Origin of the sequence: Embleya scabrispora (genome assembly GCF_002024165.1) — a bacterium.
GTDB classification, from domain to species: Bacteria; Actinomycetota; Actinomycetes; order Streptomycetales; family Streptomycetaceae; genus Embleya; species Embleya scabrispora_A.
The window spans coordinates 1,884,651-1,942,321 of the sequence record NZ_MWQN01000001.1; the positions used below are offsets into that span (position 1 = coordinate 1,884,651).

General features: G+C 71.7%; 51 protein-coding genes (2 of these 51 cut by a window edge). 15 read left to right on the forward strand and 36 right to left on the reverse strand.

The genetic code is table 11. The features are described from left to right. From B4N89_RS08155 to rpsP, 12 genes are all read right to left on the reverse strand, one after another. Nucleotides 1–709, reverse strand: the 5' portion of a protein-coding gene (locus B4N89_RS08155; RefSeq protein ID WP_078975233.1) for a YifB family Mg chelatase-like AAA ATPase. Its footprint begins 899 nt before the window's first position; only the first 709 of its 1,608 coding nucleotides appear in the window; it begins with the start codon at nt 707–709; its stop codon lies beyond the left edge, outside the window. A gap of 2 nt (nt 710–711) precedes the next feature. Then, nucleotides 712–1,125: a YraN family protein gene (locus tag B4N89_RS08160; protein ID WP_078975234.1), complete on the reverse strand. Its 414-nt coding sequence runs from the start codon at nt 1,123–1,125 to the stop codon at nt 712–714. Nucleotides 1,126–1,243: 118 nt separating this feature from the next. Continuing rightward, on the reverse strand, nt 1,244–1,570 hold the full coding sequence (locus tag B4N89_RS08165) for a DUF2469 domain-containing protein (protein ID WP_078979196.1): 327 nt from the start codon (nt 1,568–1,570) through the stop codon (nt 1,244–1,246). A gap of 145 nt (nt 1,571–1,715) precedes the next feature. Next, nucleotides 1,716–2,285, reverse strand: a complete 570-nt coding sequence (locus B4N89_RS08170; RefSeq protein WP_078975235.1) for an NUDIX hydrolase — start codon at nt 2,283–2,285, stop codon at nt 1,716–1,718. Nucleotides 2,286–2,370: 85 nt separating this feature from the next. After that, nucleotides 2,371–3,414 carry a signal peptidase I gene (gene lepB / locus B4N89_RS08175; RefSeq protein ID WP_101897023.1) on the reverse strand — a complete coding sequence of 348 codons (1,044 nt, stop codon included), beginning with the start codon at nt 3,412–3,414 and terminating at the stop codon, nt 2,371–2,373. A 140-nt stretch (nt 3,415–3,554) separates the two neighbouring features. Next, on the reverse strand, nt 3,555–4,685 hold the full coding sequence (lepB, locus tag B4N89_RS08180; protein ID WP_201260810.1) for a signal peptidase I: 1,131 nt from the start codon (nt 4,683–4,685) through the stop codon (nt 3,555–3,557). Then, nucleotides 4,678–5,490: a signal peptidase I gene (gene lepB, locus B4N89_RS08185; protein WP_235618522.1), complete on the reverse strand. Its 813-nt coding sequence runs from the start codon at nt 5,488–5,490 to the stop codon at nt 4,678–4,680. Before lepB (B4N89_RS08185) ends, lepB (B4N89_RS08180) begins: the two co-directional genes overlap by 8 nt. A 503-nt stretch (nt 5,491–5,993) precedes the next feature. Next, nucleotides 5,994–6,353, reverse strand: coding sequence for a 50S ribosomal protein L19 (gene rplS / locus B4N89_RS08190; RefSeq protein ID WP_078975236.1), 360 nt, complete (start codon nt 6,351–6,353; stop codon nt 5,994–5,996). Between the two features lie 155 nt (nt 6,354–6,508). After that, entirely contained in the window at nt 6,509–7,327 is an 819-nt protein-coding gene (trmD, locus tag B4N89_RS08195) for a tRNA (guanosine(37)-N1)-methyltransferase TrmD (protein WP_078975237.1), read from the reverse strand. Next, nucleotides 7,324–7,893: a ribosome maturation factor RimM gene (rimM, locus tag B4N89_RS08200; RefSeq protein ID WP_078975238.1), complete on the reverse strand. Its 570-nt coding sequence runs from the start codon at nt 7,891–7,893 to the stop codon at nt 7,324–7,326. Before rimM ends, trmD begins: the two co-directional genes overlap by 4 nt. Nucleotides 7,894–7,990: 97 nt before the next feature. Further along, a complete protein-coding gene (locus tag B4N89_RS08205; protein ID WP_020553237.1) occupies nt 7,991–8,230 on the reverse strand; it encodes an RNA-binding protein in 240 nt (79 codons plus the stop codon). Between the two features lie 2 nt (nt 8,231–8,232). After that, entirely contained in the window at nt 8,233–8,700 is a 468-nt protein-coding gene (rpsP, locus tag B4N89_RS08210) for a 30S ribosomal protein S16 (protein WP_078975239.1), read from the reverse strand. Nucleotides 8,701–8,967: 267 nt separating this feature from the next. Here rpsP and B4N89_RS08215 point away from each other — a divergent pair, with 267 nt between their 5' ends. After that, a complete protein-coding gene (locus B4N89_RS08215; protein ID WP_078975240.1) occupies nt 8,968–10,674 on the forward strand; it encodes a proline--tRNA ligase in 1,707 nt (568 codons plus the stop codon). A 121-nt stretch (nt 10,675–10,795) separates the two neighbouring features. On the opposite strand, the gene B4N89_RS08220 is transcribed toward B4N89_RS08215, so the two are convergent. From B4N89_RS08220 to B4N89_RS08245, 6 genes are all read right to left on the reverse strand, one after another. Next, nucleotides 10,796–12,514 (reverse strand): alkyl sulfatase dimerization domain-containing protein, encoded by a 1,719-nt coding sequence (locus tag B4N89_RS08220; protein ID WP_078975241.1) that lies wholly within the window; start codon nt 12,512–12,514, stop codon nt 10,796–10,798. 26 nt (nt 12,515–12,540) lie between these two features. Beyond that, nucleotides 12,541–13,104 (reverse strand): GNAT family N-acetyltransferase, encoded by a 564-nt coding sequence (locus B4N89_RS08225; protein WP_078979200.1) that lies wholly within the window; start codon nt 13,102–13,104, stop codon nt 12,541–12,543. 106 nt (nt 13,105–13,210) lie between these two features. Then, nucleotides 13,211–14,776, reverse strand: a complete 1,566-nt coding sequence (gene ffh / locus B4N89_RS08230; protein WP_078975242.1) for a signal recognition particle protein — start codon at nt 14,774–14,776, stop codon at nt 13,211–13,213. A 113-nt stretch (nt 14,777–14,889) separates the two neighbouring features. Further along, nucleotides 14,890–17,232, reverse strand: a complete 2,343-nt coding sequence (locus B4N89_RS08235) for a [protein-PII] uridylyltransferase (RefSeq protein WP_078975243.1) — start codon at nt 17,230–17,232, stop codon at nt 14,890–14,892. A 107-nt stretch (nt 17,233–17,339) separates the two neighbouring features. Further along, nucleotides 17,340–17,678, reverse strand: coding sequence for a P-II family nitrogen regulator (locus tag B4N89_RS08240; RefSeq protein WP_078975244.1), 339 nt, complete (start codon nt 17,676–17,678; stop codon nt 17,340–17,342). After that, complete coding sequence (locus B4N89_RS08245; protein ID WP_078975245.1) at nt 17,675–18,988, reverse strand: ammonium transporter; 1,314 nt, start codon at nt 18,986–18,988, stop codon at nt 17,675–17,677. Before B4N89_RS08245 ends, B4N89_RS08240 begins: the two co-directional genes overlap by 4 nt. A 633-nt stretch (nt 18,989–19,621) precedes the next feature. Here B4N89_RS08245 and B4N89_RS08250 point away from each other — a divergent pair. From B4N89_RS08250 to B4N89_RS08290, 9 genes are all read left to right on the forward strand, one after another. After that, nucleotides 19,622–20,572 (forward strand): ABC transporter permease, encoded by a 951-nt coding sequence (locus tag B4N89_RS08250; RefSeq protein ID WP_078975246.1) that lies wholly within the window; start codon nt 19,622–19,624, stop codon nt 20,570–20,572. Beyond that, a complete protein-coding gene (locus B4N89_RS08255; RefSeq protein ID WP_078975247.1) occupies nt 20,569–21,471 on the forward strand; it encodes an ABC transporter permease in 903 nt (300 codons plus the stop codon). Before B4N89_RS08250 ends, B4N89_RS08255 begins: the two co-directional genes overlap by 4 nt. Before the next feature lie 129 nt (nt 21,472–21,600). Further along, nucleotides 21,601–22,689 (forward strand): ABC transporter ATP-binding protein, encoded by a 1,089-nt coding sequence (locus tag B4N89_RS08260; RefSeq protein ID WP_201260811.1) that lies wholly within the window; start codon nt 21,601–21,603, stop codon nt 22,687–22,689. Continuing rightward, entirely contained in the window at nt 22,686–23,819 is a 1,134-nt protein-coding gene (locus B4N89_RS08265; protein ID WP_235618523.1) for an ABC transporter ATP-binding protein, read from the forward strand. The genes B4N89_RS08260 and B4N89_RS08265 overlap by 4 nt, the downstream gene beginning before the upstream one ends. A gap of 211 nt (nt 23,820–24,030) precedes the next feature. Beyond that, nucleotides 24,031–25,632 carry an ABC transporter substrate-binding protein gene (locus B4N89_RS08270; protein WP_143657897.1) on the forward strand — a complete coding sequence of 534 codons (1,602 nt, stop codon included), beginning with the start codon at nt 24,031–24,033 and terminating at the stop codon, nt 25,630–25,632. 339 nt (nt 25,633–25,971) lie between these two features. Beyond that, a complete protein-coding gene (locus B4N89_RS08275) occupies nt 25,972–27,588 on the forward strand; it encodes an ABC transporter substrate-binding protein (RefSeq protein ID WP_143657898.1) in 1,617 nt (538 codons plus the stop codon). Between the two features lie 239 nt (nt 27,589–27,827). Then, on the forward strand, nt 27,828–29,411 hold the full coding sequence (locus B4N89_RS08280; protein WP_078975251.1) for an ABC transporter substrate-binding protein: 1,584 nt from the start codon (nt 27,828–27,830) through the stop codon (nt 29,409–29,411). Between the two features lie 146 nt (nt 29,412–29,557). After that, a complete protein-coding gene (locus B4N89_RS08285) occupies nt 29,558–31,144 on the forward strand; it encodes an ABC transporter substrate-binding protein (RefSeq protein WP_078975252.1) in 1,587 nt (528 codons plus the stop codon). Nucleotides 31,145–31,500: 356 nt separating this feature from the next. Further along, nucleotides 31,501–33,042 carry an ABC transporter substrate-binding protein gene (locus B4N89_RS08290; protein WP_078975253.1) on the forward strand — a complete coding sequence of 514 codons (1,542 nt, stop codon included), beginning with the start codon at nt 31,501–31,503 and terminating at the stop codon, nt 33,040–33,042. Between the two features lie 57 nt (nt 33,043–33,099). Here B4N89_RS08290 and B4N89_RS08295 read toward each other — a convergent pair whose 3' ends face one another. Then, the gene (locus B4N89_RS08295) at nt 33,100–34,605 is read right to left on the reverse strand and encodes a hypothetical protein (protein WP_078975254.1); all 1,506 of its coding nucleotides are present in this window, start codon (nt 34,603–34,605) and stop codon (nt 33,100–33,102) included. A 291-nt stretch (nt 34,606–34,896) separates the two neighbouring features. Here B4N89_RS08295 and B4N89_RS08300 point away from each other — a divergent pair, with 291 nt between their 5' ends. Then, nucleotides 34,897–35,586 (forward strand): bifunctional DNA primase/polymerase, encoded by a 690-nt coding sequence (locus B4N89_RS08300; protein ID WP_078975255.1) that lies wholly within the window; start codon nt 34,897–34,899, stop codon nt 35,584–35,586. Nucleotides 35,587–36,035: 449 nt separating this feature from the next. Here B4N89_RS08300 and ftsY read toward each other — a convergent pair whose 3' ends face one another. Next, nucleotides 36,036–37,220: a signal recognition particle-docking protein FtsY gene (ftsY, locus tag B4N89_RS08305; RefSeq protein WP_078975256.1), complete on the reverse strand. Its 1,185-nt coding sequence runs from the start codon at nt 37,218–37,220 to the stop codon at nt 36,036–36,038. A 201-nt stretch (nt 37,221–37,421) separates the two neighbouring features. On the opposite strand from ftsY, the gene B4N89_RS08310 reads away from it, so the two are divergent. Beyond that, nucleotides 37,422–38,414, forward strand: coding sequence for an LLM class flavin-dependent oxidoreductase (locus B4N89_RS08310; protein ID WP_078975257.1), 993 nt, complete (start codon nt 37,422–37,424; stop codon nt 38,412–38,414). 52 nt (nt 38,415–38,466) lie between these two features. Here the strand turns inward: B4N89_RS08310 and smc are convergent, their stop codons facing one another. Next, complete coding sequence (smc, locus tag B4N89_RS08315) at nt 38,467–42,120, reverse strand: chromosome segregation protein SMC (RefSeq protein WP_078975258.1); 3,654 nt, start codon at nt 42,118–42,120, stop codon at nt 38,467–38,469. A gap of 322 nt (nt 42,121–42,442) precedes the next feature. Then, nucleotides 42,443–42,649, reverse strand: a complete 207-nt coding sequence (locus B4N89_RS08320; protein ID WP_078975259.1) for a hypothetical protein — start codon at nt 42,647–42,649, stop codon at nt 42,443–42,445. A gap of 349 nt (nt 42,650–42,998) precedes the next feature. On the opposite strand from B4N89_RS08320, the gene B4N89_RS08325 reads away from it, so the two are divergent. Further along, nucleotides 42,999–43,835 carry a CAP domain-containing protein gene (locus tag B4N89_RS08325; protein ID WP_078975260.1) on the forward strand — a complete coding sequence of 279 codons (837 nt, stop codon included), beginning with the start codon at nt 42,999–43,001 and terminating at the stop codon, nt 43,833–43,835. A 34-nt stretch (nt 43,836–43,869) separates the two neighbouring features. On the opposite strand, the gene B4N89_RS08330 is transcribed toward B4N89_RS08325, so the two are convergent. The 8 genes from B4N89_RS08330 to rsmD form a co-directional block, all read right to left on the reverse strand. Continuing rightward, entirely contained in the window at nt 43,870–44,472 is a 603-nt protein-coding gene (locus B4N89_RS08330; protein ID WP_078975261.1) for a hypothetical protein, read from the reverse strand. Between the two features lie 23 nt (nt 44,473–44,495). After that, nucleotides 44,496–45,374 carry a bifunctional DNA-formamidopyrimidine glycosylase/DNA-(apurinic or apyrimidinic site) lyase gene (mutM, locus tag B4N89_RS08335; RefSeq protein WP_078975262.1) on the reverse strand — a complete coding sequence of 293 codons (879 nt, stop codon included), beginning with the start codon at nt 45,372–45,374 and terminating at the stop codon, nt 44,496–44,498. Between the two features lie 161 nt (nt 45,375–45,535). Continuing rightward, the gene (gene rnc / locus B4N89_RS08340) at nt 45,536–46,264 is read right to left on the reverse strand and encodes a ribonuclease III (RefSeq protein ID WP_235618524.1); all 729 of its coding nucleotides are present in this window, start codon (nt 46,262–46,264) and stop codon (nt 45,536–45,538) included. A 20-nt stretch (nt 46,265–46,284) separates the two neighbouring features. Continuing rightward, nucleotides 46,285–46,458, reverse strand: coding sequence for a 50S ribosomal protein L32 (gene rpmF, locus B4N89_RS08345; RefSeq protein WP_026218805.1), 174 nt, complete (start codon nt 46,456–46,458; stop codon nt 46,285–46,287). A gap of 2 nt (nt 46,459–46,460) precedes the next feature. Further along, a complete protein-coding gene (locus B4N89_RS08350) occupies nt 46,461–47,060 on the reverse strand; it encodes a YceD family protein (RefSeq protein WP_078975264.1) in 600 nt (199 codons plus the stop codon). Between the two features lie 178 nt (nt 47,061–47,238). Next, complete coding sequence (locus B4N89_RS08355; RefSeq protein ID WP_078975265.1) at nt 47,239–48,192, reverse strand: hypothetical protein; 954 nt, start codon at nt 48,190–48,192, stop codon at nt 47,239–47,241. Between the two features lie 108 nt (nt 48,193–48,300). Next, nucleotides 48,301–48,783: a pantetheine-phosphate adenylyltransferase gene (gene coaD, locus B4N89_RS08360; protein ID WP_078975266.1), complete on the reverse strand. Its 483-nt coding sequence runs from the start codon at nt 48,781–48,783 to the stop codon at nt 48,301–48,303. A gap of 59 nt (nt 48,784–48,842) precedes the next feature. After that, the gene (gene rsmD, locus B4N89_RS08365; RefSeq protein ID WP_078975267.1) at nt 48,843–49,412 is read right to left on the reverse strand and encodes a 16S rRNA (guanine(966)-N(2))-methyltransferase RsmD; all 570 of its coding nucleotides are present in this window, start codon (nt 49,410–49,412) and stop codon (nt 48,843–48,845) included. A 276-nt stretch (nt 49,413–49,688) separates the two neighbouring features. Here rsmD and B4N89_RS08370 point away from each other — a divergent pair, with 276 nt between their 5' ends. Beyond that, on the forward strand, nt 49,689–50,060 hold the full coding sequence (locus B4N89_RS08370) for a hypothetical protein (protein ID WP_143657899.1): 372 nt from the start codon (nt 49,689–49,691) through the stop codon (nt 50,058–50,060). A 111-nt stretch (nt 50,061–50,171) separates the two neighbouring features. Here B4N89_RS08370 and B4N89_RS08375 read toward each other — a convergent pair whose 3' ends face one another. The 4 genes from B4N89_RS08375 to B4N89_RS08390 all read right to left on the reverse strand — a co-directional run bounded on the left by B4N89_RS08375 (nt 50,172) and on the right by B4N89_RS08390 (nt 55,378). Next, on the reverse strand, nt 50,172–50,750 hold the full coding sequence (locus tag B4N89_RS08375) for a hypothetical protein (RefSeq protein WP_078975269.1): 579 nt from the start codon (nt 50,748–50,750) through the stop codon (nt 50,172–50,174). Further along, nucleotides 50,747–51,292, reverse strand: a complete 546-nt coding sequence (locus B4N89_RS08380; protein WP_078975270.1) for an RNA polymerase sigma factor — start codon at nt 51,290–51,292, stop codon at nt 50,747–50,749. The genes B4N89_RS08375 and B4N89_RS08380 overlap by 4 nt, the downstream gene beginning before the upstream one ends. A gap of 85 nt (nt 51,293–51,377) precedes the next feature. Continuing rightward, nucleotides 51,378–53,651 (reverse strand): ATP-dependent DNA helicase RecG, encoded by a 2,274-nt coding sequence (recG, locus tag B4N89_RS08385; protein WP_078975271.1) that lies wholly within the window; start codon nt 53,649–53,651, stop codon nt 51,378–51,380. Between the two features lie 59 nt (nt 53,652–53,710). Then, a complete protein-coding gene (locus B4N89_RS08390; RefSeq protein ID WP_078975272.1) occupies nt 53,711–55,378 on the reverse strand; it encodes a DAK2 domain-containing protein in 1,668 nt (555 codons plus the stop codon). A 243-nt stretch (nt 55,379–55,621) separates the two neighbouring features. Here B4N89_RS08390 and rpmB point away from each other — a divergent pair, with 243 nt between their 5' ends. Then, nucleotides 55,622–55,807, forward strand: a complete 186-nt coding sequence (gene rpmB / locus B4N89_RS08395; RefSeq protein ID WP_078975273.1) for a 50S ribosomal protein L28 — start codon at nt 55,622–55,624, stop codon at nt 55,805–55,807. Between the two features lie 127 nt (nt 55,808–55,934). Here the strand turns inward: rpmB and thiD are convergent, their stop codons facing one another. Together thiD and B4N89_RS08405 are read right to left on the reverse strand one after the other, a co-directional pair. Next, nucleotides 55,935–56,735 (reverse strand): bifunctional hydroxymethylpyrimidine kinase/phosphomethylpyrimidine kinase, encoded by an 801-nt coding sequence (gene thiD, locus B4N89_RS08400; RefSeq protein WP_078975274.1) that lies wholly within the window; start codon nt 56,733–56,735, stop codon nt 55,935–55,937. A 68-nt stretch (nt 56,736–56,803) separates the two neighbouring features. Beyond that, nucleotides 56,804–57,671 carry the 3' portion of a thiamine-phosphate kinase gene (locus tag B4N89_RS08405; RefSeq protein WP_078975275.1) on the reverse strand. The gene runs 83 nt beyond the window's last position, so only the last 868 of its 951 coding nucleotides appear in the window; its start codon lies beyond the right edge, outside the window; its stop codon occupies nt 56,804–56,806.

Here is a 57,671-nt window from a genome sequence, read left to right on the forward strand (position 1 = left end):
TGCCGAGCAGGAACAGGTGGTGCCCGCCCGCGGCGCACACCTCGAGCGCCCGGCGGGCCCGGCCCTGACCGGCCACGTCGGCCAGGTCGGCCGGCGCCGACCCGGCCGCCGGGCCCGCCGTCAAGGTGCCGACCACGGCCAACGGGTCGGGGCCCAAACCGATGTCGCGCACCGCCTCCGGCTCGGCCGGCGCCGGCTCCCCGCGCAGCCTCGCCAGCAGGTGCCGCAGCGAGGTCACCCCCCACACGGCGACCCCCGGCACCAACTCCGCCTCGCCGGCCGCCACGGAGGGCACCACCACCCGGGCGCACCCGGCCGCCGCGGCGGCCATCACCGCCGGCAACACCCCGCGCACCGGCCGCAGCCGCCCGTCCAGACCCAGTTCGCCGACCATCACCAGGTCCTCGATGGCGCGCGGATCCAGCACGCCCGACGCCGCCAGCACCGCGGCCGCGATCGGCAGATCGAAGCCCGATCCGGTCTTGGGCACCGTCGCCGGCGACAACCCCACCGTCAACCTGCGCTGCGGCCACTCCTCGCCGCTGTTGACCACCGCCGCCCGGACCCGCTCCTTGGACTCCACCAGGGTCCGGTCCGGCAGGCCCACGAGGGTGAACGTGGTCACCCCCGGCTCCAGGTCGGCCTGTACCTCGACCACGACGCCGTCCACCCCGACCAGGGTGACCGACCGGGTGCGCGCGAAGCCCATGCTCAGCACGCTCCCCGGACGTGCTCGACCCCGGCCGCCCCACGCACCGCCGCGACCACCGCGACCAGGTCGATCCGCACCTCGCGCCCCGGCGGCCCGGCAAGCGGGTTCGCCGCCCGCCAGCGCTCGGCCAGCACCCGCAGCCGGGCGGCCTTGACCGGGCCGATCGCCTCCAGCGGGTGCTCGAACCCGCCCGCGCGCCGGGTCTTGACCTCGCACACCACCAGGACCGGCCCGTCGCGCGCGACGATGTCGATCTCGCCGTCCCGACAGCGCCAATTGCGCGCCAGGACGGCCATCCCCGCCTCGGTCAGGTAGCGCGCGGCGACCCGTTCGCCGTAGCGCCCCACCGCGCCGTTCCGGGACCGCCCGGCCGGGCCGCCCCGGCCCTCCCTGCCACCCGCATCGGTTCGCACAACGACCACCTCCGGGCTCGACGCTGCCGGAGCCGGAGGTGGTCGTGTGTCGACCCACCGTGACCTGTGGACAAACCGGTCGTTGTGGATGCCGCCCTTGCGGGCGCGCGGGATTCGCTCAGCCGCCGAACCCTTCGTTGCCCGCGGGCATCTCGAATTCGCTCTTCGTCAGTTCCTCGACGTTGACGTCCTTGAACGTAAGAACACGGACATTCTTCACGAATCGCGCAGGTCGATACATGTCCCACACCCACGCGTCCGCCATGGACAACTCGAAGAAGACCTCCCCGTCGGCCGACCTCACGTGCAGCTCGTACTGGTTGGTGAGGTAGAAGCGCCTTTCCGTCTCGATGACGTACTTGAAGAGACCCACGACGTCGCGGTACTCGCGGTAGAGCTGCAGCTCCATCTCGGTCTCGTACTTTTCGAGATCTTCCGCACTCATGCGCGCCCCTCGCTCCTGCGCTTCGCTGACGCCTCCCATTGTGTACCGGCGACCCTCGCGCCCACCGGCGCACCATGGCACAACCGTCCGGGACACCCCCGGCGGCCCGGATCGACCGGCCGTCCACCCGCCGGCGCCGCGACGCTCAGCCGTTCCACCACTCGAACGGCTCGTCGATCAGCTCGCCGGCGAGGAACCTCGGCAGCAGCTCGGGCAGCCGGCCCGGGTAGAACCGCGCCGGCGCCGCCCGGATCTCGTCCACCGGCCACCACACCGCCTCCTGGTACTCGGCCAGCTCGTCCGCGGTCCACAACGAACGGTCCTCGCAGACCGCGGGCGCCCGCTCGGCGACCCGGACCAGGACCACGAACTCGTGTTGCACCCGCCGATGCCCCGGCCGCACCCAGGTCACACTCCGCCGCCAGGTCGCCGGCCCCACCTCGGCCGGCTCGATCCGCAGGCCGGTCTCCTCCCGGATCTCCCGAACGGCCGCGTCCACATAGGTCTCCCCGGGGTCCAGGCCGCCCCCCGGCAGGTCGTACCAGTCGGACGGATCGGATTCGGGGACCCGGGTGCGAAACAGCAGCACCCGGTCGTCGGGATCGAGCAGCACCACGCGCACCGCGCGCCGCTCCAGGTCGGGCGCCAGATCGGCGGGATAGTCCGGCACCGGCTCCGGTACGTCTCCGGGCCATGACACGGGTTGAGTCGTCATCCCCGGATTGTGCCCCGAGCCGCGAACGGCCGGGTCGCGCGGGAGGGGATTCCCGAGCGCCCGGCCGGATGCGAGAGGTCGGCCGTCAGGCCGGCGGCGCCGCCGAGGGCGAGCGCGTGGCCGTACGCTCCTCGGGCCCGCCGCGTCGCCTGCGCCGCCACCACACCAGCGGCACCGCCCCGATCAGCCCGGCCGCCATCGGGGTACCGCCGATCACGTCGAGCCCGAGGCCCGGCTGGTCGAAGGTGCCCGGCACGCCGAGGCCGTGGATCCGGTTCAGCGGCCACACCACGGTGAACGCGCGGCCGATCACCTGGTCCTTGTCCACCGTCCCGTTGAACGGCTGGTCCATGTGATAGCGCGAATCGGACGAGTTGTCCCGGTTGTCGCCCATCAGCCAGATCCGGCCCTTGGGCACGGTCACGTCGAACACCTTCGTCGACGGGGCCACGCCCTTCTTCAGGTACGAACTCTCGTCCAGCGGCTTGCCGTTGACCATGAGCCGGCCCTGCGCGTCGCAACACTGGACCCGGTCGCCGCCGACCCCGATCACCCGCTTGATCAGGTCCTTCTCGTCGGCGGACGGCATCAGGCCGACCCAGGACATGCCCTTTTGCAGCCCGCGCACCACCGCGTTGTCGGACTGCTTCGGCGCCTCCTGGAGCCAGTTGCCCGGATCGTGGAAGACCACCACCTGGCCCCGCTCCGGCTCCGCGCCGAACCACGGCGAGAACTTGTTCACCAGGACCCGGTCGCCGACCTTGATGGTGTTCTCCATCGACTCCGACGGAATCGAGAACGCCTGCACGAGGAAGGTCTTGATGAGCAGCGCCAGGACCACCGCGATCACCAGAAGCAGCGGCAGTTCCTTCCAGAACGACCCCTTCTTCTTGCGCCGTTCGCCCGAGTCCGAGGCGCCCTCGTCGGTGCCCGACGCCTCGGGTCCACCGGTACCCTCCGGCTCGCCGGAGTCACCGGCTCCGCCGGAGTCGCCCGGACCACCCGGTCCGCCGGGGCCGTCCGCGTCCGGCGGTCCGCCCGCACCCGGACCACCGGTCGCGGGGGTCGGCGCCACCGGCGGGAAGATCGGCGCCGCGTCGGTGGCGGCCCCGTTCTTCGGATGTTTCACCAGATCGGGCGACTGCCGGGGCCCGTCCCCGCTCGTTGGTTGGGTCGGTGGCGCTCCGGGATCATGCGGCGCGTCGGTCGGGTGCCGCTCGTGCGGCTCCCGCCCACGATCGTCGTCTCCACCTGCGGATCGCGCTCCGATCACGACTTCCCCCACGGCGCCTCCTCGTACCCGTGCAGGCCACACGGCACCCGGTCGGGGCTGTCCACCGGCTGCCCACAGCTCTGTCTTGATGATTTCCGACCCGTGCCGCGCACGTCGCCGGGTCGATGTCGACCCCACGGGGCCGGCATGCGCCGGCGCGAGCGTACACGTCGGCGTAGCAGGACCAGCGGAACCGCACCCACCATTCCCATAACGACCGGGGTGGGCGGGAGAATCGCAACCGACAGGGCTTTGTTCCCGAACGTGTCCGGAACCGGCAGCCGATGCGCGCGACCGAACGGCCAGGCCACCAGGACGGCCCGACCGACCACATCGTCCACCGGGATCGTGCCCTGATAGGGCCGATCCATATGTGCCCGCGAGTCGGCCGAGTCACCGCGATGGTCGCCCATCACCCACAGCCGCCCCTTGGGCACGGTCACACTGAAGCGTTTTTCCGAGGGCGCGTTGCCCTTGTACAGGTAGGGCTCGTCCAGCGGAACACCGTTCACGGTGATTCGCCCGGACGGGTCGCAGCAGGCCACCGTGTCGCCGCCGACCCCGATCACCCGCTTGATCAGGTCCTGTTCGTCGTCCGAGGGCAACATGCCCACGAACACGAGTCCCTGCTTGAACTGCTTGAGTCCGGGCGGCGGGTCGTCCGTCTCCTTCTTGCCCAGCCAGCCGCCCGGGTCCTTGAAGACGACCACCTGGCCGCGCTCGGGGGTCCACCCGAACCACGGCGAGAACTTGTCCACCAAGACCCGGTCGCCGACGTCGATGGTGTGCTCCATCGACCCCGAGGGGATGTAGAACGCCTGCACCAGAAACGTCTTGATCAGCAGCGCGAGGGCGAGCGCGATCACCGCGAGCATCGGCAGTTCGCGCCACAGCGGCACCACCTTGTCCTTGCGCCGCGAACGCCTGCCCCGACGCCGGCGCGCGGGGGCGGGGGTCGGCGCCTCGACCGACGGCGCCGCACGGACGGGCTCGGCCTCGCCGAGCGCCACCGCGCCCGCGACCTCCGGGGTGGGGAGCGGACCGGCCCCGCCGTCGGGGTGGGGGCCCGGCCGCGCGGGCACCGGATCGGCGGCCCGGGCGCCCTTGGGCTTGCCGCGTCTACCCACGGCGGTCGAAGTCCGACCGATCGAAGGTCTTCGGCCGATCCGCGCCCCGGATCCGCCCGAACGGCCAGATGATCCACTGCGCGCGCCCGATCACCCGGCTCTCCGGCACCATGCCGCCGCCGGGGTCGCCCAGGTGGTCGCGCGAGTCGGCCGAGTTGCTGCGATGGTCGCCCATGACCCAGAGCTTTCCCTTGGGCACCGCGGCCTCGAACGGGAAGTCGGAGGGCTTGTCGCCCGGATGCAGGTAGTCGCCCTCGTCCAGCGGCACCCCGTTGACGGTGACCCGACCCTGCGTGTCGCAACACTTGACCACGTCGCCGCCGATCCCGATCACCCGCTTCACGAAGTCGTTGTCGTCGGGGTTGGTGAAGCCGAACACCCCACCGAGCTTGCGCAGCGCGCCGGTCACCGGGTCGGGCGAGCCGCTCTCGGGGGTGAACGAGCCGCGCCCGTCGAAGACGATCATGTCGCCGCGGTGGATGTCCCCGTACTTGTAGGCGAGTTTGTTCACCAGGACCCGGTCGCCGACCTCGAGCGTGTTCTCCATCGAACCGCTGGGGATCACGAACGGCTGGGCGACCCACGAGTTCACCACCAGGACGACGACCATCGCGATCGCGACCAGCAGCGGGAGTTCGACCCACGCGGGCATCCGCCGCCGACGCGGCGCATCGGGGGCGCCCTCGGTATCGGGGCCCGACTCGGACTCGGAATCGGCCTCGGCGTCACCATCGGGGCCGGCATCGGACTCGGCCCCGGCAACGGCGTCGGCCTCGCGTGCGGTCGCGGTCCCCGACGCGGTCACGGCCTCCGACGCGGTCCCAGCCTCGGCCGCGGCCTCGGATGCGGTCCCAGCCTCGGCCGCGGTCCCAGTCCCGATCCCGGATACCGTCCCGATCCCGGGCTCGGATGTCGTCTCGACCGCCGAACCCGCCCCGCCCTCGGGGGTATCGGCCTTCACCGGCCCCTTCGACGGCACATCGGCACCCGCCTCGGCGGCCGAGCCGACGCCCGCAGCGCCACCCGCGCCCGCGCCCGCCGGCGAATCCTTTGCGAAATCAGGGGACTTCGGCACCTCCGGCGCCACCCCGAGCGCCCCGTCGAGCCCGCCCCCGTGACCGTTCCCGCCCGACGCCCGTCCCAGGACACGCGAAGGCCGCGCCTCCACGACCTCGGTGGACGAGGTACCGGCGGATTCCTCCGCCGTGGAGGCACGGCCTCTGCTCTGCTCTGCGTCGTCCATCACGAACGAGCCTAGCGTCCGGGTCGACTCGCCATGGGCGAGGCACCCCGGGTGTGGCGCACGGGTCAGCGCGTCGGACGGTCCGAGCGCTTCTCCTTGATCTTCGCGGCCTTGCCGCGCAGGTCACGCATGTAGTAGAGCTTCGCGCGACGCACGGCGCCGCGGGTGACCAGCTCGATCTTCTCGATCACCGGGGTGTGCACCGGGAAGGTGCGCTCCACGCCGACGCCGTAGCTGACCTTGCGGACCGTGAAGGTCTCGCGGACGCCGTCGCCCTGGCGACGCAGCACGAAGCCCTGGAAGACCTGGACGCGGGACTTGTTGCCTTCGATGACGCGCACGTGCACCTTGAGGGTGTCGCCGGGACGGAAGTCCGGGACGTCGTCCCGCAGGGATGCGGCATCGATGTGGTCGAGCTTGTTCATCTCGCGTCGCTTTCTCGGGGGTGCCACAGGTCACCCACGGGGATTCGGAGTTACGAAAGGGGGGTCGCCGGTCCCGAATGGCGCTCCCCCTGTGGCAGGGGTGCCGTCCGGCTCCCGGGGAGACCCGGTCCGGATCGGGACATGGCAACAGCGTCTCAGTCTGCCACAGGTGGGTCGACCCGATGAAACCGGCCGTCCCGCTCGACCCAGCCCAGCTCGGCGAGCAGCGCCCGGTCCTTCTTGTCCACCGCCGCGGGATCGATCCGGCCGATCAGGTCGGGCCGGTGCGCCGAGGTCCGGCGCAGCGCCTCGTCCCGCCGCCAACGGGCGATCGCGCCGTGGTTCCCGGACACCGTGATCGGCGGCACCTCGCGCCCGCGCCACTCGGCGGGCTTGGTGTACACCGGGCCCTCCAGGAGGTTGGCCATCGCGCCCGGCGCGAACGAGTCGTCCCGGTGCGATTCCGCGTTGCCCAGCACTCCCGGCAGCAGCCGGGCCACCGCCTCGACCATGACCAGCACGGCCACCTCGCCGCCCGCGAGCACGTAGTCGCCGATGGACACCTCGTCCACCCGCATCCGGGTCGCCGCCTCGTCCAGGACCCGCCGGTCGATGCCCTCGTACCGGGCGGGCGCGAACAGCAGCCACGGCTCCTCGGCCAGTTCGACCGCGAGGTCCTGGGTGAACGGCCGGCCCGACGGCGTGGGCACGATCATCCGGGGCACCGGGGCCGCCGCGCTCTCGCCCTGCTCCAGCACGGCGTCCAGCGCGAGGCCCCACGGCTCGGGCTTCATCACCATGCCGGGGCCGCCGCCGTACGGGGTGTCGTCGACGGTCTTGTGCACGTCGTACGTCCAGTCCCGGAGCTGGTGCAGGTGCACGTCCAGCAGGCCCTTGGCGCACGCCTTGCCGACCAGCGAGACGTCCAGCGGGGCCAGGTATTCGGGAAAGATGGTGACGACGTCGATCCTCACGACGGGTCCTCGGACGTGTCGCCCTCCGCCGGGTCCGGCACCGCGAGCACCGCGTCCTCCGCGTCGAGCAGGCCCGGCGGCGGGGTGATCACCGCGCGCTGGTTCTCCAGGTCGATCTCCGGCACGATCTGCCGCACGAACGGGATCATCACCTCGCGCCCGTCCGCGCGGCGGACCATGAGCAGGTCCTGCGAGGGCAGGTGGGCCACCTCGGTGATCTCGCCGACCGCCTCGCCGTCGACCGTGACCACGTCCAGCCCGATCAGCTGGTGGTCGTAGAACTCCTCGGGATCCTCGGGGAGTTCGTCCGGGTCGATCTCGGCGATCAGCAGCGTGTTGCGCAGCGCCTCGGCGCCGCTGCGGGTGGTCACGCCCTCGATGCTCAGCAGCAGTCGACCGCTGTGCACCCGGCCGTCGGCGATGGTCAGCGGACCGACTGACGGCGGGTCGGTCATCAGCACCGCTCCGGGCGCGAGCCGCAGTTCGGGCTCGTCGGTACGGACCTCGACGGTCACCTGGCCCTTGATGCCGTGTGCCTTGCCGATACGGCCGACCACAAGCTGCACCTGCGACTCCTCAATCTCTGCCGGGAAATGCCAAGAAGCTGCCCGGCGGATGGAACTCCGCCGGGCAGCTCCCGGTTGGACGTGATGTCCGGGTACGTCAGCGAACCTGGTCGACGTCGACGAGGTCGACGCGGACTCCCCGGCCGCCGAGCGCGGTCACGACGGTACGCAGCGCACGCGCGGTGCGGCCACCTCGCCCGATGACCTTCCCGAGGTCCTCGGGGTGAACCCGGACCTCGAGAATGCGGCCGCGGCGAAGATTACGCGCCCGTACCTTGACCTCGTCCGGATGCTCGACGATGCCCTTGACCAAGTGTTCGAGGGCTTCCTCGAGCACGGTCAGCCCTCGTTAGCGGCGGTCTCGGCGGCGGCTTCGCCCTCGGCGGCCGGAGTCTCGGTCTCGGCGGCGGCCTCGACCTTCTTCTCCTTCTTGGCCTTCGGCGTGGTGGCGCCGTCCTTGGGCTCGTCCATCGCCTCGCGGGCGGCGGCTTCGAAGAGCGACTTCTTGTCGGCCTTCTCGGCGGCGACCAGGAGCGGGGCCGGGGCCGGCTCGCCCTTGTACTTCTGCCAGTCGCCGGTCAGCTTGAGGATGTGCGCGACGGGCTCGGTCGGCTGCGCGCCGACACCCAGCCAGTAGAGCGCACGCTCGGAGTCGACCTCGATACGCGAGGGGTTCTCCATCGGGTGGTAGATACCGATCTCCTCGATCGCCCGACCGTCACGCTTGGTGCGGGCGTCGGCGACGACGATGCGGTAGTGGGGCGAACGGATCTTGCCCAGGCGCTTCAGCTTGATCTTGACTGCCACGAGAGTGGTGTCTCCTGCATCTTGACGTGGGTGAACAGCCGGCGTTCACGTGGGGACATGAGGCTCGGCTGATCGTGGACACGGTAAGCATGCGGAGAGAGGGTCCGGCAATGCCCCGGGTACTCAGCTCGCCATTCTGCCAGACTTCCGGGCGCCGACCAAAGCCGGGGCGACGGCCGGGGGAAAACCCGGGTGGCCGAGCCTCGCGCGGCTTTTAGAATGCAGGTCGCACGCCCTTCCCCCTAGTCGTTAGGTCGCCACGGTCTCATGCGTTGGTCCGAACTGTACGTACCCACTCTCCGTCAGGACCCCGCCGACGCCGACGCGGTCAGCCACCGTCTGCTCGTGCGCGCGGGCTACATCCGGCAGCTGATGGCCGGCCACTACTCGCTGCTGCCGCTCGCGGTGCGGGTGCGCGCGAAGGTCGTGCGGATCATCCGCGAGGAGATGGACCGGATCGGCGCGCAGGAGATGATCCTGCCGACCATGCATCCGGCCGAGATCTGGCAGAAGAGCGGTCGCTGGGAGGTCATGGGCGACGAGATGTTCCGGCTCGTGGACCGCAAGGGCACCGACCTGGCGCTCGGCATGACGCACGAGGAAATCTTCACGACCCTCGCGCTCGAACTCAGCTCCTATCGCGACCTGCCCCAGACCTGGTACCAGTTCCAGACCAAGTTCCGGGACGAGCCCAGGCCCAAGAGCGGCCTGATCCGGGTGCGCGAGTTCACCATGAAGGACTCGTACAGCTTCGACCTGGACGCCGAGGGGCTGGACCGCTCGTTCGAGGCGCACCGGCAGGCGTACGTCCGCATCTTCCAGCGGCTGAACATCCCGGCGATCGCGGTGCAGGCGTCCAGCGGCACCATGGGCGGCAGCGGCTCGACCGAGTTCATGTGCCCGTCGGCGGCCGGCGAGGACCTCGTCGTGCACTGTCCGAACTGCGATTACGCGGCCAACGTGGAGAAGGCCACGTCCACGCTCGCGCCGATCGAGGACGGCCCGGGGCTCGACGCGCCGGAGCGGTTCGACACCCCCGGCGTCAAGACCATCGAGAACCTGACCAAGGCGCACGGCGTCGCGGCCGACCGGCAGATCAAGACGCTGGTCTACATGGTCGGCGGGCAGCTCACACTGGCCCTGCTGCGCGGGGACCACGCGCTGGTCGAGCAGAAGCTGATCGACACCACCGGCTCCAACGACGTGCGCCCGGCCACGCCCGACGAGATCAAGGCCGCGCTCGGCGCGTACCCGGGCAGCCTGGGCGGGGTCGGCGTGAGCGACCTGCCGATCCTGGCCGACGAGGCGCTGCGGGGTCGCCGGGACATGGTCACCGGCGCCAACGTGGACAAGACGCACGTGCGCGGCGTGGACGTCGAGCGGGACATCGCGGTGGGCCGCTGGGTGGACCTGCGCGAGGTGGTGGCCGGCGAGCCGTGCCCGAAGTGCGGCACCGGCCTGGAGGTCGAGCAGACGGTCGAGATCGGCCACATCTTCAAGCTCGGCGACAGGTACACCGACGTGCTCGGGGTGAACGTGCTCGGCGCGGACGGCGAGCGGATCACCCCGGTCATGGGCAGCTACGGCATCGGCGTCGAGCGCGCGATGGCCGCGATGGTCGAGACGCACCACGACAAGAACGGCATCGTGTGGCCGGTCTCGGTGGCGCCGTTCGAGGTCGCGGTCGCGCTGCTCGACGTCGACGACGAGAAGTCGCGCACCACCGCCGAGGAGATCTACGCGGAGCTGGGGCGGCAGCGGGTGGACACGATCCTGGACGACCGCGCCGAGCGGCCCGGGGTGAAGTTCAAGGACATCGAACTGGTCGGCATCCCGTTCCGGGTGACCGTCGGCGCCCGCAGCCTGGCCGAGGGCAACGTGGAGATCGTCTCGCGCGCGAGCGGCGAAAAGGCCCTGGTGCCGGTCGCCGAGGCGGTCGAGTACGTGCGCAGGCTGGTCCTCGACGCGAGCTGACCCGCGCGAAAGCCCCGAAGCGCCCCCGCCGAACACACCCGGCGGGGGCGCTCGAGCAACGATCGACGTCCGCCGCCGTCGTCGTTCGCCGAGCACCCCCTCCGACGGTGCCGCGAGACGGTCAGCGCAGCGTCAACTCGGTGGGCCTGCGCGGCTGGAGCGGGTCGAACAGGTCGAGCAGGTCCGCCGCGTCCGCCGCGCCGCCCCGGATCGTCCGGGCGTCCCCGCCGGCCAGCGCACCGCGCAGATCGGTCCGGCCCAGATGCAGCGACTCCACGGTCTCGCGCGGCAGTTCGAGCACCACGGCGGCGTCCGCCGGGATCTCCCGCAGGAAGCGCGCCACGCCGCGATGGATGTGCAGCGCCACCTCCTCCTCGCCGTGCACCCCGCCGAGCACCCGCCAGCCGAGCACGGTGTCCACCTCCAACGCCTCCTCCGCGCGCAGCCGGGTGGTGTACAGCTCGATCAGCCACGCCGCCGGGATCCGGGCGACCAGGTCCCGGGGCGCGAAGACCGCGGCGAAGTTGATCAGCGGCAGGATCGGCTGGATCCGGTCCTCCAACTCGTCCGCGCTGGTCAGGTACCAGTTGCGCCAGTTGACGTTGAGCTGGGCGTAGCCGAGTCGGCGGAACGCGGCGGCCTTGACCGCCCGCGCGTCCGTGTCCTCGCGGTCGATCCGGGTCAGGTGCGTGGCCAACTCGGCCGCCCACTGGTATTCGCCCGCCTCGTACGCCTCGGTCGCCGCGCCGAGCACCCGCTCCCGGCCGCCCATCAGCGCCACCGTCCGGCGCGCGTGTTCGGCCCGGGGCAGCGGATCCAGGTCCACCGGATCGCCGCCGAACCAGCCGAGGTAGCCGAAGAAGATCTGCCGCACGGTGTGCTTGACGGTGCCGTAGTACTCCCGCGCGTACGGCGCGTACGAGGCCAGGTGCTCGGGCAGTTCGATCGTCTCGGCCAACTCGTCCGGGGTCAGCCCCTCGTTCATCCGGCGCACGGTCTGGTCGTGGATGTACTGGATGCAGTCCCGCTCCACGGCCAGCACCTCGGCGACCCGGTCCGCCCCCGACACCGGTTGCCCGTGGCTGGGGATCAGGTGCGCGGCCCCGTGCGCGCGCAGCGCGTCGATGCTGCGTACCCACTGCATCGGGTCGCGATAGCGACACCCGCGCAGGGTGTGGATGTTGGGCAGGGTCGGCCCCTGAATCGTGTCGCCGCACAGAAGCACGTCGCTGTCCGGCAGGTACACGCTGATCGCGTCGTCGGTCTCGCCGGGATTGTGGAACAGCCGCAGCCGCACCCCCGCGACCTCGGTCTCCAGCGCATCGCCCACCAGCACGGTGGGCATCACGAACGACGGTGTACCCACCCCGGCGTGCGGGCCGACCGCGTCGTTGACGCCCTCGGTGTCCGAGGGGCCGAGGAGGTTGCCGAGCGAGTACACCGAGCGCAGGCCCATGATGTGCAGCGTGGGCCCGGACTGGTCGGTGAGCGCGGCCAGGAAGGTCCGGTGCGCGTACACGTCCACGTCGGGCGTCGCGGCCCAGTGGCTCAGCCCGTTCACGTGGTCGGGGTGGTGGTGGGTGACCACCACGGCCCGCACCGGGGCCTTCGGGTCGCGCAGTTGCGGTCGCAGTTCGGCCTCGATCACCGCGGCCAGGTCCGCCCCGCTGCCGGTGTCGACCACCACCAGTCCATCGGGGCCCTCGATCACCGCGGCGTTGGCCGAGGACCAGCCCACGGCGACGTGCACGTGTCCCGCCACGGTGTACACGCGCTTGGCGAAGTGCGCGGTGTGCGCGGCGAGTTCTGGATGAACGGCAGGCTCGACCTCGTACGTCATGGGCGGGCAGCCTGCCACGTCCGGCCCTATGAGGGAAGAATGGTCTTCTCCGCGCCCGGCCACTCCTCGGCGGTCAACGCGAAGCGCTCGTGGTCGCGCCAGGCGTCGTTGAGGAACAACATGCGCGGGGTGAAGCCCTCGTAGCGAAAGCCCATGCGGCGCGCGAGCGCGATCGAGGCGTCGTTGCCCGGCTGCACGTTGATCTCCAGGCGGTGCAGCGCGAGGCCGTCCGCGGCGAACGCGCGGTCGATCACCAGGGCCAGCGCCTCGGTCATCCGACCGGTGCCCGCGTAGGGCGTGTAGGCGTCGTAGCCGAGCGACGCGTTGCAAAAGCGTGCCCGCACGATGTTCGAGACGTTGATCCGGCCGGCCAGGGCGCCCTCGGCGATGTCGACCACCAGGAACGTGCGGAAGGTGTCGCCTTGGCGGCGGATCAGGTCCGGCAGGTCGTTCGGGTCGGCCGGGTTCCAGCGGGAGATGTGTTCGGAGCGGCGGACGGCCTCGGCGGAGGCGGTCGTGTCGGCCTCGGTCGGCGGTCGCACGCCCACCCGGCAACCGGGCACGGTGTACAGGTCCATGGCCCCCGTCATCTCCATCCTCGCCTCGTCGTCCGAGCAGGTCGGGACCGCACCTCGGAGGGGTGCCGCGACGCGGTGCCTCTCCGTCGCGGCCCCGCCCGTCGGTGGTATCCCGCCGCTACTTCTGCCCCGGCGGCAGGAAGTTCTTGAATTCGTCGGGCAGTTCGAAGTCGGCCGCGCCGCCCGCGCCGTTGCCCGCCGGCAGTCCGAACGGGTTGGCGGCGCGCTCCTCGCGCCGGGCCGCCTCGGCCGCCGCCTCCTGCTTGCGCTTCATCGGATTGCCCGACTGGCGCTTGCCCTTGGCCTGCTTGGGCGCCTTGCCCTTCTTCTTGCCGGCGCCGCCCATGCCGGGGATGCCGGGCATTCCCGGCATGCCGCCGCCCTTGGCCATCTGGCCCATCATCTTGCGGGCCTCGACGAACCGCTCGATCAGGTTGTTGACCGCGTTGACCTCGGTGCCGGCGCCCTTGGCGATGCGCGCCCGGCGCGAGCCGTTGAGGATCTTCACGTCGGCCCGCTCGGCCGGCGTCATCGACTTGATGATCGCCGCGACCCGGTCCAGGTCGCGGTCGTCGATGTTGTCGATCTGGTCCTTCATCGCGCCCATGCCGGGCAGCATGCCGAGCAGCTTCGAGATCGAGCCGAGCTTCTTGACCTGTTCCATCTGCTGGAGGAAGTCCTCCAGGGTGAAGTTGTTGCCGCCGCCGTGCAGCTTCTCCGCGGCCTTGAGCGCGAGGTCCTGGTCGTACTTGGCCTCGGCGATCTCGATCAGGCTGAGCATGTCGCCCATGCCGAGGATGCGCGAGGCCATCCGGTCGGGGTGGAACGCGTCGAAGTCCTCGAGCTTTTCCCCGCTGGAGGCGAACATGACCTGGCGGCCGGTCACCGAGGCGACCGACAGGGCCGCGCCACCGCGCGCGTCGCCGTCGAGCTTGGAGAGCACCACGCCGTCGAAGCCGACACCGTCGAGGAACGCCTGCGCGGTGACCACCGCGTCCTGGCCGATCATCGCGTCGACGACGAACAGGATCTCGTCCGGCTTGACCGCGTCGCGGATGTCGGCGGCCTGCTGCATCATCTCGGCGTCGATGCCGAGCCGGCCGGCGGTGTCAACCACGACCACGTCGTACTGCTTGGTCTTGGCGAACTCGATCGAGTCGCGGGCCACCTTGACCGGGTCGCCCACACCGTTGCCGGGCTCGGGCGCGTAGACCGCCACACCGGCGCGCTCGGCGACCACGGAGAGCTGGTTGACCGCGTTCGGGCGCTGGAGGTCGCAGGCGACCAGGAGCGGCTGGTGCTTCTGCGCCTTGAGCCACTTGCCCAGCTTGCCCGCGAGGGTGGTCTTGCCCGCGCCCTGGAGGCCGGCGAGCATGATCACCGTGGGGCCGGTCTTGGCGAAGCGCAGCCGGCGGGTCTCGCCGCCGAGGATCCCGACCAGTTCCTCGTTGACAATCTTGACGATCTGCTGGGCCGGGTTGAGCGCGCCCGACACCTCGGCGCCGCGGGCGCGTTCCTTGACCCGGGCGATGAACTCGCGGACCACCGGGAGCGCCACGTCGGCCTCGAGGAGGGCGACCCGGATCTCGCGGGCGGTGGCGTCGATGTCGGCTTCGGAGAGCCGCCCCTTGCCGCGAAGGTTCTTGAAGGTCGCTGCGAGGCGGTCGGAGAGAGTGTCGAACACGTCGGCAGAGGTCCTTCGTCAGATACGGGTGGTGTCGGGCCCAGCCTAACCGCCCACCGGGTGGTCGTGACGGGGGCACGCGTCCCGGTTCCGCCGGCGGCGGGCCGAACCGGTCACGGCGCCAGCGCCTTCTCCAGGGTCCTGGCCAGGCCGCGGGCCTCGGCGGCGGCCAGCGGCGCGCCGTCGGGGTCGACCACGTAGAAGGCGTCCACCGCGTCCGCGCCGTGGGTACCCACGCGGGCCTGCCGGACGCTGACGCGCGCGTCGGCGAGGGCCCGGCCGATGCGGTGCAGCAGGCCGGGGCTGTCGGGCGCGCGTACCTCCAGGACCGTCGCGGTCGCGGACGCGTCGGGGACCACCTCGACCCGGGCGGGGGCGCGCGGGGCGCCGCGCCGGGGCGGGTAGGCGGCCTCGCGCTTGGCCAGCCGGGCGGCCACGTCGAGCCCGCCGTCCAGGGCCTTGCGCACGTCCTCGCGCAGCGCCGCCGGGTCGGGCAGCCGGCCGAACTCGGTCTCCACCGTCCACACCGTGACGCCGAGCGCGTCGACCACGTCGATCGCGGCCGAGCGCACGGTGAGCCGGTGCAGCGCGAGAACGCCCGCCGCCAGCGCCAGCAGGCCGACCCGGTCGGCGGCGGCGATGGTCACCTCGGCGCCGAACGACAGCGGCTCCAGGCGCACCACCGGCAGGTCGCCGGACACCTCGGCGAGCACGATCCGCTCGGCCGGCAGCGCGAGCGCGGCCGGTGCCGGGCGGCCGGCGAACACCGCCCTGGTCCGGGCGACGAGGTCCCGGACCAGGGCGTCCCGCCAGTCGCTCCACGCGGCGGGTCCGGTGGCGGCGGCGTCGGCCTCGGTGAGCGCGTGGAGCAGTTCGAGGGTTTCCACGTTGCCCACCGCCTCGGCGAACGCCGCCACGGTGGTCGGGTCGTCCAGGTCGCGCCGGGTCGCGGTGTCCACCAGGAGCAGATGCCGGCGCACCAGCGTGCCGATCACGTCCACGTCGTCCTTGGCGAAGCCCATCCGCGTGGCCGCCTCGCGCGCGATCACCTCGCCGCTCACGCTGTGGTCGCCGGGCCAGCCCTTGCCGATGTCGTGCAGCAGCGCGGCCACCAGGAGCAGGTCGGGCCGGGCCACGCGGCGGGTGTGCGCGGCGGCCTCGACCGCGGTCTCGATCAGGTGCCGGTCGACCGTGAAGCGATGCACGGCGTTGCGCTGCGGCCGGCAGCGCACCCGCTCCCAGTCCGGCAACAACCGGGTGATCAGCCGCCTCGACTCCAGCGCCTCCCACACCGGCAGCACGTCGCGCCCGGCGCCGATCAGCGCCACGAACGCCTCGCGCGCGTCGGCCGGCCACGGATCGCTCGGCGGCGGGCACTCGTTCGCCAGCCGCTCCACGGTGTGCCGGGACAGCGGCAACCCGGCCCGGGCCGCGGCGGCCGCGGCGCGCAGCAGCAGCACCGGATCCCGGGCGGGCCGGGCGGCCTGGGCGAGCACCACCTCGCCGGCGTGCTCGACCACACCCTCGGCCAGCGGCGTGCGCGCGGACACCCCGGAGCGTGCCCGGCGCAACCGGCGCAGCCCCGCGCCCGCCTGGCGCGCGGCCAGCACCCGGGAGACCTCGCGCCAGGTCACGTCGCCGGCGTAGGCCAGCGCCCGGGCCGCCTCGGAGACCCGGCGCAGCAGGGTGTCCGCGTCGAGCAGGCCGAGCCGGCGGGCCACCGCGTCCTGTTCCTGGAGCAGCAGCCGGTCCGCGCCGCGCCCGGTGACCAGGTGCAGCGCGTCGCGCACGTCGAGCAGGGTGGCGCGGGCGGCGTCCACCTCCTCGTGCGGGGCGTCCGCGATCCAGGAGGCGGAGATCGCGCGCAGCGCGGTGGCGTCGCGCAGCCCGCCGCGGGCCTCCTTGAGGTCGGGTTCGAGCAGGAAGGCGACCTCCCCGTGGCGTTGCGCGCGCTCGCGGCCGGCCCGGTGCAGTTCGGGCAGCCGCTCGACCGCGGCGGCGCGCCACGCGGTGAACATCGACGTACGCAGCGCGGCGGTCGGTTCGGGGTCGCCGGCGATGTGCCGGATGTCGAGCAGGCCGGTGTGTACCCGCAGGTCGTCGGCGGCCGCCCGGCGGGCCTCGTCGGGGGTGCGCACCGCATGGTCGAGGGCGATGCCGGTGTCCCAGACCGGGTACCAGATCGCCTCGGCGAGGTCGGCGACGCCGGCGTGGCCGTGGTGCAGCAGGACCACGTCGAGGTCGCTGCCCGGGGACAACTCCCGGCGGCCGTAGCCGCCGACGGCGACCAGGGTCACGCCCCGCGACGGGGCGCCGGCGGCGGTGAACAACTCGGTCAGCCAGCGGTCGGTCAGCGCGCAGAGCGCCTGCCGGCGGGCGGCGCCGGCGGGGCCGGCCGGATCGGCCAGGAGGTCGTCCCGGGCCCGGGTATAGCGCGAGCCGGCGGTCGGTTCCATGGTGACTGCTCCCTCGTTCACGGGCTTCGGCGCGCGCTCGACCCGAAAGGCCGATGGCCGGACCCGTTCCCGAACACTCGCTTCGGGGCGGGACCGGCCATCGGGTCCTACAGGGCTTCCGGGCCGCGTTCGCCGGTGCGGACCCGGACCACGCTGTCCACGGGGACGATCCAGGCCTTGCCGTCGCCGATCTTGCCGGTGCGGGCGGCCTTGACCAGGACTTCGAGCAGTTCCTCGGCGTCCTCGTCGTCGGCGAGCACCTCGATGCGGACCTTGGGCACGAGGTCGACCTGGTACTCGGCGCCCCGGTAGACCTCGGTGTGGCCGCGCTGGCGGCCGTAGCCGCTCGCCTCGGTCACGGTGAGGCCGTGCACGCCGAACGCCTGGAGGGCGTTCTTGACGTCGTCGAGCCGGTGCGGCTTGATCACCGCCGTGATGAGCTTCACGCATCCACCTTCGTGTCGGCGGGTGCCGCGGCACCCGCGCCCGTAGCGGTGCCGATGCCCGCCGTCGGTCGGGTGGAACCGCCGAGAGCGGCGAAGTCGTACCCGGTCTCGGCGTGCTCGACCCGGTCGATGCCGGCCACCTCGTCGTCCTCGGACACCCGGAAGCCGATGGTCTTGTGGATGACCGTGCCCAGGATGTACGTGACCACGAAGGAGTAGCCGAGGACGGCACCGACGCCGATCAGCTGCTTGCCCAGCTGGTCGAAGCCCCCACCGTAGAACAGGCCCTTCGCGTCGCTCTGGACGTGACCGGTGGCCAGCAGGCCGGGGGCGAGCGAGCCGATGATGCCGCCGACCAGGTGCACGCCGACCACGTCGAGCGAATCGTCGTAGCCGAGCCGGTACTTCAGGCCCACCGCCCACGCGCAGACCGCGCCGGCGACCAGGCCCAGGGCGATCGAGCCGAGCGGGCTGAGCGCGCCGCACGCGGGGGTGATCGCGACCAGGCCGGCGACCGCGCCGGAGGCGGCGCCGAGGGTGGTCAGGTGTCCGTCGCGGATCTTCTCCAGGAACAGCCAGCCGAGCATGGCCGCGGCGGTGGCGATCTGGGTGTTGATCAGGGCCCGTCCGGTGACGCCGTCGGCGGCCAGCCAGGAGCCGGCGTTGAAGCCGAACCAGCCGAACCACAGCAGCCCGGCGCCGATCATCACCAGCGGCAGGTTGTGCGGGCGCATCGGGTCGCGCTTGAAGCCGACCCGCTTGCCGACCACCAGGACCAGGGCCAGTGCCGCGATGCCCGCGTTGATGTGCACGGCGGTGCCGCCGGCGAAGTCGATCACGCCCTTCTCGAACAACCAGCCGTCCGCGGCCCAGACCCAGTGCGCGACGGGGAAGTAGACCAGGGTGACCCAGAACGCGACGAACAGGGCCCAGGCGGTGAACCTGGTGCGGTCCGCGACGGCGCCGCTGATCAGTGCGGGGGTGATGATCGCGAACATCAGCTGGAAGGCCGCGAACACCGTGACCGGGATCGTGTAGCCGTCCCACAGTTCCGCGACCCCGATGTCGCGCATGCCGTACCAGTCCAGGTTGCCCACAACCCCGCCGAAGGCGTCCGTGGAGAACGTCATCGAAAACCCGTAGAGCACCCACAGCACCGTCACGACAGCCAGGCAGATGAAGCTCATCATCAACATGTTCAGGACGCTCTTCACGCGGACCATGCCGCCGTAGAAGAACGCCAGCCCGGGCGTCATGAGCATCACCAGTGCGGCGCTCAGGAGTACGAATGCGGTGTTACCCGTGTCCATACTCTGCCTCTCTTCTCCGTGGCCCCGGCCGACCTCCGGGAGCTCATGGGAAGGAGCTTCGGGGTGTGAGGTTTCACGCCGTGGCGCCCGGTGTTTCGCCGGTGTGACGCTTGCCGCACGAGTGTTTCCGGCGGATGAACGTCCGCTCACGCCCCCGGCCGGCCGGATCCCGCCGTCACCGGGAGCGTTCGGGGCGGTCACCGGGAGCATCCGGTGCGTCGGCCCGCGGCGGACGAGCCGGTCACCGAGGCCGCCCCGGCCGGTCGCCGTGAGTGTCCGAGGGGTGTCCTGGAGGGAAGCGGAACACGGCCCGTCGACGACATCTGACGCACCGTCAGTTAGCTGCTCTCCACACCTTGTTCCCGCAGGTCGACACGTGCCGACGGCGGGCGGCGCGCAGGCTCGCGAGGGGACGTTTTCGACCCGCTAACGGTTGCGGTGAATCCATTGACATTGATCGCGCCCACTGCCGTAATTAATCACCGCGCTTAACTGACGACCCGTCAAGGCACGTGTCACCACCGGTGATCCGGCCGACCCGGGCCTCGTCGCCCGGGCGCGGGTGCACCATCGCACGGAATGCTCAACAGACCTCGTCAACCGACCAGACCAGCGAGAGGGGGTGACACCGTCGTGTTGCGCCTGCTCGGTCGCAAGTTGCTGGCCCTGATTCCGGTGCTGTTCCTGGTCACCTTCGCGACCACGGCCCTGCCCGACCTGGTGGACGGTTCACCGGTCGCCCAGATGCTCGGCCCCGGTTCCACGCCGCAGGACCTCAAGGACCTGGAGCACGAGTTCGGGTACGACAAGTCGCTGCCCGTCCGATACGTGACCTGGGTGGGCGATGCGCTCACCGGCGACCTCGGGGAGTCCCTGAAGACCCGGACCTCCGTCATGGACGGCATCGCCGAACGTTTCCCCGTGACCCTGGAACTCGCCGTCTTCGCCCTGCTCATGGCCCTGATCGTGGCCGTACCGCTGGGCGTGTGGACGGCCGCCAAGGCCGGCGGCCGGGTGGACCGCGTGATCGGCGGCGTCTCCTCCGGACTGCTGTCCATCCCCACCTTCGTGAGCGTGTTCATCCTCGTCTACTTCTTCGCCAACCCGAAGATGATGCTCGCGTTCAAGCCGACCGGATGGGAGTACATCTCGGTCGACTTCGCCAAGAACATCGAGTTCGCGTTCCTGCCCGCGCTCGCCCTCGCGCTCGCCGAGATCCCGCAGTTCCAGCGCCTGTTGCGCAGCGACATGCTGGCCACGCTGCAGGAGGACTTCATCCTCACCGCGCGCTCCAAGGGACTGTCCACGCCGTACGTGCTCTTCCGGCACGCGTTGCGGCCCTCGTCGTTCTCGCTGCTGACCGTCTCCGGGCTGACCCTGGGCCGGTTGATCGGCGGTACCGTCATCGTCGAGTCCTACTTCGCCATCCCCGGACTGGGACAGGGCATGTACCAGGCGATCAACGGCAAGGACATCCCCGTGGTCCAGGGCACGGTCGTGGTCATCGCGCTCATCTACGTACTGCTCAACACGCTCGTGGACATCGGCTACTCCCTCATCGACCCGAGAGTGAGGGCCCGATGAGCACACTCGAAACCGCCCCCGCCGTCGGCGCGACCCCCGCGACGGTGGCCGCCGCCAAGACCGGCAAGGCGCGCAAGCGGCCGAGCTTTTTGCTGTGGTTCGCCATCGCGTGGATGGCGATCGTGCTGCTCGGCGCGCTGCTCAGCCTCGTCGCCTCCGGCGTCTTCCCGCACGGGTACGACAAGGCGTTCGGCGAGGCCAAGCAGGCACCGTTCGGCAGTTGGCCGGAATTCCTCGGCACCGACGGCCTCGGCCGCAGCCACCTGACCCGGCTCGCCTTCGGCGCGCGCGTATCGATGATCGTCGCGCTGGTGTCGGTCGTGGTCGGCGTGCTCGTCGGCGGCCTGCTCGGTTTGGTCGCCGCCTACTTCCGCGGCGTCACCGAGATGGTCATCGACCTGTTCTCCGACGCGCTGCTCGCCTTCCCGCCGCTGATCCTGCTGCTCGCGCTGTCCTCGGTGTACGAGCCGTCGCAGACCAGCATCACCGCGGGACTGGCCGTGCTCACCATCCCCGGCTTCACCCGGCTGACCAAGGCGAGCGCGATCGCCCAGTCCAACCGCGAATACGTCACGGTGGCCAAGGCGATGGGGGCGGGTCCGGGTCGGATCATCTTCAAGGAACTGCTGCCCAACACCTTCCCCGCGGTGATGTCCTACTCGGTGATCGTGATGGCCGTGCTGATCGTCGCGGAGGGCTCGCTGTCCTTCCTCGGGCTCAGCATCCCGCCGCCGATGCCCAGTTGGGGCGGCATGATCAACTCCGCGAAGGACGATCTGTCGCTGTATCCGTCCCAGGTGTTCGTGCCCTGCGCCGTGCTGTTCCTGACCGTCTTCTCGCTCAACGTCATCGGCGACCGGCTGCGCGCGAAGTTCGACGTCCGCGACACCAAGCTGTAGCCGCGGCACCGGCGACGGCCGCCCCCGAACGGCCGTCGCCGGTGCCCTGCTTCGACCCCATCACACAGACGGGACCGCTCTCATGAATGGGATCCAACGGCCGCGCGGCACGAAGGTGGCGTGGTGACCATGGCGGAGCCAACCACGACCGGCTCGCCCATGCCGGACGAACCCCTGCTGCGGGCCGAGGACCTGCGGGTGCACCTGGACACCCCGCGCGGCCTGCTCAAGGCCGTGGACGGCGTGTCGTTCGCCATCGAACGCGGCGAAACCCTCGGCCTGGTCGGCGAGTCCGGCTCGGGCAAGTCGATGCTGGTGCGCTCGCTGATGGGCATCTGCCCCTCGATCGCCAAGATCCAGGGCAGCGTGCGCCTGGACGGACGCGAACTGGTCGGGGTGCCGCGCAAGGAGGCCCGGAAGATCTGGGGCAACCGGATCGCGATGGTCTTCCAGGACCCGATGACCTCGCTCAACCCGGTGTTGCGGATCGACCGCCAGCTCACCGAGTCGATGCGGCTGCACCTGGGCCTGGGCAAGAAGGAGGCGGGCGAGCGGGCGATCGAACTGCTCACGCTGGTCGGCATCCCCGAACCGCTCAAGCGCTCCCGGCAGTACCCGCACCAGCTCTCCGGCGGCATGCGCCAGCGGGTGACCATCGCGATGGCGCTCGCCTGCGACCCCGACGTGCTGATCGCGGACGAGGCCACCACCGCCCTGGACGTGACCGTGCAGCGGCAGATCCTCGACCTGCTCCAGGAGATCCAGGCGGAGCGCGGCATGGGCATGATCCTGGTCAGCCACGACCTGGGCGTGGTGGCCGGACGCACCGACCAGATCGCCGTGATGTACGCCGGTCGCATGGTCGAACACTCGCCCACCGCCGAGCTGTTCGCGCATCGCCGGCACCGCTACACCGAGGCCCTGCTCGGCGCCGTGCCGCGCCTGGACGTGCCGCGGGACCAGCGGCCGCGCGCGATCCCGGGCAGCCCGCCCGACCTGATCACGCTGGCCTCCGGGTGCGCGTTCGCGGCCCGCTGCGGCGCGGCCGACGACCTGTGCCGCGCGCAACGCCCCGAGTTGGGCGAGGACCTGGGCACGCACCGGTTCGCCTGCCACCACCCGGTCGGCACCGACGCGCCGGCCGGCGGCGGCGCCGACGCCGCCTCGGGCACCGGCGCCGACGAGAAGCCGTCCCTGATGAAGGAGACCCCCGCATGACGGCCGACGACACCGCGCCGGGCGCGCTCGCCCTCGACGACAAGCCCGCGGCCGCCACGGGTACCGACCCGCTGCTCACGGTCACCGACCTGGTCCAGCGTTTCCGAGTGCCCGGCGGGATGATGAACGCCGTCGCCGGGGTCAGCTTCGAACTCGGCCGCGGCCGCACCCTCGGCCTGGTCGGCGAGTCCGGCTGCGGCAAATCCACCCTCGCCCGCGCGATCCTGCAGCTGACCAAGCCGTCCGAGGGCTCGGTGCGGTTCGACGGGCAGGAGTTGACCACGCTGCCCAAGGCGGGCCTGCGCACCATGCGCCGGCGCATCCAGATGGTGTTCCAGGACCCCATCTCGGCGCTGAACCCGCGCCGCAAGATCTTCGACATCGTCGCCGAGGGCCTGGTCATCTCCGGTCTGCCCGCCGAGCAGATCCGCCCGCGCGTGGAGGCGGTGCTGCGTCAGGTGGGGCTGGACCCGGAGCTGGTCTCCGATCGCCGGCCGCACCAGTTCTCCGGCGGCCAGTGCCAGCGCATCGCCATCGCCCGGGCCATGGTCGTCGACCCCGACCTGCTGATCTGCGACGAGCCGGTGGCCTCGCTCGACGTGTCGGTCCAGGCGCAGGTGCTGGACCTGCTCGACGAGATGAAGCACCGCACCGGCGTATCGATGATCTTCGTCGCGCACGACCTCGCGGTGGTGCGCAACATCAGCGACGACGTCGCGGTGATGTATCTGGGCACCATCGCCGAGACCGGGGACACCGCGGCGATCTACGACACGCCCGCGCACCCGTACACCCGGGCCCTGCTGGACGCGGTGCCCGCGCCCGACCCGGCGGCCGCCCCGTCCGGTCCCGCGCTCGGCGGCGAGATCCCCTCGCCGATGAACCCGCCCAGCGGGTGCCGATTCCGCACCCGCTGCCCGATCGCGCGCGCGGAGTGCGCCGCGCATGTGCCCACGCTGCGCGAGATCGCGCCGGGACACCGGGTCGCGTGTCACTTCCCGCTGGTGGGCGAGGCGGCGGTGTTCGCCGAAGAGGCGATCGCCGACGCGCCCAAGGCCGAGGCGGCGCCCGCCGCCGCGGCGGCCGAACCCACTCCGGAAGCCGGGCGCGAGGCCCCGAAGCAGGGCTGACGCACGGTCGAGCGACGCGGTGCGGCCCACGACCGGCCGTACCGCGTCGCTGTGCGTACACGGCCGTGTCCGGGGCGGTCGATCGGGGCCCGAATCGGGCATCCCGCCCTCGGAGCGACACGTGTCGAGCTATAGCCTCACGGCGCTGACCGCGCTGTTCGCGCGGCAACCGGCCTCCGGCCGGCCTGCTCCACGCATGAGGACGTTTTCTGTGGCACACGCACGACCTTTCGCCCTTCGGGCCCGCCGCCGCGCCGCCGCCGTCGTCGCGGTGATCGGCCTGCTGGCCGCGGCCGGCTGCGGCTCCGACTCCGGTGAGCCGCCCAGCGCGGTGGGCACGCCCCGGGCCGGCGGCTCGCTGGACATCCTGGCCACCTCCGACGCGCGCAGCCTCGACCCCTTCCTGCCCTCCTACGCCGCGCAGGCCGACGGCAACCGGATGGCGGCGCTGTACGACAGCCTGTTGTGGACGAACCCGGTCACCGGCTCCGTACAGCCGCAGTTGGCGGAGAGCCTGAACCCGGTGGAGGGCAGCGGGAACAAGATCTGGAGCCTGCGCATGCGGCCCAATCTGAGGTTCACCGACGGCACCGTCTTCGACGCCGCGGCGGTCAAGATCAACTGGGACACGCACGCGGTGCCCACCACCAACTCCCGCCAGCGCGACGCCACCGTCGGGATGAAGAGCCAGATCGGCGCGGACGCGCTGGAGTTGCGGATCATCCTGGACAAGCCGAACGGCAACTTCGACCGCCTGGTCGCGCGCAGCCTGTCCTTCATCGCCTCGCCCAAGGCGATCGCCGAGGGCGTCGACAAGCTGGCCGAACACCCGGTCGGCGCCGGTCCGTTCATGCTGGCCCCGGGCGGCTGGGTCAAGGGCGACCATCTGACCCTGGTGAAGAACCAGACCTACTGGCAGGGTCCGACCAAGCCGTATCTGGACTCCATCACGTTCCGCTACGAGTCGAGCGGCACCGCGGCGGTCGACCGGGTCAAGAAGGGCAAGGCCGACGTCGCCAACGTCAGCGACGCGTTCACCCTCAAGGCCGCGCGCGCGGCCGGGATCGGTATCGAGTCCCTGGCACTGTCCGGCGGGCAGCTGCTCAGCTTCGACACCTCCGGCGGCCCGACCGCCAACCCGGACGTGCGGCGCGCGATCGTACTGGCGCTGAGCAGCGAGGAGATCAACCGGCGCGTGTTCGGCGGCGCCGGCACCCCCGCCCGCGGCATCTTCAACCAGGCCACCGCGCTGGCCAATCCGCAACTGTCGGCGCCGGAGAACAAGCCGCAGCAGGCGGCCGAGCTGTTCGCCAAGGTGACCGACAAGGGCGCCAAGCCGATGCGGATCAAGTTCATCGCGCCCAAGAGCGCCGCGATCGACGAACTCGGCCGCTACATGAAGGAGACGCTGGAGAAGTTCCCCGGCGTCACTCTCGACGTGGAGACCGCCGACCTCTCCGAGTTCGTCAAACGATCGAATCTGGCCGACGCGTTCGACGTCAAGGTCAGCCAACTCCTCGCGGACGACCCGGAGCCGGTGGTCTACCAGTACCTGCACCGCGGCAGCCCGGGCAACTGCTGCTTCTACGGCGACGACGCGGTGGACCGCTCGCTCGACGAGGCGCGCAACACCACCGACCCCTCCCGCCGGCGCGCCGCCTACACCCAGCTCCAGCTGCAGTTGGACCGCGACATGCCGCTGTGGGTCTACCAGGAGGCGGTGGTCGCGGGCGTGTTCCACTCCGGGATCACCGGCGTGCAGCTGTGCAACGACGGCATCTTCCTGTTCGACCGGCTCGGCAAAAAGGGCTGACCGGTCATCGGAAGTACAACGGTGACCCGATCTTGATGGACCCGTTCGCCGGAAGGCAGTAGAAAGGGACGGCGCCCTTACCAGTCGGTTCGTGGAGGCCGGGAATCATTCCTCGATTCCCGGCCTTCACGCATCTCGTCTCCAGGTCGCAGACAGTCGAGTACTCCCGTACACCCCGTACCACCGCACGACAGCACAACCGCACGGACGCACCACCATGCTCCACCCGGGGCACCGTCGCCCTCTCCCCCCGAGTCGGCCGGCGCCCCCGGCACCAAGCACGTCCGCCGCCCGGGCCCGGTTGCCCGGACGGTCCGTCAGGTGAAGGTTGGCCTTGCAGTGACTCGTACTTCCCTGTTGTCCCTTCGATCCTCGTGTCGTACCCGCCGCCGGATAGTCGCGCTGATCGCGGCGACCGCGCTGGCCGGCGCCCTCGCCGGCTGCGGGAACGACGACGACACCAAACCGTCGGCCGCGGGCACGCCCAAGCAGGGCGGCTCGCTCACGATGAGCCTTCCGGGCGACTCCACGAGCCTGGACCCCTTCTCCACCTCGTATGTGAACGTCGCCGACGGAAGTCGGATGTCCGCGCTCTACGACTCGCTGGTGTGGACCGATCCCACCACCGGCAGCGTGCGCCCGCAGCTCGCCGAGTCGCTGGCCGTCCTCGGCACCAAAGCCGACACGTGGCGACTCAAGCTCCGCCCCAACGTGAAGTTCAGCGACGGCACGGTGTTGGACGCCGAGGCGGTCCGCTTCAACTGGGACCGGCACAAGGACCCCAAGGTCGGTTCCTTCCAGCGGGGTGCGGCGAGCAACATCCTCTCGCTCACCGTCACCGACCCGCTCACCCTCGACGTCAAACTGATCTCCGAGAACGCGAACTTCGACCACCTGGTGACCCGTTCGCTCGCCTTCATCGCCTCGCCCACCGCACTGCGGGCCAGCCCGACCGGAATCGCCGACAAGCCGGTCGGCGCGGGCCCCTACAAGCTGGTGACGTGGGAGCGCGGGGTCAAGCAGACCTTCACCCGCAACCCCGACTACTGGCAGCGCGAGAAGGGGCTGCCGCACCTGGACAACCTGACCATCACCGTGGACACGGACGTCACCCACTCGGTGGCGGCGGTCGACGACGGCAAGACCGATCTCACCGTCGCGGTGGACCCCCTCGCCGTCGCGCAGGGCGAGGACAAGAAGCTCGGCGTGTTGCGGATCGGCCTCAACGGCGGCCAGATGGTCGTGTTCAACATGAACGTCGCGCCGTTCAAGGACCTGCGCGCCCGCCGCGCGTTCGTCTTCGCGTTCAGCGGCGCCGAGATCAACCAGAAGTTCTTCGGCGGCAAGGGCATCCCCGCCAAGGGCATCTTCGCGGCGTCCTCTCCCGTCGCCAACATCCAGCTGGCCGCGTCGGAGAACGACAAGCAGCGGGCGAAGGAACTCTTCGACGACGTCACCGCGAACGGCACCAAGCCGATCAAGTTCACGTACTGGGTGCCGCAGGCCCCGGCCTCGATCCGGGTCGCGGAGTACATGAAGCAGGTGCTCGGCACCTATGCCGGCGTCGAGATGGAGGTCAAGGTCGTCGACATCGCGACCTACGTCAAGACCGTCCGCGGCGGCGGCAGCACCGAATGGCAGGCCGCCCTAGGGCAGCAGTGGATCGACGACCCGGAGCCGGGCATCTACGATCTCCTGCACGGCAAGAGCATGACGAACAACAGCGGTTACGAGAACGCCTCGGTCGACACCGCGCTCGAGGACGCGCGCAGGACGACCGACCCCGCGGCCCGACGTGACGCGTACACGCGTGTACAGCTGCAGGTGAACAAGGACATGCCGTTCTGGGTGTACCAGGAAGCGGTCACCGCCGCGATCTACGCCCCCAGGATCACCGGCGTCCAGCTGATGAACGACGGCATCGTCCTGTGGGACCGGATCGGCACCACCGGCTGATCGTCGCACCCCGTCCCGCCCGGAATCCGTGACCCCGGGCGGGACGCCCCGGGCGCATCCGGGTCCGTCCCTCCCCCGAACCGCGGACGGGCCCGATCCCTCCGCCGATCCGCGCCCTCGCACCACAGCGCTACCGCACTTTCGGAACGACTGCACGACTGCACCGACGCACGACGCACGTTCGAACCCCACAGTGATAGGTAGGTAGGCCGGCAGTGGTACCCGTTAAGAAGACACCCTTGCCACCAGGACGCCGCGGCCCGCGCCGCCGGCTCTCGCTCACCCTCGCGCTCGCGGCGGCGACGGTGCTGGCCGCGGCGGGCTGCGGGCTGGGCTCTCCCGACTCCAAGGGCTCGTCCGGCGAGCCTCCGCACGGCGGTTCGGTGACGATCCTGATGCCGGGGGAGGAACGCGGGCTCGATCCGTTCACCGCGTCCTACTCCAGCGTCGCCGACTCGAACCGACTCTCCGCGCTGTACGACGTCCTCGTGTGGACCGATCCCACCACGGGCGGGGTGCGCCCGAAGCTGGCCGAGTCGCTGGTGTCGGACCAGACCTCCCGGATCTGGACACTGACACTGCGTTCGGACGTGCGCTTCACCGACGGCAGCCTGCTCGACGCCGGCACGGTCAAGGCCAACTGGGAGGCGCATCGCGACCCTTCGGTGCGTTCGCTGGTCGGCGGGCCGCTGCAGAAGGTGCAGCTGACCGAGGTGTCGGCGCTCCAGTTGAAGATCGAACTGCCGTCACCCAACGCGAACTTCGACCACACGGTGGCCCGCAACCTGTCGTTCGTGGCCCCCCGCCGGCTGGCCGCGACCCCGGAGGGCCGCTTCGAGCTCAAGCACGCGCCGGTCGGCGCGGGCCCGTTCAAGCTCAAGAGCTGGGAGCCGGGCAGGGAACTGCGCCTGGAGCGCAACCCCCAGTACTGGCAACGCGATCGCCCCTACCTGGACGAGGTGGTCTTCCGGGTCGACAAGGACGCGGAGTCGGGCAACAAGACGATCCGCGCGAAGCGGGCCGACCTCACACTGAGCACCGATCCGCAGAGCATCGCCCAGGCCCGCGCGGACGGGCTCGTCGTCGAGGACGCCCGGCTCAACGGCGGCCTGATGGTCGCCTTCAACGTGCGCAAGGGCCCCTTCCAGGACCCGAACGCCCGCCGGGCGATGGCGCTCGCGCTGAGCAGTACGGAGATCAACCGGCGCTTCTACGGCGGCCGGGACGACTCGGCGCGGGGCATCTTCGACGCCTCCTCGCCGCTGGCGAACGTCAACCTGGCCGCGCCGGAGAACCGCCCGGAGGAGGCCAGGGCGCTGTTCGCGCAGATCACCGCGAACGGGAAGAAGCCGTTCGTCTTCCGCTATCTGGTGCCCGACGCGGGCAAGATGCGGGACACCGCCGAGTACATCCGGCAGACCCTGGAGGGCTATCCGGGCGTAACCGTGATCGTCGAGGTCACCGACATGGCCTCGCTGGTGACCCGGCTGGCCGGCAACGACTTCGACGCCACCGTGTGTCAGCTGTGGGCCGACGACGTGGAACCGACGATCTATCAGTTCCTGTACAGCAAGGCCGGGTTGAGCAATATCACCGGCTACGCCAACGACATCGTGGACGCCGCGCTGGAGGACGGCCGACGCTCCACCGACGCCGCCTCGCGACGCGACGCCTACACCCGGCTGCAGAACCAGGTCAATCGTGACCTGCCGTTCTGGGTCTACTCGTCGGCGGTGATCGGCGCGGTCCACCGCTCCGACGTGGTCGGGATCCAGCTGTACAACGACGGGCTGATCCACTTCGACGCCATCGGGCGGCGCTGATGGACGGCTGACCCCACGGATCCGGCCGGGTGGCCGCCACGACGCCGCGCTTCGGGCGCCGCCGGCACCACCCGGCCGTGCACCACCGCACCACCACATCCGGTCCGAACGGGGACCGGTGTGCCTTGTGACAACGGAGGAGTCACATGAGCAAGCACCACGGCACCATCGCACGACGGCGTACGGCGGCCCTCGCCGGCGCCTCGGTCCTGGCCCTGACCCTCGCCGCGTGCGGCGGCGGGGACGACGCCGCGGGCGGAAAGGCGGACCCGAACGCCTCGGCGGGCGCGAAGAAGGGTGGCAACCTCACCCTGCTGACCGTGTCCGACGCCCGCAGCATGACGCCGTTCAACGCGTCCTACGCGGCGGTCACCGACCTCAACCGCATGCTCGCGGTCTACGACGCGCTGTTCTACGTCGACAACACGCAGAACAAGGTCGTCCCGCAGATCGGCGAGAGCCTGAAGAGCGACGACGGCGGCAAGACCTGGGTGCTCAAGGTCAAGCCGAACGTCAAGTTCAGCGACGGCACCCCCCTGGACGCCGCGGCGGTCAAGTTCAACTGGGAGATGCACGCCAAGCCGGAGGTGCTCAGCCAGCACCGCCCGGCCGCGTCCGGCCTGGGGTTGGAAGTGGCCGACCCGCTGACGCTCAGGGTCACCCTGCCGATGCCGAACGCCAACTTCGACCGCACCGTGGCCACGGAGTTGTCCTACATCGAGTCGCCCAAGCAGTACGGGATCGACCCGAAGGGCGAACGGCCGGTGGGCGCGGGGCCGTTCATCCTCAAGACCTGGAACCGGGACAGCCAGATGGTGTTCGAGAAGAACCCCGACTACTGGCAGGGCGCGGACAAACCGTATCTGGACACGCTGACCATCAAGGTGGTCAACGACGTCAAGCAGCAGGTCGACACGATCAAGGCCGGCGGCGCCGACATCACCTTCACGATCGACGCGCAAAAGACCAAGGCCGCCCAGGAGGCGGGCCTGGGCGTCACGCCGTTCACCCTCGACGGCGGCCAGATGATCGTGTTCAACACCTCGCAGGCGCCGTTCGACGACCCGCGCGCCCGGCGCGCGGTCGCGCTCGCGCTCGACCCGGCCGACCTGAACCAGAAGATGTTCGCGGGCACGGCGACCCCGGCCAAGAGCATCTTCCACAGCGGCAAGAACTTCACCGACCCCACCGCCGCGCAGCCGAGCCCGAACAAGGCCGAGGCGCAAAAGCTCTTCGACGAGTTGGCGGGCGAGGGCAAGCCGGTCAAGTTCAGCTACCTGGTCCCGGAGAACCCGACCTCCAACGCGACCTCCGAATACACCATGACGGCGCTGAACGCCTTCAAGAACGTCGAGGTCAAGCTCGACAAGGCCGAGGTCGGCAGTTACTACCTGCGACTGACGGTGCAGAAGAACTACACCGCGGCGCTGTACCAGATCTGGTCCAGCGACCCGGAACCGATCCTGTTCAACAGCCTGTTCTCGCAGACTCCGCTCAACTTCACCGGCTACAAGAGCCCCGAGGCGGACGGGGCGCTGATCAAGGGCCGCTCCACCACCGACGAGACGGTGCGCAAGGCCGCCTACGCGGATCTGCAGAAGGCGCTGGTCAAGGATCTGCCGATGCTCGCCTACCAGGAGGCGGTCACCAACATCATCTCCGGCCCCCGGGCCGTGGGTGTGGTCGGCGTCCAGGACGGTGGCATGCTGATGGACCGGGTCGGGCTGAAGTAGCCGATCCCTCGCGCCGGATCGTTCCCGGCCGGATCCGACGCATCGTCACCGACGGTGTCCGGGAGGCCCGTTCGCACATCGCGGACGGGCTTTCCCGGCCGGTTCCGCGGGGCCGTGCGGGGCGAGGTTCCGACACGATTCAACGACTGCCTGTAACGATGTAACAGATCGGCGTACAGGTCGTGCATGTTGCGCCGAGTGGATCTACGGTGTGCCGCACGCAGTACCGATTCGGCAGTCCCCGCTCCACGCTCCACGCTCAAGGCTCCCGGCACCACTTGTGTTGTTCCCCGGCGGAGGTGGCAAGAACGTTGTCTGCACGACGCACGACCGCACGTCGCACTGCTCTGGTCTCGATGACGCTGGCTCTCGGCATCACGGCCACCGCGTGTGGCGGTTCGGACGACTCGAAGTCCTCGGGCGGCAATCAGTCCGCGGTCCAGGGCGAGGCCAAGTCCGGCGGCAGCATGACCATGCTGGCCGTCCAGGACTCCGCCTCGCTCGACCCGTTCAAGGCCTCCTCGGTCGCGGTGGCGGACGAGCCGCGCCTGGCGGCGCTGTACGACCCGCTGTTCTACATAGACAAGGACAACTCGGTCAAGCCGCACCTGGGCGAGGCGCTGACCACCTCGGACAACGGCAAGACGTGGCTGCTGAAGCTCCGTCCCGGAGTCGTGTTCTCCGACGGAACGCCGCTGAACGCCGAGGCGATCAAGGTCAACTGGGACATGCACGCCCGGGCCGACGTGCAGTCGCTGCACCGCCAGATCGCCGCCGGGCTGACCACCAAGGTGGTCGACCCGACCACCGTCGAGATCACCCCGCTCGGCATGCCCAACGCCAACCTCGACCGGGCGATCGCGATCGACCTGACCTACATCGCCTCGCCCGCCTCGCTGGCCAAGGGTCCGGACGAATACCGTAACCGGCCCGTGGGCGCGGGCCCGTTCAAGCTGGAGAGCTGGACGCGCGGCAGCCAGCAGGTCTTCGTCAAGAACGACAAGTACTGGCAGAAGGACAAGGGTCTGCCCAAGCTGGACAAGCTGACCATCAAGAACGTGCCGGACATCAAGCAGCAGTACAGCACCGTCACCAGCGGTGGCGCCGACGTGTTCGTCAGCTCCGACAACGCCACCATCGCGCAGGCGGAGAAGGAGATCGGCGTCGTCCAGCGCACGGTCGACGGCGGCCAGATGATCCAGTTCAACATGACCCGGCCGCCGTTCGACGACCTGCGGGCGCGCCAGGCGATCACGCTGGCCCTGGACCCGGCGGGCATCCCCAAGACGCTCGCCAACGGCTACGTGCCGGCGAAGGGCTTCTTCGCCCAGAAGTCGCCGTTCTACGACCCGGCCGCCGTGCAGGCCGCACCGGACAAGGCCAAGGCCAAGCAGCTCTTCGACGAACTGGAGCGGGAGGGCAAGAAGGTCGAGTTCACCTACCTGCTGCCGCAGAACCCGTCGTCGGTCAAGGTCGCCGAGTGGATGCAGGCCCAGCTGGCCGACTACAAGAACGTGTCGATGAAGCTGGAGTCGCTGGAGATCGGCGCGTACGTCGAGAAGTACGCGTTCCGCAAGGACTTCCAGGCGATGCTCTTCCAGCAGTGGCTGGCCGACCCCGAACCGGTGACCTTCAACAACTGGTTCTCCAAGAGCCCGACCAACTTCGTCGGCTGGAAGAGTGACGCGGTCGACGCCGCGCTGCTGGCCGGCCGCAACTCCACCGACCCGGCGGTGCGCAAGAAGGCCGCCTCGGACCTGAGCAAGGCGATGGTCGCCGACCTGCCGGCGTGGACCTACGCGGAGTCCTCGATCGCGGCGGTCTCCAACAAGAAGGTCACCGGCGTCGTGCAGTTCAACACCGGCGTCTTCTTCATGGACCGGATCGGATTCAAGTAGTCGCACGACCCTCGCGCGCGCCGGCCCCTTCCGTTCCCCGGGAGGGGCCGACGCGCGTCACGCGGTGGGAAACGGCGCCTCGGGCAGCTCGCGCGCCACCCGGGCGGCCAGCGCGCGCACCGCCGCGTCCGCCGGGAAGGCGCCCACCAGTGCCTCGACGGTGCGCCGCAACCGCACGATCAGCCGTTCCGAGCGCACCCGGAAGGCGATCTCCAGGGCCGCCGCGGCCTGTTCCACCGCGGCCCGCGGGTTCCGCTCGATCAGGAACACGGTGGCCAGCCCCACCCGGGCGAGCGCCAGGCTGCGCACGTACTCACCGGTGTCCAGGAGCAGCCGCACCGCCTCGCCCAGCCGCTCCTTCGCCGGGGCCACGAACTCCGGCCTGGTGTAGGCGAGATCGCGGAACGCGTGACCGCTCTCGGCGAGCATTTCGGCCCGGTCGAAGTAGCGGATCCAGTCCGGCTCGAACTCCGCCCGGGTGTCGGCCAGCGCCTGTTCAGCCAGCCCCAGCGCGCGCCGACATCGGTCCGCGTCGCCGAGCGCGGCATACGCCCGGCCCTCCAGCGTGGACAACATCGCCTGGAGCGCGGTACTGCCCGTGTCCCGACTGCCGTACTGCGCCAGATGGATCAACTCCAGCGCGTCCTCGGACAGTTCGTAGTGGATCATCTGCCGCGACATCACCCCGAGCACATTGGCCCCGAACGGCGCGTCGTCGCACTCCTTCGCGGCGTGCAGCGCGAGCACCATGTACTTCTGCGCGCCCGGCTGGAGACCGGTGTCGTAGGACATCCACCCGGCCAGCAGCGCGAGTTCGGCGGTCAGCCCGAGCAGCCGGGCGCGCACGGCGGGCGGATGCTCGTCGCGCAGCAGGTCGGTGAGCCCGTTGAGCTGCCCGATCACCGCCTTGCGCCGCAGTCCGCCGCCGCCCTGCATGTCCCACCGCCGAAACAGCCGGACCGTCTCGTCCAGATGCCCGGTCGCACCCGCCGGCAGCCGCGCGAAGCGCCTCGGCCGCGCTCCCGGGACGCCCCCCGGGCGACTCGGGGCCACCGCGGGGGGCGATACCGGCAGCGGCGCCGACCAGCGCTGCAGCGGCTCGACCAGGTCCCGGCCCGCGGCCAGCCGCAGCGCGGGGCCGACGAACTCCTGGCGGCCGAGCAGCAGATCACCGCGCGTGTACTCGCCGAGGATGTCCACCACCGTCTCGAAGGTCCACGGCAGGTCCACGCCGAAGTCGCCGTGCGGCTCGTCCGGCTCGCGCAGCCCGAGTTCGTCGATGCTGACCACCCGCCCGAACCGCCGGGTGAACAGCTCCGCCAGGATCTGCGGTATCGGCTCGCGCGGCTGCTCACCGTCCAGCCAGCGGCGCACCCGCGAGGTGTCGGTGCTGACGTGCGGGGCGGACATCGCCCTCGCGTGGCGGTTCACCTGGCGCGCCAGTTCGCCCTTCGACCAGCCGCTGCGCGCGAACCAGGCCGAGAGCCGATCGTTGGGCTGCCGCCCGCCGTCCGGCTCGGGTTCGTCGGCGCACCCGCCGTCCCGCGCTCGCGTCGTCGCCACCGCATCGCCCCCATGCCCTCAGCGGTCCGGCCGGTCAGGCGTCGGGCCCCGATGGGAAACCGTACGCGCAGGCCCGTTCGCCGAACGTATTCCGACTCGCGCGCAGGTGTCGATCGATACCGCAAACGCCACGCTTCGCCACCCCGCGCGCCCGGGACGCGCTACGGGGGAGGCCGCGTTTGACTGATCGGCGACGCGGTGTCACCGACGGCTGCCCGTGCCGCCGTTCATATCGCGCGGACACCAGGCTCGTCGAGGTGACCTGATGCGATCACAGCGTAACCAAAAGTAATGAGTGCCGTTGGGGAGGACATGGACATCATGCTCGGAACGCGCCGGCGCACGCGGGCCGCACTGTGGCAGGCGGTGGCCGAGTTCGCGGAGGAACGCGGCTGGCCGGTGGCCCAGGGCGCGCATCTGGTCCGCGACGGACGCGGCATCCACTGTTCGTGCGGCCGCCGTACATGTGCCGCGCCGGGCATGCACCCGGCCGACCCGCGCTGGTCCGAACGGGCGACCGCGTCGCCGGCGGCGGTGCGCTACCTGTGGTCGCAGTGGCCGGACAGCACGGTGGTGGTCCCCACGGGTCGGGTCTTCGACGCGATCAGCGTGCCGCGCGGGGCGGGCGCGCGGGCGCTGGTGCGCCTGGAACGCATGGGCACCCCGCTGGGCCCGGTCCTGGCCACCCCGACCGGCCGGCTGGCCTTCCTGGTCGCCCCCGGAGCCGCCGCCGAACTCCCGCACCTGCTCTACCAAATGGGCTGGGACGACGCCGACCTGGACCTACGCTGCCACGGCACGGGCGACTACGTCTTCGCCCCACCGTCCCCCATGGGCATGCTGGGCCCGGTCGAATGGATCCGCCCCCCGGCCTCCGGCACCTCCACACTCCCCGAGGCCCGCCTCCTCCTGGGCACCCTGGCCTACACGTGCCACCGCCAGGAGTCCCCCACAGGCCGAGGCCTATGGCTGGCCTCCTGACGAGCCCGTCCTCGAACGCCGGACGGGCTGAGTGTCCCTACCGAGGTTTGCGCTTTTCGGCAGCGTGGGTGCCGGTGCGGGGTTGGTCCGGGTCGTGGGGTGAGCCGCCGTCGCCGGCGTGCGGGGCTCGTCTCGTGTGGCTGATTTCTCGGCGGGGCGTGGTTGTTGGTCGGCGCCGGGAAACCAGCCACACGAGCCCCGAACGCCGGTAGCGACCCACCTCACGACCCGGACCAACCCCGCACCGGCACCCACGCGACCGCCCACAGAAACCCCAGTAAGCGCCGGGCCGGCGGATTTCAGCCCGTCCGGCGTTTGAGGACGCTCGCCGCAGGCGCTACGGGCCGCAGATCGGTTACCGAACGCAACCAAATTCAGCCCGTCCGGCGTTTGAGGACAACCCGAGCTGCGGACGACCGCCGGACGCAGCTCGAGCAGTCCCGTGCGTTCTACTCGCCGATCAGCGCGTCCACGAACGCCGACGGCTCGAACGGCGCCAGATCGTCCGGCCCCTCCCCGAGCCCGATCAACTTCACCGGCACGCCCAACTCCCGCTGCACCGAAACCACGATGCCCCCCTTGGCGGTCCCGTCCAGCTTCGTGAGCACGATGCCGGTGATGTCCACCACCTCCGCGAACACCCGAGCCTGGACCAGCCCGTTCTGCCCGGTCGTGGCATCCAGCACGAGCAGCACCTCGTCCACCGGCCCGTGCTTCTCCACCACCCGCTTGACCTTGCCCAGCTCGTCCATCAGCCCGGTCTTGGTGTGCAGCCGCCCGGCGGTGTCCACGAGCACCGTGTCCACACCCTCGGCGATGCCCTCCTTGACCGCGTCGAACGCGACGCTGGCCGGGTCCCCGGCCTCCGGCCCCCGCACGGTACGGGCGCCCACCCGCTCGCCCCACGTCTGCAACTGGTCGGCCGCCGCGGCCCGGAACGTATCGGCCGCGCCCAGCACCACGCTGCGCCCGTCGGCCACCAGCACCCGAGCCAGCTTGCCCGTCGTGGTGGTCTTGCCGGTCCCGTTGACGCCCACCACCAGCACCACGGCCGGCCGGTCGCCCGCCTCTCCCCCGGTGTGCCGGGCGGTCTTCAGCGTACGGTCCAGGTCCGGCCCGACCAGCGTGAGCAGCTCCTCGTGCAGCAGCGCCCGCAGATCGGCCGGCGTCCGCGTACCGAGCACCTTCACCCGCGTGCGGAGCCGATCCACCAGCTCCTGCGTGGACGCGACGCCGACGTCGGCGGTCAGCAGGGTGTCCTCGATCTCCTCCCAGGTGTCCTCGTCCAGGTGCTCGCGCGCGAGCAGGGCCAACAGCCCCTTGCCCAACGAGGTCTGCGAACGGGCCAGCCGGGCCCGCAGCCGGACCAGCCGACCCGCCGTGGGGTCGGGAATCTCCAGCGGCGCCGGTTCCGGCTCGGCCGGCACCACCACCGTGGTCTCCGGCAGGTCGACCGTGTCGACGCTGCGCCGCGGCGCCTCGACACTCGGCGCGGCCTCGTCACCGACACCCGGCTCGGCCGGCGTGCGCGGCGGCGCCGGCGGGAGGCCCTTGCGGCGCGAGCCGACCACGAACCAGCCGGCGGCGCCGAGGACGACAAGGGCAATGACGACGATCAGGATCACAGTCTCCATAGGACCTCCAGTCTCCCAGACCACCCGGCGGCGAACCGCGACCGGCCGCCTCCGGCGGGTCCTCGCCCCGCACACGGTGCGATCACCCGAAGACCGTTGAATCCTGACACTGCGTCAGATAGCTTGCCGATGCCAAGCACCGTCCGGCCGACGACACGTGTCCGAGACGGCTCGGCTCGACCCGGAAGGTGTTCACGGTCCATGGCTGTCACGAATCTGCGGTTCAACCAGGTCCTCCCCGGTCTCGACCGGCAGGAGATGTCCGCCCGCTACCGGGCCACCGTCGAGATGGCGGCCTTCGCGGACAAGAACGGGTTCGACATGATCAGCCTGGAGGAGCACCACGGCGCGGACAACGCCTGGAGCCCGTCACCGCTGAGCACCGCGGGAGCGATATTCGGCGCCACCGAGCGCATCGGCGTGATCGTCTGCGCGCTGCTCGCCCCGCTCTACGACCCGATCCGGCTCGCCGAGGACATCGCCGTCCTGGACAACATCAGCGGCGGCCGGCTCTCCCTGGTCGCGGGCATCGGCTACCGGCCCGAGGAGTACGCGGCGCTCGGCAAGGAGTGGAAGCGGCGCGGGAAGATCCAGGACGAGGTCCTGGAGACCCTGCTCAAGGCCTGGACCGGCGAGCCGTTCGAATACCGCGGCACCACCGTACGGGTCACCCCGAAGCCGTTCACCGACCCGCACCCGATGGTCATGGTCGGCGGCACCGCGAAGGCCTCCGTGCGCCGCGCGGTCCGGCTGCGCCTGCCGTTCTACGCGGCGGCGCCGATCCCGGAGCTGGAGCGGTACTACTACGAACTCGCCGCGGAGGAGGGCTTCGAGGGCGGCTTCGCGATCCTGCCGCCGGTGAAGACCCGGATGATCTTCTGCACCGAGGACCCGGACAAGGCGTGGGCCGAGTACGGCGAATACTTCCTGCACGAGGCCACCACCTACGCCGGCTGGCAGACTCCCGACATAGCCTCCGTCGTCGAGTCGTCGGCCACCACCGTGGCGGCGCTGCGCGAGGAGGGCATCTACTGCTGCCTCACCCCCGACGAGTGTGTCGAGATCGGGCAGGTCGGCGGCCTCACCGACGCGCTGATCCTGCACCCGCTGGTCGGCGGCCTGCCGATCGACGCGGGCTGGGCCAGCCTGCAGTTGTTCAACGACAAGGTCATGCCGCGCAACGTCCCGGCGTAACACCCGTACCGAGCGCCGCGCCCCCGCCCGGGGCGCGGCGCTCGGGCATGTCTCAGCGCGCCGCCCCGCTCATCGGCTCGGCGTGCTCCGTCGCCTCCCGCCGATCCTCCTGCCGCAACCGCTGGCTGATCACCGTCGTCACGCCGTCACCACGCATCGAGACGCCGTAGAGCGCGTCGGCGACCTCCATCGTGCGCTTTTGGTGGGTGATCACGATCAGCTGCGAACTCTCCCGCAGCTCCGCGAAGATCCCGATCAGCCGCTGGAGATTCATGTCGTCCAGCGCCGCCTCGACCTCGTCCATCACATAGAACGGACTGGGCCGGGCCTTGAAGATCGCCACGAGCAGGGCCACCGCGGTCAGCGAACGTTCGCCGCCGGACAGCAGCGACAACCGCTTGACCTTCTTGCCCGGCGGCCGGGCCTCGACCTCGATGCCCGTGGTCAGCATGTCCTCCGGATCGGTGAGCACCAACCGCCCCTCGCCGCCGGGGAACAGCCGGGCGAACACCCCCACGAACTCCCGCGCGGTGTCGTGGAAGGCCGCGGTGAAGACCTGCTCGACCCGCTCGTCCACCTCCTTGACCACGGTCATCAGATCGCGGCGGGTCTTCTTCAGATCCTCCAACTGCTCGGTCAGGAAGTTGTGCCGCTCCTCCAGCGCGGCGAACTCCTCCAACGCCAGCGGATTCACCTTGCCGAGCTGTACATGCGCCTTCTCCGCCGCGCGCAGCCGCTTCTCCTGCTCGGCCCGGACGTACGGACGCGGCTGCGCCTCGGGCGCGTCCGGGTCGCGCGACTCGCCCTCGGCCGGCAACGACGCGGGCACGAGTCGGTCCGGGCCGTACTCGGCGACCAGCCCCTCGGCCTCGATCCCGTGCTCCTCCAACGACCGGGCCTCCAACTGCTCGACCCGCAGCCGCTTCTCCGCCCGCAGCATCTCGTCCCGGTGCACCGAGTCGGTCAACTTCTCCAACTCGGCGGCGAACTCCCGGGACCGCCCGCGCTCGCGGGCCAGCTCCGCCTCGCACGCGGCCCGGGCCGCCTCCGCCGCCTCACGCTCACCGCCGGCCCGCGCCAGCGACGCCTCCACGTGCCGCAGCAGCGCCTCCGCCCCCACGAGCACCGCCCGCGCGATCCGCGCCTCCACCGCCAACCGCTCGCGGCGCCGCGCGGCCGCCGCGCGCGCCTCCCGCTCCGCCCGCGCGCCCCGGTCCAGCGCGTCGGCCCGACCCGCGAGCGAGCGCACCCGCTCCTCGTGGGTGCGTACCGCCAACCGGGCCTCCATCTCGGCCTGCCGCGCGCCGCTCGCCGCGCCCGCGAGCCGATCGCGCTCGGCGGTGTCCGGCTCCTCGTCGCCCTCGGCCGCGTTGTACTCCTCGGCACTCTCCAGGCGGGCCGCCAACTCCTCGGCCTTCGCCTCCTCCTGCTCCCGCGCCGCCTCGGCCGTGGCCACCGCGCCCGCCAACCGCTCGGCCTCACCCGCCGCCGCCCGGGCCTGGCCGCCGAGCCGACCCAACTGCTGCGCGGCCGCGGCCGCCCGGCGCTCCGCCTCGCGCCGCTCCGCCCGGGCCCGCTCGACCGCCGCCGCGGCCTCCCGCCGGCCCGCCACCGCGTCGGCCAGCGCGTCCTTCGCCGCGGCGCACCCGCGGGTCAACACGTCCAGCCGCGCGACCGCCTCGTCCACTGCGGCCTGTACCTCCAGCAGGCTCGGCGCACCCGCCGACCCGCCGTACGCGAAGCCCTCGCCGACCAGATCCCCGTCCCGGGTCACCGCCCGCACCCCGGGCACCGCCCGGACCAGGTCCGCCGCTGCGCCGAGGTCGTCGACCACCGCGACCCGATCGAGCAGCGCGGCCAGCGCCCCGCGCAACGCCTCGGGTACGACCACCAGCCGCGTCGCGTACACCGCGCCCGCCGGCAGCGCGGGCCACCCCTCCGGCCCGGCGACCGCCGACCCCTCCACAGCGGCCCCGGCGAGCACCAGCGCCGCCCGCCCCGCGTCGTCCTTGCGCAGCAGCCGCAACGCGTCCACGGCCGGCTCCACGCCGTCCACCGCGATCGCCTCCGAGGCCGCCCCCAGGGCCGCCGCCACCGCCTGCTCGGCGCCGTGCTCCACGGTGATCAGCGCGGCCACCGTGCCGAGCACGCCGGACAGGCGGTCACCGGCCGCGAGCAGCGCACCGCTGCCGTCCCGGCGTCGCAGCGCCGGCTCCAACGCCTCCTTGCGCGCGGTCACCGCCGACCGCTCCCGCTCCACCGCCTGCTCCGCGTCACGCGCCTCGGCCAACGCCTCCTCCGCGGCGACCAGCGCCTCCTCGGCGGCCGCCAACCGGGCCTCGATCGCCGCGAGCCCGGACCCGCCGTCACCGTCCTCGGGCGAACCCTCGACCCCGAGCCGCAGCTCCTCGTACTCCTCGCGCGCCGCGACCGCCCGCTCCCGCGCCTCGTCCCGGGCGCCGGCCAGCCGACCGATCTCGGCCTCCGCGGCGGCCACCCGGCTGCGCGCGGCGCCGACCTGTCCGACCAGCCGGGCCAGTCCCTCCCGGCGGTCCGCGAGCGCCCGGGCCACCACCTTGAGCCGGCCCTCCTCGGCGACCAGGGCCCGCTCCAACGCGCCGCGCCGCTCCACCGTCTCGGCGAGTTCGACCTGCGCCGACTCCAGCGCGGCGGCCAACTCCGCCTCCTGCTCGCGGATGCGCGCGGCCTCGCGCTCCATGTCCTCCGGGTCGCGCCCCCGCCGCTCGTCGGCCGGCGCCGCGCTCGCGTGCCGCAGCCGCTGGCCCGCCAGGCCCGCCGTCCCGCGCACCCGTTCGGCCAGCGCGGACAGCGTGTACCAGGTCTCCTGGGCCCGAGCCAGGCGCGGCGCCATCGCCCGCACCTCGGCGTCCAATTCGGCCTCCCGGGCCTGGACCACGCCCAACTCGCGCTCGACCACCGTGCGCCGCTCGCGCAGCACCGTCTCGTCGGCGACCTCCTCGGCCAGCGCGCGCCGCAGTCCCACCAGGTCGTCGGCGAGCAGCCGCAGCCGCGCGTCCCGCAGGTCGGCCTGGATCGCCGCCGCCCGCCGCGCCACCTGGGCCTGCCGGCCGAGCGGCTTGAGCTGCCTGCGCAGCTCGCCCGTCAGGTCCTGGACCCGGTTCAGGTTGGCCTGCATCGCGTCCAGCTTGCGCAGCGCCTTCTCCTTGCGCTTGCGATGCTTGAGAACGCCCGCGGCCTCCTCGATGAACGCGCGTCGCCCGGTGGGGTCGGCCTGCAACACGGAGTCGAGCCGACCCTGGCCGACGATCACGTGCATCTCCCGACCGATCCCGGAGTCGGAGAGCAGCTCCTGGATGTCGAGCAGCCGACAGGTGCTGCCGTTGATCTCGTACTCGGAGCCGCCGTTGCGGAACATCCGCCGGGTGATGGTGACTTCGGCGTAGTCGATGGGCAGCGCGCCGTCGGTGTTGTCGATGGTCAGGCTCACCTCGGCCCGCCCGAGCGGCGGCCGGCCGGCGGTGCCGGCGAAGATGACGTCCTCCATCTTGCCGCCGCGCAGCGTCTTGGCGCCCTGCTCCCCCATCACCCACGACAGCGCGTCGACCACGTTCGACTTGCCGGAGCCGTTGGGCCCGACCACGCACGTGATGCCGGGCTCGAAGCGCAGCGTCGTCGCCGACGCGAAGGACTTGAAGCCACGCAGGGTCAGACTCTTGAGGTGCACGCGACGAAAGGGTAGTCGGCGGTGCCCACACGATTGCCGCGCTCCGTCGACGGGACGGCGTGTCGAGTGCCCCGGATGGGGGTATCAAACGCTGGAAGCGAGCGGGTGGGCGGGCAAGGGGGATCGGCGGGGAAAACACCGGGGCGGTTGGCGAAAACACCGGGCGCGCGGATCGGCGGGCGCGCCGCACACGGGTCGCGCGGGGACCGAAGGAACAGGGAACGGGGTCGGAAACGACTGGGAAACGACAGACCCGGAAACGACAAAGGGACGCCTGAAGGCGTCCCTGGTTATCGCTTACGGACCTACGCTCGCGTCAGCCCTATGCTCGCGACAGCGCGGGTTCCGCCGCGGAGACGTCGAAGCCGGCAAGCAGCTCGTCCGAAGCGGCGGCGTTGAGCGCGTCGTTACGCTCCTGGGCACGGACAAGTTCCGTTTCCAGGTCACGAACACGCTGCTGGAGCCGTCGATTCTCGGCGAGCAGTCGGGGATCGGGGCCACCGACGTAACCGAGAAGCGCCTTCGCCATGAGAGGGTCCTCCACGCTGAAAATGAATGACCACGCAGATTCGCGGGTCTAAATGTGGCACCCGGCCGCAAGGCTCCTGATAGGGTGCGCGGGCTTCCAGCGTCGCACCAAAAGCGCAGGAGGTCAATATCATAACGGCACGATAACGGGACCTTCACCCGTTCAACGCGGTTTTCGCGGACCGGGGCGACGGTCGTCGTGCTGGGTGTACGAGATCATCTTTCGACGTCGGCGTCAAGAAGATTCCGGTTGTCCGCCAACTCCGGACAGCCGTGCCCTAGAGTCACACCGGCACCACACCCGTTCGGGTGAATCGACATCCCCCTGCCGGAAGGTGACGCGACCCTCCATGGCCCGGCACAGTCGCACTCCGACGTCGGAACGCCCGCATCGACGACGCGCGAAGTCGCGACGGCGACGACTCGCCCCCCTGCTCGCCCTGTTGGCCGTACTCGCCGTGGGCGGCACGGTGGCCGGCATGGTCGTCTCGGAGCACGCCGGCGAGTCATCCGCCCGGCATGCGAGCGGTCCCGACGGCGACCGGGCCGGCCGGCCCTTCGACGGCTCGGGGCCGGCCGGCGCCGCCGCGGCCGACCGCACCGGCGACGAGGCGTCCCGCAGCCTGCTGCCGGGCGCGGCGACCACCGGCCGCACCGCCCTGCCGGATCCCGGCGCCGGCACCACGCCCGCCACGACCGCGCCGCCGAGCACCCCGAGCACCGCCGGCACCGGTACCGGCACGCCGAGCCCGAGCACCCCGCCGCCGAGCAAGCCCGCGGCGACGCCGTCCACGAGCGCGCCGAAACTGCCGAGCGACCCCGAGGAGCGGGTGCTCGCGCTGGTCAACGACGAGCGGGCGAGCGCGGGCTGCGGCCCCGTCAAAAACGACGCGAAGCTGGTCGCGCTGGCCCGCGCGCACAGCGCCGACATGGCCGCCCGCGACTACTTCGACCACAACACACCCGACGGGCAGACCCCGTGGGACCGGGCCGAGAAGGCCGGCGTGACCTACCTGGGCGCGGAGAACATCGCGCGCGGCCAAAAGACCGCCGACGCGGTGATGCGCGCCTGGATGAACAGCCCGGGCCACCGCCGCAACATCCTCGACTGCTCGCTCACCAAACTCGGCGTCGGCATCCACGAGGGCACCGGCGGCCCGTGGTGGACCCAGGAATTCGGCCGCTGACCCGCTCCACCCGCCCCGACACCGCGGGCCCGGGTCAGCAGGGGCCGACCCCGAGTCGATCCGCCAGCAGGCCGAACACGCGCAGCCCCGACTCGCCCTGGTTGCGCGCGAGCACCCCCTCGATCGCGGGCCGGGTGGTGGGCCGGCCCGCCGCCCGGGCCCAGCGCACCGCCGCCGCGGCCACCTTCGGCCGGGCCCGAGTGAGCACCTCGGCCACCTCGTCGCGCAGTTCGGCGTAACGCGCCGGCCGGAGCAGGTCGCCGTCGCGGTCGAAGACGTCGTCGCCGGTGCGCGCCGCCTCCAGTTCGAGCCGACTCATCGCCAGATGCGCCGCCGCCTCGCCGGGGTTGAGCCAGGCCTCCCACTCCCCGGCCTCGCTCACCCCCTGGACGTGCGCCACGTGCGTCTCGAACACCCAGCACACCAGCACCGGCGAGTCGGCCTTGGCCGCCAGCGCGGCGACCCACGGCCGCTCGAACGCGAAGGGGTCGTCGTCGTGCCGCACATGCGTCGCGGTCCAGCCGTCCGGCGACTCCCACATCGTTCGGGCCGGGTGCGCCGCGGCGTCCACGTACGGCGCGAACTCGGACAACGGTCGTGCCCCACGCACGACGACGATGTCCCCGTTGAATCCCATGACACGCTCCCTGACTACCGTGCCTACGCCCCGACCGTCGCCCTGCGTGGCGTGCGCTGACAGGACGGACAGAAGTAACTGCTGCGATTCATGAACGAGATGCGCCGGATGGGCGTCGCGCACCGGTTGCACGGCTCGCCCTCGCGGCCGTAGGCGTCCAGGCCGCGGGAGAAGTAGCCGCTCTCCCCGTTCACGTTGACGTACAGGCTGTCGAACGAGGTGCCGCCCGCCGCGAGCGCGTCGTTCATCACGTCGCGGGCCGAGGCGAGCAGCAGTGTGGTCTGCGCGAGGGTCAACCGTCCGGTCGGCCGCGCGCCGTGCAGTCGGCTGCGCCACAGCGCCTCGTCGGCGTAGATGTTGCCGATGCCGCTGACCAGCGACTGGTCCAGGAGCGCGCGCTTGACCTCGGTGTTGCGCCGACGCAGCGCGGCGTGGAAGAGCGTGTCGTCGAACAGCGGATCGAGCGGGTCGCGCGCGATGTGCGCCATCGAGGGCGGCAGTTCGGCGCCGCCGCGCTCGACCGCGAGCCCGCCGAACGTACGCTGGTCGACGAAGCGCAACTCGCGGCCGCCGTCGGTGAAGCCGAAGCGCACGTGCAGGTGTTTCTCCCGGGGGGCCTCGGCCGGTTGCACGAGGAGTTGCCCGCTCATCCCCAGGTGCGCGAGCAGCGCGTCCTCGGGTTCGTCGGCGCCGGGCGCCACCAGCGGCAACCACAGATACTTGCCGCGGCGGCGCGCGGCGTGCACGCGGGTGCCGACGAGCGCGTCGGCGAAGTCCGCCGAACCCGCGAGATGGCGGCGGATCGCCCGCTCGTGGGTGACCTCGACACGCGCGATGGTGCGGCCCACCACCCACGTCTCCAGTCCGCGACGGACGACCTCGACCTCGGGCAGTTCGGGCACGTGGGCACTCCCCCTGGAGACGGCGCGACTGAGGAAGCCGGACCCGGCGGGGCCGGGTTCGGGAATGCGAAAATGCCTGCCGGTAGGTGAGGTCGTGCCGGGCGACCACGGAGGTCGTCGACCGGTTCGAACTTACCTATCGGCAGGCATTGGCTCGGAGACTAGGCGGTGGCCGGCGCGGTGCCGGAACCGTCTCCGTACTTGGCGCGGATCGAGTGCCAAGCGCTTTCGGCGGCCTGCTGCTCCGCCTCCTTCTTGCTCCGTCCGACGCCGGTGCCGTAATCGACACCCGCGACCCGGGCCAGGGCCGTGAAGGTCTTCTCGTGGTCGGGGCCGGTCTCGGAGACCACGTATTCGGGGACTCCGATGCCCGCCGCGGCGGTCTGCTCCTGGAGGCTGGTCTTCCAGTCCAGGCCCGCGCCGAGGTTCGCCGACTGCTCGATCAGCGGATCGAACAACCGGTGGATCAGCTCGGTCGCCGCGTCCAGGCCCTGGTCCAGGTACACCGCGCCGAGGATCGCCTCGAGCGTGTCGGCCAGGATCGAGGACTTGTCCCGCCCGCCGGTCCCCACTTCACCGCGGCCGAGCCGGATGAAGGCGCCCAGGTCCAGTCGCCGACTGACGCCCGCGAGGGCGCGCGAGTTGACGACCGCGGCCCGCAGCTTCGCGAGCTGGCCCTCGGGCAGGTCGGGGTGCCTGCGGTAGAGCGTGTCGGTGACGACGAGGCCGAGCACCGAGTCGCCCAGGAACTCCAGGCGCTCGTTGGTCGGCAGCCCGCCGTGTTCGTACGCGTACGAACGATGGGTGAGGGCGCGTTCCAGAAGGGCGGCGTCGAGCGACCAGCCCAGCCGCCCTTCCAGATCCGCGTATTGCGCGAGTGATTCCGTCACCGGAACTACCACCGGCCTGATCAGACGTCGAGGACCTGGCGGCGGTTGTAGGTGCCGCAGCTCGGGCACGCGATGTGCGACAGCTTGGGCTCACGGCAGCGCTCGCAGGTCACCAGGTTGGCGGCAGTGGCCTTCCACTGGCTCCGGCGGTGCCGGGTGTTGCTGCGCGACATCTTCCGCTTCGGAACAGCCACGGCTACTTCTCCTGGTTCTCGTCGGCGCCGGAGGCGCCGTCAACGTCGGCTTCGGCGGAAGGTCCGTCGAAGATGCTGGTCAGCTTCGCCCACCGGGGGTCGGCGAGCTCGTGACTGTGGTCGGGGTCCTCCGCGAGCAGCGCTCCGCATTCGGAGCACAGGCCCGGGCAATCCTCCCGGCACAGCGGCGAGAGCGGCAGTGCGAGCACCGTCGCGTCCCGCAGTACCGGCTCCAGGTCGAACAGGTCGTCCTGAAGCCGGAGGGCGTCCTCGTCGGCGTCCGTGTCCGGGTAGACGTACAGCTCCTGGAAACGCACCGTGAGCTCGCGCTCGAGCGGTTCCAGGCACCGGACGCACTCACCGGTCAGCGGCACCTGTGCGACGCCGGTGACCAGCACACCCTCCATGACCGCTTCCAGCCGGACACCCAGCCGGATCGGGACACCTTCGGGAGCGCCGATCACATCCGCCACACCCATGTCCACCGGGGCCGGCACGGTGCGGGACACCTTCAGCATGGATCCAGGCCGGCGCCCCAGCTCGCGTGTGTCGACGACGAGCGGTTTGCGGTGATCCAAGCGGTCCAGGGTGTTCCACCTCATGCAGTGCCACCTCCCGTCGCCGGGAGGCTCGTATGGTCAGGGTGCCGACCCTCGGGGCACGCGAAAAACACGCCTCGGGCAGGGTCGGTCCGTAAGAGTATCGCAGCCCGCGCGCCAGGCCCCAAACGGGGCCATTCGAGCGGGACGCGCGAAGCGCCGGAGCGGGTCGGGCGAGCGGCTACTGCCGGCCGCCGTCCTGCTGGAACTGGCGCACGTCGATCAGGCTCGTGTCGAAGAAGCTGGTCTCGTCCAGCGACTGGCCGTAGCCGCCCTGCGGGTCGTAGGCGGGCTGCTGTCCGGTGTTCGGCCCGGCGTGGTGCTGTGCCTGGTCGTGCGGGCCCGGATACTGCGGCTGCCCGTGCTGATCGTACTGGCCCATGTCGTACTGGCCCTCGTAGCCGCCGGCGTAGCCGTTGTCGACGCCGGCGCCCTGCGCGTAGGCGGGCTGTCCGTAGCCGGGCTGCGCGTAGGTGTCCTGGCCGTAGGGGCCGGCCTGCGCGGGCACGGTCGGCGCGGCGGGCGGCGCGCTCGGGTACTCCGGCCGGCCGGGCTGCTGCTGTTGCTGCTGCGGAGCGGCGAACGTCTCCTCGTGGCCGTCGAGCTGGGCCTGGAGGCTGCCGGGGCGGGCCTTGGCCTGCGCGTCGGCCAACTCCTGCGCCTGCATGTACTCGCCCAGCTCGTCGGAGGGGCGCCGGCCGCGCATCTTGTCCCGGCCGCGGCCGATCGCGCCGAGCGTCTTGGTGAGCACCACCTCGAAGTTGGCCAGCTTCTGGTCGACGTAGTCGTCGGCCTCCTCGCGGATGCGCTGGGCCTCGTGGCGGGCCTCGGTCAGGATCCGCTCCGCCTCGCCGTACGCCTCGCGCGCCACCTCGGTGTCGGCGACCAGCGAACCGCGCTCCTCGCGCGCCTTGGCCAGCACCCGCTCGGCCTCGCGACGCCCCTCCTCGATCACCGACTCGCGGTCGCCGAGCACCCGGCGGGCGTGCTGGAACTCCTCGGGCAGCAGGTTCTTGAGTTCTTCGAGCCGGGCCACCACGTCCGCGCGATTGACCACGCAGGACGCCGACATCGGCATCGAGCGGGCGTTCTCCACCAGGGCGATCAGTTCATCGAGCTTGGGCTGCACGTCCACGGGCTTGCTCTCTCTCCTCAAACCGACGGTAGCCGTCGTGTTCGCCGGCATCGCGTGACGGACCGACTCGCCCCGGGCGGTCGGCCCGGTGACGAGGCACGTGCCCCGTCAGCCCTGCGCGAGCCGCTCGGTGAGCCGACGTAGCACCGTCTCCGGCACCAGGCCGGACACGTCGCCTCCGTACGTCGCGACCTCTTTGATGAGACTCGACGACAGAAAGCTGTAGAGGGGGTTCGTCGCGACGAACAAGGTCTCCACTTCGGTAAGACCGTAGTTCATCTGGGCCATCTGCAACTCGTAGTCGAAGTCGGTGACCGCGCGCAGCCCCTTGATGATGGCCGGGATCTCGCGCTCCTTGCAGAAGTTGACCAGCAACCCCTCGAACGCCTCGACCCTGACGTTCCCGTACTGCTCGACCACCTCGTGGAGCATGTCGATGCGCTCCTCGATGGTGAACAGACCGGAGCGCTTGGCGCGATTGAAGCCGATCGCCACGTAGACCTCGTCGTAGAGGCTGGAGGCCCGGCCGATGATGTCCAGATGACCGTTGGTGACCGGGTCGAACGAACCGGGGCAGACGACTCGACGCAACGGAGGTTCCCCTCGAAATCGGGTGCCGGCGGGTCCGGACCCGTGATCCGGCCGCCTGATCAGGCTTGCGCGGCGCGACCGTACCAGAGCGTTCCCTCGCCGTAGCGACGGGATCTGATCTCGTCGAAATCGGCGGGCCACGCGAATGGCCCACCGCGCGTGGCCCGTTCGACCGCGATCAGCGCGTCGGCCGCCAACCAGCCGTGTTCGGCGAGCGTGTCGAGCAGCGCGCCGACCTCACCGTCGGTGACCGCGTACGGCGGATCGAGGAAGACCACGTCGTACGGCTCGGCGGGGCAGCGCACGCCGACCGTCTTCTCCACCCGGGCCGGCCGCAGTTCCGCGCCGGGCAGGCCGACCAGGCGGATGTTCTCCCGGACCACGCCGGCCGCCCCGGCGTCGGACTCGACCAGGAGGGCGTGCGCGGCGCCGCGGGACAGCGCCTCCAGACCGACCGCGCCGGAGCCGGCGAACAGGTCGAGCACCCGCGCGCCGTGCAGGGTGCCGCGCAGCGACTGGAGGGTGGAGAACAGCCCCTCGCGGGCCCGGTCCGAGGTCGGCCGGGTGTTCTCCCCGGGCGGGGTGCCGAGCCGGCGACCGCGCGCCGCGCCGGCGATCACCCGGGTCATCCGCGCGCTCGCGAACGGGGGACGGCCGCGTGGGCGGCGACGGGGGCGGGTTCGGCGTACGTGTCCGGCATGGCGTCCACGCTATCGACTGCTCGCTGCCGACGGCATCCGGGCCCGAATACGGTGCGTGACGTGTCATACACGCGGGGGTTCCCGATCGTATGGAGGGTGCACGGCGGGGGCGCCACCGTCGTGCGACGACCGTGTCGATCCGCCGCGTCGATCCGTGCGATCGACCGGCTCGGCGACATCCACCCCACGCACCGGGAGATCCCGATGAAGCTCCGCACCCTTCTCGCCATGGCCGTGGCGGGCGTCGCGCTGGCCGCGTCCGGCGCGGCCCCGGCGGTCGCCGCCTCGGCTGCCCCGCGAAGCGCCGCGGCGAACTGCTACGTGGACAGCAACGGCACCCTGCACTGCGGCAACGGCGCGAGCGACCTGCGCTCGGAGCCGTTCTTTTGGGCCCCCGTGGTCAGCCGGCTGACCACCACGTACAGCTACTTCAGCTGCTGGACCGAGGGCGACCCGCACTCGGGCGGCAACAACATCTGGTACTACACCGACGGTGACGACGGCGGGCACGGCTTCCTGCCCGCGCAGCGTGTGCTCACCCCGCAGGACCCGATGCCGGGCATGTACCACTGCTGACCGGCTCGACCCGGCGTGGCCGGGGGGCGGGAGTCTTCCCTCCCCCGGCCGCGTCCGGCCGTCGGGCCCGTGCCGGAAGGGCCCGGGCTCATGCGCCGGGTCGGCGCCGGCTCAGGTGCAGTCCGGGACCTCGGTCTCGTTGCGGGTGCGCACACCGGGCAGCCAGCCCTCGGCGCCGGTGCCCAGGACCACCACCCGATACCAGTGCCGGGAGGCGACACCGGTCTCGTCGGTCACCCGCGGGCCGTCGGCGAGCAGGCAGACCAGGAGCACCCGGTCGCCGTGCCAGACCCGGTCGGCCAGGTCGGCCGTCCGCGACGACAGGGCCGGCTTGCGGAAGACACCGAGCGAGCACTCGATCGTGCGCAGCGCCCGGCACGGCTGCTCCGAGTTGTACACCTCGCCCTGCACGCTGGCCGCGCGCGCGGCCGGCGGCTTGGGCGTCGGCCGCTCGGCGGGGTTGTGCCGCCCGGCCAGGAACGCGCTCAGGCCGACCACGGCGACCACCACGACGGCCGCGAGCGCGGTCGCGAACGCTCCGCGCCACCTCGGGCGCGGTGCCGGCCGGCGCATCGCCCGCGCGGCGAGGCCGGGCGGTTCGGCGCAGTCGGCGTCCGCGTCGCGCAGCCGCAGGCGTAGTTCGCGAACCGCCTCGTCGGGGTCGTCGAGGTCGGGGGGCGACGGATTCACCGGGTCACTCCTTCGTGCCGGTCCCGGCGGCGGAACCGGCCGGTGGGGCCGCCCAGGCCGGCGCGCAAGCGGGTCAGGGCGCGCTCGCGCGAGCGGGACACCGTTCCGCGGTGCACGCCCAGGATCTCGGCGGCCTGATCGATCGTGTAGCCGTCCAGGTCGACCAGCAGCACCGCCGCGGCCTGCTTGGCGGGCAGCGAGCCGAGCATGCGCACCGCCTCCCACTCGGCCTCGCGCCGGGCGATCGGGTCGGCGGAGCCCGCGTGCGCGTGCTCCGGTTCGGGCGGCTCGGCCAGCAGGACCTGTCGACTGCGCACCCGCCATATGTCGCGGGTGACGCTGACCATCGCACGGAACGCGTACGCGTACGGCTCCGGGTGGCCCAGGAGCCGGTCGGGTCTGCGGGCCAGTTTCAGGTAGGTCTCGTGCACCGCGTCCTCGGCGCTGCCTTCGCCGGCGAGCAACACGGCCCGCCGGTACAACCGAGGGAGCAACCCGCAGAAGAGCGCGTCGAAGCCCTCGTCCCCCGTACGTGCGTCCATGGCCCATTGGTAACCAACCGGCCGGGCGTCGCGCGTGCTCCGAACGGGTGATCGCGGGGGGCGCGTCGAAGCGGAGCGAGGGCGGTCAGCCCTTGTCGAGGTACTCCGCGCGCTCGTCGTCCAGGATGCTGGCCAGCGCGCTGCGCAGGTCGGGGTGCTCGGTCAGGTCGGGGTCGGTCGTCACGATCGAGCTCGCCTCCTCGCGGGCGGCCACGATCAGGTCCTCGTCCCGGACCACCTCCAGCATGCGCAGCGAGGAGCGGGAGCCGGACTGCGCGTCGCCGAGCACGTCGCCCTCGCGGCGTTGTTCGAGGTCGATCCGGGACAGCTCGAAGCCGTCCAGGGTCGCCGCCACCGCGTCCAGGCGTGCGCGCGCCGAGGTGCCGCCGGGCATCTCGCTGACCAGGAGGGTGAGTCCGGGGGCGCTGCCCCGGCCGACCCGGCCGCGCAACTGGTGCAGTTGGGAGACGCCGAACCGGTCGGCGTCCATGATCACCATCGCGGTCGCGTTGGGCACGTTGACGCCGACCTCGATCACCGTGGTCGCGACCAGCACGTCCACCTCGCCGGCGGTGAACCGGCGCATCACGTCGTCCTTGTCCTCGGGCGCCATCCGGCCGTGCAGCACCGCGACCCGCAGACCGGCCAGCGGGCCATCACCGAGCGCGGCGGCGATGTCGAGCACGGCCAGCGGCGGCCGACGCTCCTCGGCCCCGCCGTCGGCGTCGGCGCCGATGTCGTCGGGGTCGTCCGGGTACGCCTCGGCGGGCAGGTCCTCGTCCCGCTTGCGGGCGCCCTTCTTCGCGGCCTTCGTCCCGGCCTTCTTCTTCGCCTTCGGATCGTCGTCCTCGTCGCCGATCCGCGGGCAGACCACGTACGCCTGATGGCCCTTGCCCACCTCCTCGCGCACCCGCTCCCAGGCGCGGTCGAGGAAGTGCGGCTTCTCCTTCGCCGGGACCACGTGGGTGGCGATCGGCGAGCGCCCGGAGGGGAGTTGGGCCAGGATCGAGGTCTCCAGGTCGCCGAAGACGGTCATCGCCACGGTGCGCGGGATCGGCGTCGCGGTCATCACCAGCAGGTGCGGCGGCCGCTTGCCCTTGCCGCGCAGCGCGTCGCGCTGCTCGACGCCGAACCGGTGCTGTTCGTCGACCACCACCAGACCCAGGTCGTGGAACTCGACCCTGTCCTCGATCAACGCGTGCGTGCCGATCGCGATGCCGGCCTCGCCGGTGACCAGATCGAGCAGCGCGGCCCGGCGCGCGGCCACCCCCATCGACCCGGTGAGCAGGGTCACCTTGGTCCCGACCTCGGATCCGCCCAGCATCCCGGCCCCCTCGGCCAGCGGCCCGAGCATCTCCACGATCGACCGGTAGTGCTGCTGGGCCAACACCTCGGTGGGCGCCAACAACGCCGTCTGCCCCCCGGCGTCCACCACGGTGAGCATCCCCCGCAGCGCGACGAGCGTCTTGCCGGCCCCCACCTCGCCCTGGAGGAGGCGGTGCATGGGGTGCTCGCCGGCCAGGTCGGTCTCGATCTCGGCGCAGACCTCCTTCTGGCCGTCGGTGAGTTCGAACGGCAGGCGGGCGTCGAAGGCGTCGAGGATGCCGTCGGGACGGCGGGGGCGGGCCACCGCGGACTGGGCGCGGGCGTCGCGGCGGCGGCGGGCCAGGGCGATCTGCAGGACGAACGCCTCGTCCCACTTGAGCCGGTCCTTGGCCGCGGCGACGTCCTCCCAGGAGGTGGGGCGGTGCACCTGGACCAGGGCCTCGGCCAGTCCCGGCATACCGCGCCGGGTGCGCATCTCGGCGGGCAGCGGGTCGCCGATCTCACCGAGCGTGTCCAGCGCCATCCCGACACACTGGGCGACCTTCCAGGACGGCATGTTCGCCGCCGCCGGGTAGACCGGGATCAGCGCGCCGGCGAACACGTTCGCCACGCCGTCCTCGTCGTCCTCGCCGATCAACTGGTAGTCGGGCCGGCTGAGCTGGACGGCGTTGTTGAACCGGCCCACCTTGCCCGCGAACAATCCGCGCCGGCCGGGCCGCAGTTCCTCTTCGCGCCAGGCCTGGTTGAAGAAGACCAGGGTGAGTTTGCCGCGCCCGTCGGTGACCTCGACCTCGAGCAGGTTGCCGCGCCGATTGCGGAACGGGCGCTTGGTCACCTTGGCGATCTCCGCCATCACGGTGACGTGCTCCTCGGGCTCCAGGCGCGAGAGGTCGGTCAGGCGCCCGCGCTCCGCGTAGCGCCGGGGGTAGTGGCGCAGCAGATCTCCGACGGTGTCCAGCTTGAGGGATTTGGCCAGCACCGTCGCCGTGCGGTCGCCGACGAGTTTCTTCAGCGGTTCGTCAAGGCGCGACATGCCGCCCAACGGTACTGGGCGGTGGTGTCATCGACGTGGTCCAACCGCCGGGTCGGCGGCTATTCGACCCCGATCAGCAGCGGATACACCTCCTGGCCGCCCTCGTAGACCATCACGTCCACGCCGAGCCGGGTGGCCCGCAGGTGGCGCTCGATCGCGGCGGCCAGGCCCGGCGGGCAGGCGCTGCCGGTGACCAGGGTGACCAGTTCGCCGCCGCCGGCGAGCATCCGGTCCACCACCACCGTGCCGGTCTCGCGCTGGTCCCGGCCGATCACCGCGATGTCGCCCTCGATCACGCCGAGCACGTCGCCCGCCTGGCACACGCCGGCCATCGTCCACGACTCGCGGACGGCGACGGTGAGCGCGCCGTAGCGGGTCGCGCCGGCGGCCGAGGTCATCCCCACGATGTCCTGGTCGAAGCGCCGACCCGGCTCGTGCACGGCGAGCGCGGCCAGGCCCTGGACGGCCGCCTTGGTCGGGATCACCTGGACCCGCACGCCCGCCGCCTGGGCCTGCTGGGCGGCCACCCCGGCCACCGCGTGGCAGTCGGCGTCGTTGGGCAGCAGCACCACCTCGCGCGCCTCGGTCCGCCGGATCGCGTCCACCAGCACGCTCGTGGACGGCCCCCGGCCCGGCCCGGCCTGCACGACGTGCGCGCCGTTCTCCGCGAACAGCGTGGCCAGGCCGTCGCCGTGGGCGACCGCGACGATCCCGCGCGTCGGCGCGGGTTCGGGGGCCGCTGTGCCGACGAGCACCCGCTCCAGGTGGGTGATCCGGATCCGGTGCGGGCGGCCCGCGGCGATGCCCGCCTCGACGGCGGCGCCCGCGTCGTCCACGTGCACGTGCACGTTCCACAAGCCCTCGCCGCCGACCACCACGAGCGAGTCGCCGAGCGCGCCCAGCCGCTCGCGCAGCGCCGGCAGCGCGTCGTCGGGCGCGTCGAGCAGATAGATCACCTCGAACCCGGGCCCGCCGCCGGCGTCCTCCTCGGACCCGAGGGGGTCGGCGTACGGGACCGGGACGGGCGTCTGCACCTGGTGCGGGGAGATCCGGTACGCCGAACGCTCGCCGGTGACCACCGCGAGCAGCGCGTCGAGCAGCACGGTCAGCCCGCGCCCGCCGGCGTCCACCACGCCGGCCCGGCGCAGCACGTCCAACTGCTCGGGGGTACGCGCCAGCGCGCCGCGGGCGGCGGTCGCGGCGGCCCGCACCACCGGTCGGATCTCCTCCCCCGCCGCGGCCGCCGCGTCGGCCGCGGCCCGGGCCACGGTGAGCATGGTCCCCTCGACCGGCCGGGCCACCGCGGCGTACGCGGCGTCGGCGGCGGTGCGCAGCGCGTGCGCGAGGGCGAGCCCGGCGGGCACCTCCCGGCCGCTCTCGCGCGCCGCGACCTGCTCTGCCTCGAATCGCTCGGCCATGCCGCGCAGGAGTTGGCTGAGGATCACCCCGGAGTTGCCGCGCGCGCCCAACAGCGCGCCGTGCGCGAGCGCCCGGAAGGCGCTCGGCAGATCGGGTTCGGGCAGGTCGGCGCCGAACAGCGCGTCGACCTCGGCGGTTCCCGATTCCAGGGTCAGGAACAGGTTCGTGCCGGTGTCGCCGTCGGGCACGGGATACACGTTGAGCGCGTCGATCTCCTCGCGCGCCCGACCCAGCAACTCCAGCGCGACGCGACCCCAGCGGCGTACCGCCGGACCGTCCAGCTCTCCCAGCAGGCCCTGCACGCCCACCTCCTGTACGAATCCGATTGTGCGCGTCCCGTTCGCCGGCAGGTTATCGAGACGGGGAGCGGTGAAGCGGCCGACCCGGATGGGTTAGGCTTGGCGGGAAGCATGGCGAGATCGACCGATTGCCCATGCCCGGATCATCCCGGGTTCGCGCATCGCCCGGTCCGTCGGTTACTCTTCTGCGGTTGTCCGGCATTCGCCGGCACGTGTTCGTACGCAATTCCCATTCGTCTTTGGAGTGTTCCCGTGGCTGCCAACTGCGACGTCTGCGGCAAGGGGCCGGGCTTCGGCAACAGCATTTCGCACTCTCACCGCCGGACGCCCCGTCGCTGGAACCCCAACATCCAGACGGTGCGTGCGAAGGTCGGTGCCACGCCGAAGCGCCTCAACGTCTGCACCTCGTGCATCAAGGCGGGCAAGGTTTCCCGCTAGTCGCGCGACCGTTCGACTTCTCGAAGGGCCGGTTCACCCCTGGGTGGACCGGCCCTTCGGCATGTCCGGGGCGGGTGCGCCGGCACAGGCCCGGGAATCGACCGTCTCCCCCGGGCCCGTCCCCCGCTCAGAACCCGTCGCGCCACCGCCACGCGTGGTCCACCGGGCCGATGCCCTCGCCGAGCGGGAACCCGGCCCGGATCGCGCCGGTGACGTACTCCTTCGCCGCCGCCACCGCGTCCGGCACGGTGTCGCCGAGCGCGAGCCGCGAGGCGATCGCGCTCGCCAGCGTGCAGCCGGTGCCGTGGGTGTGCCGGTTGTCGTAGCGCGGGCTGGTGAACCACCGCTCGTCGGTGCCGTCGAAGAGCAGGTCCGCGGCCTCGCCCTCCAGGTGGCCGCCCTTGACCAGGACCCAGTCCGGGCCGAAGCCGAGCATCGCCTCGGCCGCGCCGCGCATGTCGGCGCGCTCGCGCACCTTGTGGCCGGTCAGCAGTTCGACCTCGTACAGGTTGGGGGTGACCAGCGTGGACACCGGCAGCAGGCGGGTGCGCAGGGTCTCCAGCGCGTCGTTGGCGAGCAGCGTGTCGCCGTGCTTGGACGAGGCCACCGGGTCGACCACCACCGGCACCCGTACCTCGCCCAGCAGTTCGGCGACCACCGCCACCAGGTTCGGCGACGCGAGCATCCCGGTCTTGATCGCCTGCACGCCGATGTCGTCCACCACGCTGCGGAACTGGGCCCGCACCGCCTCGGCGGGAAGCTCCCAGTAGCCCTGGACGCCGAGCGAGTTCTGCGCGGTCACCGCGGCGATCACGCTCATCCCGTGCACGCCGTGGGCCAGCATCGTCTTCAGATCGGCCTGGATCCCGGCGCCGCCGCCGGAGTCGGAGCCGGCCACCGTCAGCACGCGCGGAGGAGTCTGCACCATGCCGTGCAGCCTATCCGCGCCCGTCTCGGGCCCACTTTCCCGCCCCCGAAGGACTCGATCGACGACCCTCAGCCCCGGTCGAAGTGATCCCACCCGCCGGCGACGTCGGGGTCGCGCCCGTCCACGGTGACCCCCGTGCCCGTGTGCACCCGTCCGATCACCCGCCAGCGCGCCGGCAGCGCGGTTCCCGCCGGGAAGGTGGCCGCGAGCGCGTGGTCCTCACCGCCCGTGAGCACCCAGTTGAGCGGGTCGGCGCCGAGCGCGCGCGCCACGTCGCGCATCTGCGCCGGTACGTCCAGCCGGTCGGACAGCACGTCGATGCGCACCCCGGACGCGCGCGAGACGTGTCCCAAATCGGCGAGCAGACCGTCGCTGACGTCGATCATCGAGGTCGCGCCCAGGACCGCCGCGCCGGGCCCGGCGTCGTAGGGCGGCTCGGGCCGGCGGTGCGCCTCCACGAACGCGCGCGGCGCGCGATGCCCGTGGCCCAGGATCGCCAGCCCCGCCGCCGACCAGCCCAGCCAGCCCGCGACCGCGACCACGTCGCCCGGCCGGGCCCCCGAGCGCACGACCGGGGCGCGCCCCTGGAGGTCGCCGAGCGCGGTCACCGCGACCGTGACCGTGTCGCTGCCGACGACGTCGCCGCCCGCCACACCCGCGCCGACCACCGCGCACTCGTCGCGCAGGCCGTCGTACAACTCCAGCGCCCACCCGGTGGGCAGGTCCGGCGGCCCGCACAGCCCGATCAGCAGCGCGGTCGGCACCGCGCCCATCGCCGCGACGTCCGCCAGGTTCTGCGCGGCGGCCTTGCGGCCCACGTCGTACGCGGTCGACCAGTCGCGCCGAAAGTGCCGACCCTCGACGAGCAGGTCCATGGTGGCCACCACCCGACCGTCGGCGGCGGTGACCACGGCGGCGTCGTCGCCCGGGCCCAGG

Excerpts from the sequence above, each read along its gene's own strand:
- B4N89_RS08310 (WP_078975257.1), top strand. The coding sequence starts at position 37,422 with ATGGCTGTCACGAATCTGCGGTTCAACCAGGTCCTCCCCGGTCTCGAC.
- rsmD (WP_078975267.1), bottom strand. The coding sequence starts at position 49,412 with ATGACCCGGGTGATCGCCGGCGCGGCGCGCGGTCGCCGGCTCGGCACC.
- B4N89_RS08330 (WP_078975261.1), bottom strand. The coding sequence starts at position 44,472 with ATGGGATTCAACGGGGACATCGTCGTCGTGCGTGGGGCACGACCGTTG.
- B4N89_RS08285 (WP_078975252.1), top strand. The coding sequence starts at position 29,558 with ATGAGCAAGCACCACGGCACCATCGCACGACGGCGTACGGCGGCCCTC.
- recG (WP_078975271.1), bottom strand. The coding sequence starts at position 53,651 with ATGTCGCGCCTTGACGAACCGCTGAAGAAACTCGTCGGCGACCGCACG.
- B4N89_RS08325 (WP_078975260.1), top strand. The coding sequence starts at position 42,999 with ATGGCCCGGCACAGTCGCACTCCGACGTCGGAACGCCCGCATCGACGA.
- rplS (WP_078975236.1), bottom strand. The coding sequence starts at position 6,353 with ATGAACAAGCTCGACCACATCGATGCCGCATCCCTGCGGGACGACGTC.
- B4N89_RS08320 (WP_078975259.1), bottom strand. The coding sequence starts at position 42,649 with ATGGCGAAGGCGCTTCTCGGTTACGTCGGTGGCCCCGATCCCCGACTG.
- B4N89_RS08235 (WP_078975243.1), bottom strand. The coding sequence starts at position 17,232 with ATGGAACCGACCGCCGGCTCGCGCTATACCCGGGCCCGGGACGACCTC.
- B4N89_RS08170 (WP_078975235.1), bottom strand. The coding sequence starts at position 2,285 with ATGACGACTCAACCCGTGTCATGGCCCGGAGACGTACCGGAGCCGGTG.
- B4N89_RS08225 (WP_078979200.1), bottom strand. The coding sequence starts at position 13,104 with ATGACGGGGGCCATGGACCTGTACACCGTGCCCGGTTGCCGGGTGGGC.
- B4N89_RS08265 (WP_235618523.1), top strand. The coding sequence starts at position 22,686 with ATGACGGCCGACGACACCGCGCCGGGCGCGCTCGCCCTCGACGACAAG.
- B4N89_RS08255 (WP_078975247.1), top strand. The coding sequence starts at position 20,569 with ATGAGCACACTCGAAACCGCCCCCGCCGTCGGCGCGACCCCCGCGACG.
- B4N89_RS08300 (WP_078975255.1), top strand. The coding sequence starts at position 34,897 with ATGAGTGCCGTTGGGGAGGACATGGACATCATGCTCGGAACGCGCCGG.
- B4N89_RS08380 (WP_078975270.1), bottom strand. The coding sequence starts at position 51,292 with ATGGACGCACGTACGGGGGACGAGGGCTTCGACGCGCTCTTCTGCGGG.
- B4N89_RS08370 (WP_143657899.1), top strand. The coding sequence starts at position 49,689 with ATGAAGCTCCGCACCCTTCTCGCCATGGCCGTGGCGGGCGTCGCGCTG.
- B4N89_RS08220 (WP_078975241.1), bottom strand. The coding sequence starts at position 12,514 with ATGACGTACGAGGTCGAGCCTGCCGTTCATCCAGAACTCGCCGCGCAC.
- ftsY (WP_078975256.1), bottom strand. The coding sequence starts at position 37,220 with ATGGAGACTGTGATCCTGATCGTCGTCATTGCCCTTGTCGTCCTCGGC.
- B4N89_RS08165 (WP_078979196.1), bottom strand. The coding sequence starts at position 1,570 with ATGAGTGCGGAAGATCTCGAAAAGTACGAGACCGAGATGGAGCTGCAG.
- B4N89_RS08350 (WP_078975264.1), bottom strand. The coding sequence starts at position 47,060 with ATGAGGTGGAACACCCTGGACCGCTTGGATCACCGCAAACCGCTCGTC.
- B4N89_RS08215 (WP_078975240.1), top strand. The coding sequence starts at position 8,968 with ATGCGTTGGTCCGAACTGTACGTACCCACTCTCCGTCAGGACCCCGCC.
- B4N89_RS08290 (WP_078975253.1), top strand. The coding sequence starts at position 31,501 with ATGACGCTGGCTCTCGGCATCACGGCCACCGCGTGTGGCGGTTCGGAC.
- B4N89_RS08245 (WP_078975245.1), bottom strand. The coding sequence starts at position 18,988 with ATGGACACGGGTAACACCGCATTCGTACTCCTGAGCGCCGCACTGGTG.
- thiD (WP_078975274.1), bottom strand. The coding sequence starts at position 56,735 with ATGGTGCAGACTCCTCCGCGCGTGCTGACGGTGGCCGGCTCCGACTCC.
- B4N89_RS08260 (WP_201260811.1), top strand. The coding sequence starts at position 21,601 with ATGGCGGAGCCAACCACGACCGGCTCGCCCATGCCGGACGAACCCCTG.